The organism is Rhodoluna sp. KAS3 (assembly GCF_026000575.1).
In the GTDB taxonomy this organism is placed as follows: Bacteria; Actinomycetota; Actinomycetes; order Actinomycetales; family Microbacteriaceae; genus Rhodoluna.
The window spans coordinates 975738-1032330 of the sequence record NZ_AP026910.1; the positions used below are offsets into that span (position 1 = coordinate 975738).

57 protein-coding genes, 3 tRNA genes and 2 pseudogenes (2 of these 62 only partly in view) are annotated in these 56593 nt (G+C 53.3%); 22 read left to right on the forward strand and 40 right to left on the reverse strand.

All coding sequences use genetic code 11. The features are described from left to right. The 17 genes from hisS to rsmI form a co-directional block, all read right to left on the reverse strand. Window positions 1-513: the 5' end (the start) of a histidine--tRNA ligase gene (gene hisS, locus OO731_RS04890; RefSeq protein ID WP_264889859.1), read on the reverse strand. 723 nt of this gene lie to the left of the window's left edge; only the first 513 of its 1236 coding nucleotides appear in the window; its start codon is at window positions 511-513; the stop codon falls past the left edge of the window. A gap of 48 nt (window positions 514-561) precedes the next feature. Continuing rightward, window positions 562-1086, reverse strand: a complete 525-nt coding sequence (locus OO731_RS04895; RefSeq protein WP_264889860.1) for a hypothetical protein — start codon at window positions 1084-1086, stop codon at window positions 562-564. Window positions 1087-1172: 86 nt separating this feature from the next. Next, window positions 1173-1877, reverse strand: a complete 705-nt coding sequence (locus tag OO731_RS04900; protein WP_264889861.1) for a MazG family protein — start codon at window positions 1875-1877, stop codon at window positions 1173-1175. Further along, window positions 1874-5275, reverse strand: coding sequence for a transcription-repair coupling factor (gene mfd, locus OO731_RS04905; protein WP_264890673.1), 3402 nt, complete (start codon window positions 5273-5275; stop codon window positions 1874-1876). The genes OO731_RS04900 and mfd overlap by 4 nt, the downstream gene beginning before the upstream one ends. A 181-nt stretch (window positions 5276-5456) precedes the next feature. After that, a complete protein-coding gene (gene pth / locus OO731_RS04910; protein ID WP_264890674.1) occupies window positions 5457-6041 on the reverse strand; it encodes an aminoacyl-tRNA hydrolase in 585 nt (194 codons plus the stop codon). Window positions 6042-6045: 4 nt separating this feature from the next. Then, on the reverse strand, window positions 6046-6615 hold the full coding sequence (locus OO731_RS04915) for a 50S ribosomal protein L25/general stress protein Ctc (RefSeq protein ID WP_264889862.1): 570 nt from the start codon (window positions 6613-6615) through the stop codon (window positions 6046-6048). A gap of 140 nt (window positions 6616-6755) precedes the next feature. Continuing rightward, on the reverse strand, window positions 6756-7928 hold the full coding sequence (locus OO731_RS04920; RefSeq protein WP_264889863.1) for an APC family permease: 1173 nt from the start codon (window positions 7926-7928) through the stop codon (window positions 6756-6758). A 6-nt stretch (window positions 7929-7934) separates the two neighbouring features. Next, window positions 7935-8912 carry a ribose-phosphate diphosphokinase gene (locus tag OO731_RS04925; RefSeq protein WP_264890675.1) on the reverse strand — a complete coding sequence of 326 codons (978 nt, stop codon included), beginning with the start codon at window positions 8910-8912 and terminating at the stop codon, window positions 7935-7937. Between the two features lie 22 nt (window positions 8913-8934). Continuing rightward, window positions 8935-10359, reverse strand: a complete 1425-nt coding sequence (gene glmU, locus OO731_RS04930) for a bifunctional UDP-N-acetylglucosamine diphosphorylase/glucosamine-1-phosphate N-acetyltransferase GlmU (RefSeq protein ID WP_264889864.1) — start codon at window positions 10357-10359, stop codon at window positions 8935-8937. 26 nt (window positions 10360-10385) lie between these two features. After that, a tRNA-Gln gene (locus tag OO731_RS04935) sits at window positions 10386-10456 on the reverse strand. Window positions 10457-10516: 60 nt separating this feature from the next. After that, window positions 10517-12334 (reverse strand): ABC-F family ATP-binding cassette domain-containing protein, encoded by a 1818-nt coding sequence (locus tag OO731_RS04940; protein ID WP_264889865.1) that lies wholly within the window; start codon window positions 12332-12334, stop codon window positions 10517-10519. Continuing rightward, window positions 12334-13266 (reverse strand): 4-(cytidine 5'-diphospho)-2-C-methyl-D-erythritol kinase, encoded by a 933-nt coding sequence (locus OO731_RS04945; protein ID WP_264889866.1) that lies wholly within the window; start codon window positions 13264-13266, stop codon window positions 12334-12336. Before OO731_RS04945 ends, OO731_RS04940 begins: the two co-directional genes overlap by 1 nt. After that, window positions 13263-13541, reverse strand: coding sequence for a hypothetical protein (locus tag OO731_RS04950; protein WP_264889867.1), 279 nt, complete (start codon window positions 13539-13541; stop codon window positions 13263-13265). Before OO731_RS04950 ends, OO731_RS04945 begins: the two co-directional genes overlap by 4 nt. A gap of 26 nt (window positions 13542-13567) precedes the next feature. Continuing rightward, window positions 13568-14404, reverse strand: a complete 837-nt coding sequence (gene rsmA, locus OO731_RS04955) for a 16S rRNA (adenine(1518)-N(6)/adenine(1519)-N(6))-dimethyltransferase RsmA (protein ID WP_264889868.1) — start codon at window positions 14402-14404, stop codon at window positions 13568-13570. Continuing rightward, window positions 14404-15327: a TatD family hydrolase gene (locus OO731_RS04960; RefSeq protein ID WP_264889869.1), complete on the reverse strand. Its 924-nt coding sequence runs from the start codon at window positions 15325-15327 to the stop codon at window positions 14404-14406. Before OO731_RS04960 ends, rsmA begins: the two co-directional genes overlap by 1 nt. Window positions 15328-15329: 2 nt before the next feature. After that, a complete protein-coding gene (gene metG, locus OO731_RS04965) occupies window positions 15330-16943 on the reverse strand; it encodes a methionine--tRNA ligase (protein WP_264889870.1) in 1614 nt (537 codons plus the stop codon). A gap of 27 nt (window positions 16944-16970) precedes the next feature. Continuing rightward, window positions 16971-17801 carry a 16S rRNA (cytidine(1402)-2'-O)-methyltransferase gene (gene rsmI, locus OO731_RS04970; protein WP_264889871.1) on the reverse strand — a complete coding sequence of 277 codons (831 nt, stop codon included), beginning with the start codon at window positions 17799-17801 and terminating at the stop codon, window positions 16971-16973. A 24-nt stretch (window positions 17802-17825) separates the two neighbouring features. Between rsmI and OO731_RS04975 the strand changes: the two genes are divergently transcribed. From OO731_RS04975 to OO731_RS04985, 3 genes are read left to right on the forward strand one after another with little or no spacing between them, the layout of a single operon-like run. Next, complete coding sequence (locus OO731_RS04975; protein ID WP_264889872.1) at window positions 17826-19271, forward strand: phospholipid carrier-dependent glycosyltransferase; 1446 nt, start codon at window positions 17826-17828, stop codon at window positions 19269-19271. A 9-nt stretch (window positions 19272-19280) separates the two neighbouring features. Continuing rightward, window positions 19281-19562, forward strand: a complete 282-nt coding sequence (locus OO731_RS04980; RefSeq protein ID WP_264889873.1) for a YciI family protein — start codon at window positions 19281-19283, stop codon at window positions 19560-19562. Beyond that, entirely contained in the window at window positions 19562-20392 is an 831-nt protein-coding gene (locus OO731_RS04985; protein ID WP_264889874.1) for an aldo/keto reductase, read from the forward strand. The genes OO731_RS04980 and OO731_RS04985 overlap by 1 nt, the downstream gene beginning before the upstream one ends. Here the strand turns inward: OO731_RS04985 and OO731_RS04990 are convergent. Next, window positions 20389-21375 (reverse strand): TerC/Alx family metal homeostasis membrane protein, encoded by a 987-nt coding sequence (locus OO731_RS04990; RefSeq protein WP_264889875.1) that lies wholly within the window; start codon window positions 21373-21375, stop codon window positions 20389-20391. The genes OO731_RS04985 and OO731_RS04990 overlap by 4 nt on opposite strands. Window positions 21376-21469: 94 nt before the next feature. On the opposite strand from OO731_RS04990, the gene OO731_RS04995 reads away from it, so the two are divergent. After that, on the forward strand, window positions 21470-22366 hold the full coding sequence (locus OO731_RS04995; RefSeq protein WP_264889876.1) for a TIGR01777 family oxidoreductase: 897 nt from the start codon (window positions 21470-21472) through the stop codon (window positions 22364-22366). A 60-nt stretch (window positions 22367-22426) separates the two neighbouring features. Here OO731_RS04995 and OO731_RS05000 read toward each other — a convergent pair whose 3' ends face one another. From OO731_RS05000 to OO731_RS05010, 3 genes are all read right to left on the reverse strand, one after another. After that, window positions 22427-22969 carry a hypothetical protein gene (locus OO731_RS05000; protein ID WP_264889877.1) on the reverse strand — a complete coding sequence of 181 codons (543 nt, stop codon included), beginning with the start codon at window positions 22967-22969 and terminating at the stop codon, window positions 22427-22429. Window positions 22970-23060: 91 nt separating this feature from the next. Further along, complete coding sequence (locus tag OO731_RS05005; RefSeq protein WP_264889878.1) at window positions 23061-23678, reverse strand: hypothetical protein; 618 nt, start codon at window positions 23676-23678, stop codon at window positions 23061-23063. A 16-nt stretch (window positions 23679-23694) separates the two neighbouring features. Further along, entirely contained in the window at window positions 23695-24360 is a 666-nt protein-coding gene (locus OO731_RS05010) for a GNAT family protein (protein ID WP_264889879.1), read from the reverse strand. A gap of 18 nt (window positions 24361-24378) precedes the next feature. Between OO731_RS05010 and OO731_RS05015 the strand changes: the two genes are divergently transcribed. Together OO731_RS05015 and OO731_RS05020 are read left to right on the forward strand one after the other, a co-directional pair. After that, window positions 24379-24948, forward strand: coding sequence for a 5-formyltetrahydrofolate cyclo-ligase (locus OO731_RS05015; RefSeq protein WP_264889880.1), 570 nt, complete (start codon window positions 24379-24381; stop codon window positions 24946-24948). Window positions 24949-24952: 4 nt separating this feature from the next. Continuing rightward, a pseudogene (locus OO731_RS05020) lies at window positions 24953-25135 on the forward strand (FmdB family zinc ribbon protein); the annotation flags it as partial. Window positions 25136-25159: 24 nt separating this feature from the next. Here OO731_RS05020 and OO731_RS05025 read toward each other — a convergent pair. Beyond that, window positions 25160-28843, reverse strand: coding sequence for a DUF4011 domain-containing protein (locus tag OO731_RS05025; RefSeq protein ID WP_264889881.1), 3684 nt, complete (start codon window positions 28841-28843; stop codon window positions 25160-25162). 86 nt (window positions 28844-28929) lie between these two features. On the opposite strand from OO731_RS05025, the gene OO731_RS05030 reads away from it, so the two are divergent. Beyond that, window positions 28930-29002: transfer RNA gene (locus OO731_RS05030), tRNA-Arg, on the forward strand. Window positions 29003-29016: 14 nt separating this feature from the next. Here OO731_RS05030 and OO731_RS05035 read toward each other — a convergent pair. From OO731_RS05035 to OO731_RS05045, 3 genes are all read right to left on the reverse strand, one after another. Further along, entirely contained in the window at window positions 29017-29520 is a 504-nt protein-coding gene (locus OO731_RS05035) for an HNH endonuclease (protein ID WP_264889882.1), read from the reverse strand. A 282-nt stretch (window positions 29521-29802) separates the two neighbouring features. Further along, window positions 29803-30732, reverse strand: coding sequence for a C40 family peptidase (locus OO731_RS05040; protein ID WP_138275695.1), 930 nt, complete (start codon window positions 30730-30732; stop codon window positions 29803-29805). A gap of 203 nt (window positions 30733-30935) precedes the next feature. Continuing rightward, a complete protein-coding gene (locus OO731_RS05045; RefSeq protein WP_264889883.1) occupies window positions 30936-31637 on the reverse strand; it encodes a metal-dependent transcriptional regulator in 702 nt (233 codons plus the stop codon). Between the two features lie 82 nt (window positions 31638-31719). On the opposite strand from OO731_RS05045, the gene serC reads away from it, so the two are divergent. Together serC and OO731_RS05055 are read left to right on the forward strand one after the other, a co-directional pair. Next, the gene (gene serC / locus OO731_RS05050; protein ID WP_264889884.1) at window positions 31720-32838 is read left to right on the forward strand and encodes a phosphoserine transaminase; all 1119 of its coding nucleotides are present in this window, start codon (window positions 31720-31722) and stop codon (window positions 32836-32838) included. 9 nt (window positions 32839-32847) lie between these two features. Then, window positions 32848-32994 (forward strand): annotated as a pseudogene (locus OO731_RS05055) (DUF2530 domain-containing protein); the annotation flags it as partial. Here the strand turns inward: OO731_RS05055 and OO731_RS05060 are convergent. Beyond that, the gene (locus OO731_RS05060) at window positions 32953-33573 is read right to left on the reverse strand and encodes a DUF3027 domain-containing protein (protein ID WP_264889885.1); all 621 of its coding nucleotides are present in this window, start codon (window positions 33571-33573) and stop codon (window positions 32953-32955) included. The pseudogene OO731_RS05055 and the gene OO731_RS05060 sit on opposite strands and share 42 nt — an antisense overlap. After that, the gene (locus OO731_RS05065) at window positions 33566-33949 is read right to left on the reverse strand and encodes a cold shock domain-containing protein (protein WP_138275700.1); all 384 of its coding nucleotides are present in this window, start codon (window positions 33947-33949) and stop codon (window positions 33566-33568) included. Before OO731_RS05065 ends, OO731_RS05060 begins: the two co-directional genes overlap by 8 nt. Before the next feature lie 73 nt (window positions 33950-34022). On the opposite strand from OO731_RS05065, the gene OO731_RS05070 reads away from it, so the two are divergent. The 6 genes from OO731_RS05070 to OO731_RS05095 all read left to right on the forward strand — a co-directional run bounded on the left by OO731_RS05070 (window position 34023) and on the right by OO731_RS05095 (window position 40362). Beyond that, the gene (locus OO731_RS05070) at window positions 34023-34298 is read left to right on the forward strand and encodes a hypothetical protein (RefSeq protein WP_138275701.1); all 276 of its coding nucleotides are present in this window, start codon (window positions 34023-34025) and stop codon (window positions 34296-34298) included. A 24-nt stretch (window positions 34299-34322) separates the two neighbouring features. Beyond that, entirely contained in the window at window positions 34323-36074 is a 1752-nt protein-coding gene (locus tag OO731_RS05075; RefSeq protein ID WP_264889886.1) for a helicase-associated domain-containing protein, read from the forward strand. 38 nt (window positions 36075-36112) lie between these two features. After that, complete coding sequence (locus OO731_RS05080; protein ID WP_264889887.1) at window positions 36113-37747, forward strand: DNA repair helicase XPB; 1635 nt, start codon at window positions 36113-36115, stop codon at window positions 37745-37747. A 76-nt stretch (window positions 37748-37823) separates the two neighbouring features. Continuing rightward, the gene (locus OO731_RS05085; RefSeq protein ID WP_138275704.1) at window positions 37824-38522 is read left to right on the forward strand and encodes a response regulator transcription factor; all 699 of its coding nucleotides are present in this window, start codon (window positions 37824-37826) and stop codon (window positions 38520-38522) included. An 8-nt stretch (window positions 38523-38530) separates the two neighbouring features. Further along, the gene (locus OO731_RS05090) at window positions 38531-40015 is read left to right on the forward strand and encodes a HAMP domain-containing sensor histidine kinase (protein ID WP_264889888.1); all 1485 of its coding nucleotides are present in this window, start codon (window positions 38531-38533) and stop codon (window positions 40013-40015) included. 59 nt (window positions 40016-40074) lie between these two features. After that, the gene (locus tag OO731_RS05095) at window positions 40075-40362 is read left to right on the forward strand and encodes a WXG100 family type VII secretion target (RefSeq protein ID WP_264889889.1); all 288 of its coding nucleotides are present in this window, start codon (window positions 40075-40077) and stop codon (window positions 40360-40362) included. A gap of 69 nt (window positions 40363-40431) precedes the next feature. Here the strand turns inward: OO731_RS05095 and groL are convergent, their stop codons facing one another. From groL to OO731_RS05110, 3 genes are all read right to left on the reverse strand, one after another. Continuing rightward, window positions 40432-42048: a chaperonin GroEL gene (groL, locus tag OO731_RS05100; protein WP_138275707.1), complete on the reverse strand. Its 1617-nt coding sequence runs from the start codon at window positions 42046-42048 to the stop codon at window positions 40432-40434. Window positions 42049-42208: 160 nt separating this feature from the next. Further along, window positions 42209-42412, reverse strand: coding sequence for a cold-shock protein (locus tag OO731_RS05105; RefSeq protein WP_138275708.1), 204 nt, complete (start codon window positions 42410-42412; stop codon window positions 42209-42211). Window positions 42413-42585: 173 nt separating this feature from the next. Next, window positions 42586-43113 carry a LytR C-terminal domain-containing protein gene (locus OO731_RS05110; RefSeq protein ID WP_264889890.1) on the reverse strand — a complete coding sequence of 176 codons (528 nt, stop codon included), beginning with the start codon at window positions 43111-43113 and terminating at the stop codon, window positions 42586-42588. A 70-nt stretch (window positions 43114-43183) separates the two neighbouring features. On the opposite strand from OO731_RS05110, the gene msrB reads away from it, so the two are divergent. Then, window positions 43184-43597 (forward strand): peptide-methionine (R)-S-oxide reductase MsrB, encoded by a 414-nt coding sequence (gene msrB, locus OO731_RS05115; protein ID WP_264889891.1) that lies wholly within the window; start codon window positions 43184-43186, stop codon window positions 43595-43597. Beyond that, on the forward strand, window positions 43594-43794 hold the full coding sequence (locus OO731_RS05120; RefSeq protein WP_138316518.1) for a hypothetical protein: 201 nt from the start codon (window positions 43594-43596) through the stop codon (window positions 43792-43794). The genes msrB and OO731_RS05120 overlap by 4 nt, the downstream gene beginning before the upstream one ends. A gap of 37 nt (window positions 43795-43831) precedes the next feature. On the opposite strand, the gene OO731_RS05125 is transcribed toward OO731_RS05120, so the two are convergent. Continuing rightward, window positions 43832-43904, reverse strand: a tRNA-Thr gene (locus OO731_RS05125). Between the two features lie 59 nt (window positions 43905-43963). Continuing rightward, a complete protein-coding gene (locus OO731_RS05130) occupies window positions 43964-44815 on the reverse strand; it encodes a DsbA family protein (protein WP_264889892.1) in 852 nt (283 codons plus the stop codon). Between the two features lie 162 nt (window positions 44816-44977). Between OO731_RS05130 and ugpC the strand changes: the two genes are divergently transcribed. Together ugpC and OO731_RS05140 are read left to right on the forward strand one after the other, a co-directional pair. After that, window positions 44978-46054 (forward strand): sn-glycerol-3-phosphate ABC transporter ATP-binding protein UgpC, encoded by a 1077-nt coding sequence (ugpC, locus tag OO731_RS05135; protein WP_138275712.1) that lies wholly within the window; start codon window positions 44978-44980, stop codon window positions 46052-46054. Then, window positions 46054-47361 (forward strand): DUF4032 domain-containing protein, encoded by a 1308-nt coding sequence (locus tag OO731_RS05140; RefSeq protein ID WP_264889893.1) that lies wholly within the window; start codon window positions 46054-46056, stop codon window positions 47359-47361. The genes ugpC and OO731_RS05140 overlap by 1 nt, the downstream gene beginning before the upstream one ends. Window positions 47362-47432: 71 nt before the next feature. On the opposite strand, the gene rlmB is transcribed toward OO731_RS05140, so the two are convergent. The 4 genes from rlmB to OO731_RS05160 are packed head-to-tail and all read right to left on the reverse strand — an operon-like array spanning window position 47433 to window position 51544. Next, a complete protein-coding gene (gene rlmB / locus OO731_RS05145; RefSeq protein WP_138275714.1) occupies window positions 47433-48473 on the reverse strand; it encodes a 23S rRNA (guanosine(2251)-2'-O)-methyltransferase RlmB in 1041 nt (346 codons plus the stop codon). After that, a complete protein-coding gene (gene cysS, locus OO731_RS05150; RefSeq protein ID WP_264889894.1) occupies window positions 48474-49880 on the reverse strand; it encodes a cysteine--tRNA ligase in 1407 nt (468 codons plus the stop codon). After that, complete coding sequence (gene ispD, locus OO731_RS05155; protein ID WP_264889895.1) at window positions 49877-51052, reverse strand: 2-C-methyl-D-erythritol 4-phosphate cytidylyltransferase; 1176 nt, start codon at window positions 51050-51052, stop codon at window positions 49877-49879. Before ispD ends, cysS begins: the two co-directional genes overlap by 4 nt. Before the next feature lie 9 nt (window positions 51053-51061). Next, a complete protein-coding gene (locus OO731_RS05160) occupies window positions 51062-51544 on the reverse strand; it encodes a CarD family transcriptional regulator (RefSeq protein ID WP_138275717.1) in 483 nt (160 codons plus the stop codon). Between the two features lie 98 nt (window positions 51545-51642). On the opposite strand from OO731_RS05160, the gene OO731_RS05165 reads away from it, so the two are divergent. Then, the gene (locus tag OO731_RS05165; protein ID WP_138275718.1) at window positions 51643-52143 is read left to right on the forward strand and encodes a hypothetical protein; all 501 of its coding nucleotides are present in this window, start codon (window positions 51643-51645) and stop codon (window positions 52141-52143) included. A 62-nt stretch (window positions 52144-52205) separates the two neighbouring features. Here the strand turns inward: OO731_RS05165 and OO731_RS05170 are convergent, their stop codons facing one another. After that, window positions 52206-52892: a response regulator transcription factor gene (locus OO731_RS05170; protein ID WP_264889896.1), complete on the reverse strand. Its 687-nt coding sequence runs from the start codon at window positions 52890-52892 to the stop codon at window positions 52206-52208. A gap of 2 nt (window positions 52893-52894) precedes the next feature. Next, window positions 52895-54040, reverse strand: a complete 1146-nt coding sequence (locus OO731_RS05175; RefSeq protein ID WP_264889897.1) for an ATP-binding protein — start codon at window positions 54038-54040, stop codon at window positions 52895-52897. A 173-nt stretch (window positions 54041-54213) separates the two neighbouring features. Between OO731_RS05175 and phoU the strand changes: the two genes are divergently transcribed. Then, window positions 54214-54867, forward strand: coding sequence for a phosphate signaling complex protein PhoU (gene phoU / locus OO731_RS05180; RefSeq protein WP_138275721.1), 654 nt, complete (start codon window positions 54214-54216; stop codon window positions 54865-54867). Window positions 54868-54923: 56 nt separating this feature from the next. Here the strand turns inward: phoU and OO731_RS05185 are convergent, their stop codons facing one another. Continuing rightward, window positions 54924-55679: a phosphoglyceromutase gene (locus OO731_RS05185; RefSeq protein WP_138275722.1), complete on the reverse strand. Its 756-nt coding sequence runs from the start codon at window positions 55677-55679 to the stop codon at window positions 54924-54926. A gap of 45 nt (window positions 55680-55724) precedes the next feature. On the opposite strand from OO731_RS05185, the gene OO731_RS05190 reads away from it, so the two are divergent. Then, window positions 55725-56522, forward strand: coding sequence for a class I SAM-dependent methyltransferase (locus OO731_RS05190; RefSeq protein ID WP_264889898.1), 798 nt, complete (start codon window positions 55725-55727; stop codon window positions 56520-56522). Here the strand turns inward: OO731_RS05190 and OO731_RS05195 are convergent. Next, window positions 56519-56593, reverse strand: the 3' end of a protein-coding gene (locus OO731_RS05195; protein ID WP_264889899.1) for an FUSC family protein. 1008 nt of this gene lie beyond the right edge of the window; only the last 75 of its 1083 coding nucleotides appear in the window; its start codon lies beyond the right edge, outside the window; it ends in the stop codon at window positions 56519-56521. The genes OO731_RS05190 and OO731_RS05195 overlap by 4 nt on opposite strands.

Here is a 56593-nt window from a genome sequence, read left to right on the forward strand (position 1 = left end):
TGCCGACAGACCAATTCGCTCTAGCGCATCGAGTGACGAAACTAGAAGGTCAATTTCGGCCAGGATGCTGCTGTCACCGATGATGTCGATGTCACACTGCACAAACTGACGGTAACGGCCCTTCTGTGGGCGTTCCGCTCGCCAAACTGGCCCAGCTTGGATTGATTTGAAAACCTTAGGAAGTTTGGAACGATTGGTCGCGTAATAACGAGTCAAAGGAACTGTCAGGTCGTAGCGCAATCCCAAGTCAGCCAGATTGTCTTCACCTTCGCTGGCTGCCAGCGCTGCCTCGAGCTCGGCACCGCGCTTCATCACTCGGAACGCCAGCTTCTCGTTGTCGCCGCCTTGCCCAGAAGTGAGGCGAGCCAGATCTTCTAGTGCGGGGGTCTCGATTTCTTGAAACCCGTGAGCCATGTAGGTAGCGCGAATGCCATTCAAAACCTTAGTGCGCTTCAGGTGGTCTGCAGGTAGAAAATCGCGCATTCCGCGAGGTGGGTGCACGTCTTTAGCCATGTAGCAAGTTTGCCACAGGCTCAACGGCTATGCCTTCAACGACAAGTACTAGTCGTCATCCTCATCGTCATCCTCATCGTCATCCTCATCGTCATCATCGGCGTCGTCTTCGTCGTCGTCCGAATCTTCGGAATCGTCATCCTCATCATCATCTTCATCTTCACCGTAGGCTCCCGCCGAAGGCGTAGCGCTCGAGGTGTTTCCAAAGTCAACTGCAAGTGGATCAATTAGTTCAACCGCGCTCGAAACAGCGGCAGCCGTGGCCGTGGATGAAGCTTCGAAGGAATTTAGACCAATTTCAAGAGTCTGAGCCGCCGACCCGGTGGCCGCTACGTCTGCAACTGAACCTGAAGTATCAGTCGATGTCGCCGGCGAGCTTTGGTTTAGTGAATTTTGCTCGGTGATTGGAAGAACTCCGTCGCCAGCAAAGGCCGGAGCCATCATGAACAATGCGAACGCTGCACCTGCTGAAACGGCGGCACCCGACACAAATGACTTGCGCTTCTCGGTCGGTTCAACTTTTTCGTACTCGTATGGGGAATCTGAGTCTTGACGACCATCTTGATTTTGCATTTCTTCCTCCGTGAGTAGCTTGGAACTTCTACTTCGAGGAAACCACCCAAGGCTGAGCAAAACCTGTGAGCCGCCTTTGAAACCGCCTAGAGTTCGGCTGGCAAACCAATTACGCCGGCATCGTTGGCATCGGCTAGTTCAACCTCACGAATCTCAACTTGAAGTTCTCGCACCGCACCACGAAGCGCACGCTCAGAGTCAAACCCGGCGGACTTGCCAGACGAAACGATTGCCAACAGGATGGCGCCCAATTCAGCCTCGCTGGTAACTGAAAACGGTCCCGGCGCATCAGCATCAAGCAATCCAATTTTTTCGGCCTTGCCAATAACCTTGTCGGCCAAAGCCAGTGCTGGCAGGGCCTGAGGGATCCCGTCTAGAACCGATGAACGTTCTGGCTTCTCACGCTGCTTGTGGGCATCCCAGTTCAGCATCACGTCATCGCCAGTCTTCGCGGCGTACTTTTCAAGTTCTTCTTCTGAGCCAAATACGTGGGGGTGACGCCCAATCATTTTTTGCGCCGAAAGTTCGGCCACATCCTGGATGTCAAAAGGCTCGCCGAGGCTGCCGGATGCTGCGAGATCACTGTGGAAGACCACCTGGTACAGCACATCTCCAAGCTCCTCAAGGATGTCCTCGCGGTTTCCCGACTCGATGGCATCGATCAGTTCGTAAGCCTCTTCAAGCAAGTACTTGGTTAGCGAGTTGTGGTCCTGCTCGGCATCCCAAGGGCAACCACCCGGAGCACGCAGCTTATTAGCAACGGCAATCAAATCATCAAGTTTGGTCATCATTTGGCTTTCTGAGGATCAGATTCAGAATCTGGTTTTGGCGGAAACACTCTTGCCAAGAAAGCCCACACCCAGTCGATGATGGCTTGGTCTCGCAATGGTTCAAAGTTAGCGTCTCTTGGCGCCGGAACCATCAGGGTCTGGGCCGATTGGAGATATTTAATACCCGGGAACAAGTGAGTTAGGGCCACCTGCTGGGCTTCATCGATAACCACCGGTTGGAGTTTGACCTGAAGACCCAGAACATTTAGGTCCTTGAGTCCCAATCGGTTGGCCTGCTGGCGAAGTTCTGTAACTTCAATCAAGTTCTTAACTGAATCCGGCGCCTTGCCGTAGCGGTCCTCAAGTTCAGCCAGAATAGCGTCAAGTTGCTTACGAGAACCCTTCTCGCCGCTCGCAGCGGATAACTTGTGATAGGCCTCTAGGCGCAAGCGCTCGCTATCGACATAGGTGTTTGGAATATGAGCATCGACCGGCAGTTCGAGCTTAAGTTCGGCTGGAGATTCAGTCTTCTCACCCTTGAAATCGGCAACAGCTTCACCGATCATGCGCAGATAAAGGTCAAATCCCACACCTGCGATGTGGCCGGACTGCTCACCGCCCAGAAGGTTTCCCGCTCCTCGAATTTCAAGGTCCTTCATAGCAATCTGCATTCCGCCACCGAGTTCATTATTCAGTGCGATTGTTGCCAATCGGTCGTGCGCTGTTTCGCTAAGCGGCTTATCTGGCGAATAGAAGAAGTACGCATAGGCTCGCTCTCTGCTTCGACCAACTCGCCCTCGAATTTGGTGCAGCTGACTCAATCCAAAGTTCTCTGCTCGGTCAACGATCAGAGTGTTGGCATTCGGTATATCGATACCGGTTTCGATAATCGTGGTCGACACCAAAACGTCAAACTTGCGCTCCCAGAAATCAACCACCACCTGCTCAAGTGCGGTCTCTGTCATCTGGCCGTGAGCAACGGCAATTCTCGCCTCGGGCACCAACTCGGCGAGTTGGTTGGCAACCGCCTCAATAGTGCTGACCCGGTTGTGCACGAAGAACACCTGACCTTCACGGATCAGTTCGCGCCTAATCGCCGCTGCAACTTGCTTTTCAGAGTAACCACCGATGTAGGTCAAAATCGGGTGACGTTCTTCGGGTGGCGTCGCCAACGTTGACATTTCTCGAATACCGGTAATCGCCATTTCCAAGGTTCGCGGAATCGGGGTTGCCGACATCGAAAGGATGTCGACGTTAGTTTTCATCTCTTTCAGCTTTTCCTTGTGCTCAACACCAAAGCGCTGTTCCTCATCGATGATGATCAAACCAAGCTGGCGGAACTTGACGCTTTCGCTCAAGAGTCGATGGGTTCCAATCACCATGTCGACTGAACCGTCGGCCAAACCGGCGATTGTCTCTTTTACTTCTTTGGCTGTTTGGAACCGAGATAGCGAACGGACGTTAACAGGGAAACCTGCAAAGCGCGACTCAAATGTATCGGTGTGCTGACGGACCAACAGGGTGGTGGGGACCAACATGGCAACCTGCTTGCCATCCTGAATGGCCTTGAACGCTGCTCGAACCGCGACTTCAGTTTTGCCGTAGCCAACATCGCCGGCCAACAGGCGGTCCATCGGAACCTCGCGCTCCATGTCGCGCTTGACCTCATCGATGGTGGTCAATTGATCTGGAGTCTCAACGAAGGCAAACGCCTCTTCAAGTTCATGTTGCCAAGGGGTATCTGGGCCAAAAGCATGACCCTTTGACTTCATGCGTGCGGAATAGAGCTTGACCAGGTCAATCGCAATCTTGCGGATAGCCTTGCGGGCGTTGCCCTTGACTCGAGCCCAGTCGGTTCCACCCATTTTCGACAGAACCGGGGCTTCACCGCCGACATACCTGGTCAAAAGGTCCAATTGATCGGTCGGCACAAACAGAGTGTCACCCGGATACCCGCGCTTGGATGGCGCGTACTCGATTAGAAGATACTCGCGCTGGGATTGCATTTTTCCAACGCCACTGGCGCGCTGAACAAGTTCAACAAATCGGCCGATGCCGTGGGTCTCGTGAACGACGTAGTCCCCTGCTTTGAGCGTGAGTGGGTCGACCGCCTGGCCGCGCTTGGTCGCAAGCTTGCGAACAGTTGGGCTCACGTAAACCGAACTCTTGCCGTAGAACTCAGCTTCGGTAATCACAATCAAATTGGATTCAGGAGCGGTGAAGCCTTTGCGCAAACTGGCCTGCACCACATCCGCGGTAATTTTGGCAGCCACCATTTGCTCTTGCAGGCGCTCTACGGTTCCGTGCCCCTCAGCAACCAAGACCACGTGATTGCCGGCCTTGGCCTGGTCTTCCAACCATTCGATTGAGGTGGTTTCGAGCCCCTTGAAATTCGGTACTTCAAGCAGCCCCAAATTCACCAGAGTTTCGTCATCTGCGCCAAATTGAGACACTGTGAACATCGGGCGTCCATCCAATGCATCTTTGAACTGCGATAGTTCAACAAACCCACCAGCACTGAGATCGATTGGCGCGTTGGCGCCCTCGGTTGCAGCATCCCACGCGGCATGCAAAAACTCTTCGTTGGTCTCGACCAAACTTGCGGCACGCGCAGCCGACTTCTCGGGTGACAACAGGGTCACGAGGGTGTCACTCGGTAGGTAATCGCTAAGCGGAACCATACGATCGACTAGGACTGGCGCAAGCGATTCCATGCCGTCCACAGGAATGCCCTCGGAGAGCTTTGCCAGCATCGAAGAAATATTGGGAAACTCGTGAAGCATCTCGCGTGCGCGACTTGCCACATTCGGCGTGATGATAATTTCTCGCGCTGGGTAGACCTGAATGGACTCGACTTTGCCTTCAATTGAGAGCTGGTCAGCTACCGAGAACTGACGAATCTCCTCGATCTCATCGCCAAAAAATTCGAGACGCATCGCATGCTCAGCTGTGGTCGGAAAAATATCCAGAATTCCACCGCGAACCGCAAACTCACCGCGTCTGGTGACCATGTCGACTCGGTGGTACGCGATTTCGACTAGCTTGAGTGGCAATTCGAAGAGCGGGTACTCTTGGCCAATCTCAAGGGTTAGTGGCGGATGAGCCGCCAACCCAGCGACCACCGGCTGCAGAACCGCGCGGACCGATGCAATCACGTAAACCTCGTGATCTGGAGCTTCAGCCTTTAGCGCATTCAAACGGTGCAAAACCTGGAGTCTTCGGCCGACGGTTTCGGGACTCGGGCTTAGGCGCTCATGAGGCAGGGTCTCCCAAGAAGGAAACTCGAGAATCTCTGCGGTCGGATCAAGATCACGCAGAGCGGCTGCCACGTCTTCACCCTCGCGTCCAGTGGCAACCACAACAAGTTGGGTTCTCGACAGTTTGGCATCTGCCCTGAACTTTGAGATGACATCCAAAATAACCGGATGAGCGCCCTGCGGAGCGATCAGATCTACGCGTGAATTTTTGATTTTTGCCTGCAGTGAGGCGAAGGGGTATCCCTCTGAAACGAGTGCGCCAAGGCGCGAAAGGGCCTTGAGATTTTGCGTACTCACAAGGTAAGTCTAAGTTGACCGGACCGCGGAGTATTCCGAGGAATTGTTATTCCGGTGAATGAAATTTTTGCTGTGCCGTCGTGATTCCGTCACGAACGATTGCCTCAACAGCATCAGCAGCAATCTCGAGGGTGACCGGTAAGTTTTTACGCTCAGCCGAGCCAAAATCCTTGAGAACAAAATCGGCGGTATCCATGCGGCCCGGCGGTCTGCCTATACCAACTCTCACCCGGGCAAAATCATTAGAACCGCAAGCTGCGATGATATCGCGAAGCCCGTTGTGACCGCCATGGCCACCACCCTGCTTGAGGCGAATCGTCTCGGCCGGGATGTCCAACTCATCGTGCAAAACAATCAGGTTGGAAAGTGGAATGTCGTAAAACTTGAGCAGTGCAGAAACCGGCCCGCCACTGGTATTCATGTACGAACCAGGCTTGGCCAGAATTAATTTGGCCCCACCGGCCCCAAGCCTTGCCTCAGCAACGGCCGCGTGCGATTTGTGGCTCTTGAAGTTTGCCCCCAGCCGATCGGCTAAGACCGAGAGCACCATTTGACCAACATTGTGCCGGTTAGCAGAATAGTCGGGCCCGGGGTTACCGAGCCCGACTACTAAGTAAGCCGAATTATTCAGTTGATTACTCTGCTGCTAGTTCTGCTGCGTGACCTGCTGCGGTTGCTACAACTGAAGCAACTAGCTCGTCATCAGCAAGCTCAAGCTTTGCACCTGCAGGAAGCTTGACGTCCTTAGCTAGAACGTGGAAGCCTGCGCCCTCCTTGTTGAAGACAACCTCAACAAAGTCAGGGATGCTGGTTGCTGCAACTTCTAGCTTCACGGTCTTGTGCTCTAGGTCGATAACGGTACCTGAAAGTGACTCGCCAACGATGTGAACTGGAACCTCAACGTGAACGCGCTCACCCTTGACTAGGGTCACTAGGTCAATGTGCTCGATGATCTGAGTTACTGGGTCCTTTGAGGCGCTCTTTACAAGAACTGACTCTTCGACGCCGTTGATGGTTAGGTCGATAACTGCGTTCTTGTGACGCAGGATAAGTGCAACCTCGTGTGCAGGAACAACGATGTGGCGCGCTTCGGTGCCGTGACCGTAGATAACTGCTGGAGTCTTGCCTGCCGCACGGAACTTGCGTGCTGCACCCTTACCGAAAGATTCGCGGACTTCGCCGACTAGCTTTGCTGCTGTGTTCATAATGGTTTCCAATCTGGTTTGTAATTCATCAACTCAAGCGTGGAACGCGAGGATACCTGCCGTGGAAACCGGCTAAATGCCCCGTCGATAACGGCTCCGAATGGAGCCCTCGCCGTTGTCTCCTCAAAGTCTACTTTGTTTTAGAGCCCACCGGCAAACAGGACACCGGCAGCTGAAGCCACAATCAAGCACATCAGCAGACCGAGCCAAGAAACTACCCGCGGGAATATGCGCTCAGTTACTGGTTGTGCCAAAGCGCTAAGGTGACCGATCGCGTAGTAAAACAAAACTCCCAGCGATGACAGCGAGATAACCCAGCTAATCGGACCGGCTAGAACCAACAGAGCGGCGAGGCCGGCAACCGCAAGTTCGGCGACCCAAGGTGATCCGAATTTGTTCCGGTTTGCGAGCGATGCAGGCAACGCTTCATCTGCACCCATCTCGGCAGCGGTTCGAGAAACCCCTGCCAAGAGAGCCAGCATTGATCCGGCTGAGGCTATCGCAGCCACCGCGACAGTGACACCTTCGAATGGCAACCCAATCTCAGAGAAGAAACTTAGAAATGGCAATTGGTTCGAAGCTACTGATGAGGCAAGCACCGGGCTAAGCACGACGGCAAGGCCCCCGTAAAGCGCCAACACCAAAAGCAGGCTGATTGCGATGGCGAGAGGGATGTTTACGCGTGCGTTACGCACTTCGTTTCCCAACGTTGCCACTCGCGCATAACCGGCGAAGGCAAAAAAGAAGATTGCTGCGGCAGCAACAATTTGCGGTTCAAAATCTTTATCTGCAGAAACCGTCACCGGCGGCAATTCTTGACCGTGGATCAACCCGGCCCCAATAGTCAGCACTAGAAACAGAACGGTGATGCTGGCCAAAATCATCGCCACGGTGGCCGTGCGTTGAATTCCGAGAATGTTGATAAGTGCCAACACTGCAATCAGAGTGATGGCTACCGCCTGCTGGTGACCAGGCAGGACATACGCTCCAAAAACCAAACCGATGGCCGCAATCGATGCGATTTTTCCAATCACAAAGGCAAAACCTGCGGTTTTGGCAACCTTGTCGTTTAGATAAACGCCAGCATAGGCATAGACCCCGCCGGGCCTATCTACCTGTCGAGCAAGTTGAAGAATCGAAGCCGAATTCAGCGCTGCCACAAGGCTGGCCAGGAGCAATGACACCCAAAGCCATTCACCCGCAAGGGCAAATGCTTCGCGGAAGACTATGAAGACTCCCGCTCCAAGCATCGAAGCCAACCCGATTGCAACCGCGCCGATTAACGAGAGTTGCTGCCTAGGCAGATTCGACAATTGGGGTTACGCGTGCCCAGGGAATAGCTTGTTGACCGACTCATCGCCGAAGACTGCGCTGATTGCCGCAGCGATTAGCGGAGCAATCGAAAGCACAGTCAGGTTGTCAAACTGCTTCTCAGGAGTGATTGGCAAGGTGTTCGTGACAATTACCTCGTCGACCACACCGCTGGAAAGGCGCTCAACAGCTGGTTTTGAGAAGACAGCGTGGGTGGCAGCAACAATAACTCGGGCTGCGCCGTTGTCTTTCAAAGCCTTGGCGGCCGCAACAATTGTGCCCGCTGTGTCGATCATGTCGTCAACCAGCAAACAGGTACGGCCCTTTACGTCACCAACAAGCTCGTGGGCCTCTACCTGGTTTGGGCGGTCCGGGTCGCGACGCTTGTGGATGATAGCCAGCGGTGCACCAAGGCGCTCGGCCCAGATGTCCGCCACGCGCACGCGGCCTGAGTCCGGAGAAACCACGGTCAGGTTTTCGTTGCCGAAGCGCTCAGCAACGTGGTCTGCCAGCATTGGAAGCGCCCAAAGGTGATCAACCGGGCCGTCGAAGAAACCCTGGATCTGAGGCGTGTGAAGGTCAACCGACATAATTCGGTTGGCGCCAGCGGCCTTGAACAAATCAGTCATTAGACGGGCAGAGATTGGCTCGCGCCCCTTGTGCTTTTTGTCTTGGCGAGCGTAAGGAAAGAATGGGGCGACAACTGTGATTCGCTTTGCCGATGAACGCTTCATAGCGTCAACCATGAGCAACTGCTCCATGATCCAGTTGTTGATGCCGGATGAGTGTGACTGAATCACGAATGCGTCGACACCGCGAACAGATTCTTCGTAGCGAACGAAGGTTTCACCGTTAGCAAAGTCGTATGCCGTGGTCGGGACCAGTGAGGTGTTCAGCAGGGTGGCAACCTCTTCAGCAAGAGCTTGGTGTGCGCGCCCGCTAACGATGACTAGTCGTTTTGAATTGCTGGCTGTGATTTCCAAGATGGGCTCCCGCTTTCTGAGTAATTTAGTTTTTTGCCTTGTGGGCTGCTTCTGCTGCTTTAGTGCCAGGGCGCTTAGAGATTACCCAGTCGGCCAGGTTACGCTGCGGTGCAACGTTCATAGCCAAATCGCCAGCCTCTACATTGCGGCGAACTACTGTTCCTGCCGCGGTGTAAGCCCCATCACCAATGGTAATTGGTGCAACAAAAACATTGTGTGAGCCGGTTCGAACGTGCGAACCAACTGTGCTCGAGTGCTTGGCTACGCCATCGTAGTTGGCAAAAATTGTGCCGGCACCGATGTTTGATTGTTCACCGATGGTCGCGTCACCCACGTAGCTCAGGTGCGGAACCTTTGATCCGGCACCGATTTTGGCATTCTTGGTTTCGACAAAAGTACCGATTTTGCCGTCGGCACCGAGTTCGGTTCCGGCTCGCAAGAACGAGAACGGGCCAACTGATGCTCCGGCGCCGATGATCGAGCCGGTTACGTGCGACTTAACGACAGTTGCACCCTCAGCAACCTGGGTGTCAACCATGTACACCTCTGGCCCAACCGTGGCTCCGGCTGAAATATGGGTCAGCCCTTTGAGCTGGGTGCCGGCCAATAGGGTGACGTCCTCGCCGAGTTGCACGGTAACGTCAATCCAGGTCGAACCTGCGTCCTGAATGGTCACGCCGGCTCGTTGCCAGGCTTCGCAAATTCTGTAGTTCAATTCGGCCGCAACTTCGGCAAGCTGAACCCGATCGTTGATGCCGGCCACCAACCAGTTATCAGCAACAGCCAATGCCTGGACTCGTTTTCCTTGGTGCAATAACTCGGCAGCTGCATCGGTCAGGTACTTTTCTCCCTGAGCGTTGTGCGAGCCAACTTTTGCCAAAGCAGAGCGCAGGTTAGCCGCATCAAAGACGTAAACGCCCGCGTTGACTTCTGCAATCTCCAACTGGTCGGCATCAGCATCGCGGTGTTCAACAATTTGGATGAATTTGCCGTCATTGCTGCGGATAATTCGACCGTAGCCGGTTGGGTCCTCAACGACAGCCGTGAGAATGGAAGCTGCGTATCCACCTGCGAGGTGCTCGCCAAGAAGTGATTCAAGAGTCGGAACATCTAACAGCGGAACATCTCCGCTAGTGACGATTACCGCACCATCGAAATCGGCTGGCAGCGCCTCAAGGCCACATTCGACCGCGCGCCCAGTACCTGGCACATCATCTTGTTCGGCAATTACCGCAGTCGGAAAATAAGCGCTGATGTACTTAGAGATTAATTCTTTTTGGTGGCGAACAACGGGCACCACGTGCGCGGCACCGAGAGAGGTGGCAGTGGCCAAAACGTGGCCAAGGAGCGGGAGTCCGGCAAGTTCATGCATAACTTTCGGTTTTGCCGAACGCATACGAGTTCCAGAACCGGCAGCCAAAACGATGACTGCTAGGCGCTGTTCGCTCATTTTGCTCCTGTTCAAATGCTGATGCGCTCCCCCACCAGGACTCGAACCTAGAAAGCCGCCTCCAAAGGGCGGAGTGTTGCCATTACACCATGGGGGATCCGCAGTATTTCGACTGCCCCTTAAGTCTGCCAGATAAGCAGGCCCGCTGGTGCGATTTCTATTGAAGTAACTCCGAAGTTTCTAGCCATTCGAGTTCTAATTCTTCGCGCTTGGCATTTAATTCGGTTTGCTTGCTCACGAATTTAGCCAAACCGGCATAGTCGCTCTGATCATGCTGGGCCATCTCGCCGTGGAGCTTGGTCTCGTCACTAGCAATTTTCTCGAGAGCACGCTCAATGCGCGCCAGATTCTTCTCAGCCTCACGAACTTGAGCACCGGAAAGCACCGGAGCGGATTTTTCGTCGGCAACAGACCCAGATGTTGACTCTGCGCGTCCGTTCGAAGCTGATCCTCCGCGAGAGTTGCCGAGAGAGTGGCGGCGAAGTTCGAGGTATTGGTCGACTCCACCGGTTAGGTGTCGAAGGTTTCCGTCACCGAGCAAAGCATATTGATGGTCTGTTACTCGCTCGAGCAGGTATCGGTCGTGACTAACCACAATGAGAGTGCCCGGCCAACCGTCAAGCAGGTCTTCCATTGCAGCAAGGATGTCGGTGTCGAGGTCGTTAGTTGGTTCATCGAGAATCAGAACGTTAGGCTCACCAAAAAGCAATCTCAAGAATTGAAGCCGGCGTCGCTGCCCGCCAGACAAATCTTCAATCGGTGTCTGCAATTGCGCCTGCGTAAAGCCAAGTTGCTCGACCAGCTGGCCGATGCCAACCTCTTTTTTGTCGACCACGAAGAAAGATTTTTCTCTGGCGATGAGGCTAAAGATTCGCTCACCGTGAAATTCATCCAGCTCTTTTACATCTTGGCTAAGGGTCGCGATTTTTACAGTTTTACCGCGTTTGATGCGGCCAGATGTTGGCTCAAGCAAGCCCTGCACTAACTTCAACAAGGTTGTCTTGCCAGCGCCATTGACGCCCACAAGCCCAACTCGATCCCCCGGACCTAGCCTCCAGGTGACGTCATGTAGCAACTCGCGACCATCGATCTCGTACGTGAGGTTTTCTACGTCCAACACGTCTTTACCCAAACGAGCCGTGGCCAATTTAGAGAGGGCAACGCGGTCGCGCGGCTCTGGCTCATTGGCAATAAGTTCTGCCGCTGCATCCATGCGGAATTTTGGCTTGGATGTTCGAGCTGGCGCACCGCGGCGCAACCAGGCCAGCTCTTTACGCATCAGATTCTGACGGCGTGATTCAGAGGCTGCGGCACTTCTATCGCGTTCATTGCGCTGCAGGATGTACGCGGCATACCCACCCTCAAACGGCTCAATCACACCGTCGTGGACCTCCCAGGTTAGGTTGCACACCTCATCAAGGAACCATCGGTCATGAGTAACCACGAGAAGACCGCCACCGTTGTTTGCCCATCGTGTCTTTAGGTGACTGGCTAGCCAAGCAACACCCTCGATGTCCAGGTGGTTGGTTGGTTCGTCCAGCATCACAATGTCTAGGTCCTGAACCAGCAATTTCGCCAACGCCACTCGACGTCGTTGACCACCGGACAGTTCGCCGACCTGCTTTTCCCAATCCAAATCATTTAGAAGGCCCGAGATGACATCGCGGATTTTGGCATCGCCAGCCCATTCGTGTTCCGGCATGTCACCGACCACAGCCTGCCCGATGGTTTGCCCTGGGTCAATAACGTCAGCTTGATCCAAAAGCCCGTAGGTCATGCCATTTCTGTGGGTTACGCGCCCACCATCCGGCTGCATGCGCTTTGCCAACAGTTTTAGCAGCGTTGATTTTCCATCGCCGTTTCTACCGACAATTCCAATCCGGTCGCCTTCATTAACACCGATGGTGATCTCGTCGAAAACCTTCTTGGTGGGAAACTCCAATGACAACGCCTCTGCGCCGAGGAGGTGGGCCATTAGTTTTTCTCCAATTTCGCGCCTTCAGCTGGACCATAGGTCACTAGCGCTTCGTATCCAAGCACCGATAGGTTGTTGGCAATTACCTCAGCCATGTCTGCGCTTTCGGCCAAGAGCGCAACTGTCGGACCAGAGCCTGAAACCATTCCGGCCAATGCCCCCGCTGCCACGCCGTCGCTAATTGTTTTGGCAAGCTCGGGAATGGCCTGGATCGAACACTCTTCCAAATCGTTTCGGATGTGTTTGGCCAACTCATGGGCATCGCCGGACTGCAGAGCCTGGATTAGACCAGATGGAATGCTAGGCGCCGGCAGAGCGGCTGGGTCCAACCCGCGTGACCCTCTAAGTGCGTCGAGCTTTTGATAAACACTCGGAGTACTAAGCCCGCCGTCGTGAGGCACCAAAACCCAATGAGTAGTTTTGACCTGTTCAATTGCTTCGAGTGCATCGCCTCGACCGGTTCCGACAGCCACTCCACCCATCAGAGCAAAAGGCACATCGGCTCCAAGTTCACCAGCCTGTTTCATGAGCTCTGATGTCGTGATTCCCGAGCAGTAGAGGTCATTTGCGGCCAAAAGTGCAGCGGCCGCATCGGCAGAACCGCCACCCATGCCGCCAGCGACCGGCACCGATTTATCGATTTGAAAATGAACCGGATGTGCCGGCTGGGTTTCTGCTAGCGCAGAAACAAGTTTTGCTGCGCGGACCACCAAGTTGTCTTCTCCGGTCGGGACACCGACCAACTGGCTTGACGGAAGCGAACCTTCAACCGCAACTGACCAGGCATCGGCCGGGGTAAGGGTAACCCGCTCGCGAATCCCAAGCGCTAGGTAAACGCTGGCAACGTCGTGATAGCCATCGGGCTGAAGCGAACCGACTTCAAAGTAGAGATTTATTTTCCCCGGCGCATCGGCCGTCACGCTGTGATTCAAGCGATTTCCAGTCGACGGTGAACACCGGCAAAAACCTCACGCCAGTAAAGCTCGCGTGGTTTGATTCCATCCAGGTCGGGCACAAGCTCGTGAACGACGCGAACATTTACTGATCCGTCGACCAACTCAAAACTAATAATCGCCCTGGTTCGGTCATCGAAGGCCAGGGTAATTTGCCCATTTTTAGTACCCAGAACTCGTGGGCGATCAAAAACGACCCAAGAAGATACGTCATTCAAAACGGTGAACAGTCGCTGAAGTTCGACATTGAACATTTCTTCGACTTTGAAAGATAAAGCCATCACTGCCTCGCTTTCGCAATTGCCAAGAATTGGTGAACATCAAGTTCTTCACCTCGAGCCTGAGGGCTAACCCCAGCCTCAATCAAAATTCTCTCGGCCTCTGCCGCTGACCCAGCCCAAACGGACAGCGCCTGACGAAGGGTTTTGCGCCTCTGGCCAAAAGCTGCATCGGCAACCTCAAAGGTTGCCAGGCGCAGCTCTTCGGAACCTAGTGCAACCGCGCGTTTGGCAAAAAAGACGAGTGCCGAGTCAACATTCGGCACTGGCCAGAAGATGTTGCGGCCAACGTTCCCGGCCAGATACGAGTCTGCATACCAAGCCAATTTGACGCTTGGGACTCCGTAGATTTTTGATCCGGGCGTTGCTGCCAATCGATGCGCAACTTCAGCCTGGACCAAAACCAAACCCTTTTGGATGGTCGGAAATTGCTCTAAGAAGTGCAATAGAACCGGCACCGAGATGTTGTAGGGCAGGTTCGCCACCAATGCGTCCGGCGCGGCTGGTAGCTCGGCAACTTTTAGCGCATCGTTTCGAACCAGGGTGAAGTCAGTCCCCGGAGCTCGATTAGAAATCGTAGTCTCAAGTTCGGCAGCCATTTTTGGATCAATCTCAACGGCAATTACCTTCTGAGCAACCTCCAGAAGACCAAGAGTTAGCGAGCCAAGGCCCGGTCCAATTTCGACTACCACCTCTTGGCCGCTGAGCTTTGCTGCGGTCACAATTCGGCGAATGGTATTTGGGTCGGTCACGAAGTTTTGGCCCAATTTTTTAGTCGGTGTGACGTCAAGTTTGCTCGCTAGAGCACGGATGTCGACAGCACCCAAAAGATCAACCATTAGAAACCCTCCGACCAAGAACCGTAAACGGCTTCAGTGTTCAAGGCTAACTGAGCGCACAGCGCTTCTAGGTCTGCGCCTCGAACCTCGGCCATCTTTCGAACCGTGATTGGAACCAGATAAGGCGTGTTTGGACGGCCGCGATATGGCTCCGGCGCCAAGAAGGGAGCATCTGTTTCGACCAGGATTAGTTCGGCGGGTGCCATTGCGAGAGAATCACGCAGGTGCTGGTTGCGCTTGATCGTGATGTTGCCGGCAAACGACATGTACCAGCCGTTCTCAATACAAATTTCAGCCAAGTCGGTATCACCGGAATAGCAGTGGAAAACCACTTTGTCCGGAGCACCCACCCGCTTCAGTGTCTCGACGACATCTTCGTGCGCGTCACGGTCATGAATCATGAGAGCAAGATTGTTTTCTTTGGCAATCCGAATGTGCTCTTCAAAACTGTGACGCTGCAGGAGAATTTCCTCCTGGCCTTCAGTCCTAAAGAAATCCAATCCGGTCTCGCCAATGGCACGCACCCGCGGCTGGGTAGCCAGTGCCGCAATTTCGGCAATTGCCTGATCAAGTGCGGGCTTGGTTTTATAAAGCGGCGCCTCGTTTGGATGAAGGGCTACGGCAGCCAAAATTCTAGAGTCCTCTGTGGCAACCTGAGCACACCATTTTGAACTCTCTAGGGTGACACCAACTTGAACAATTCCGCGCACTCCAACCGAGTTAGCGCGGTCGAGATTTTCACGCCAGGGCATAACACCGAGGTCGTCATCAAATTCAAACTCAAGGTGGCAGTGATTGTCGTAAACCGGAAGCGGCAATCGCTCTGGGTTCGGAGGAAAGGCCTTGGCTTTAGCCTTGCTACTTGAACCGGCTGCTTCAGGTTTTCCAGCTTTAGAGCTCCGAACAAATTGCTCTTCGGCCACGGCTACTTCGATTCTGCGGTCTGGTCTGACTCAATGCGCGGGAATAGCGGCTCAAGCGCGGTCAGCGCAGTTCCGCTAGGCAACTGAGACCAAGTGGCCGCCTCAGTCAAGATTTGGCTGTCGAGGTCTCCCAAACCGGCGCCCAGAGCAGACCACAGCTTTGCGGTTGCCTTTGGTGTGATTGGGTTCAACAACACAGCAAGCACGCGAAGACCCTCAGCGGTGGTGTTCAGCACAGTACCCAAACGCTCGCGGTTGGCCTCATCTTTGGCCAAAACCCAAGGCTCTTGAACCGTGATGTAGTTGTTCAGCTCATCAACCAGCGTCCAAATTGCTGCAATTGCATCCTGGATAGCAACTTCGTCAATTGCCTTGTCAGCCGCAAGGACCGCATCGGCGGCCACTTTTTGAACTGCAAGGTCGGCATCAGAGAATGCACCAGCGGCTGGCAGGACACCATCAAAGTATTTGTGAATCATGGCGATTGCACGAGAGGCCAGGTTACCGAACCCATTAGCCAATTCGGCTTGGTAGCGGGCTGATAGGTCTTCCCAAGAGAAGGAGCCATCCTGACCAAAGGCGATTGCCTTCATGAAGTAGTAACGGAATGCGTCCGATCCGAAGGTCTCGGTAATCTGGCTCGGTGCAATTCCGGTGAGCTTAGATTTGGACATCTTCTCGCCACCAACAAGTAGCCATCCGTGACCAAAAATCTGCTGCGAAGGCTCTAGCCCTGCTGCCATGAGCATTGCCGGCCAAATCACAGCGTGGAATCGCAGAATGTCCTTACCAACGACCTGAACCGAGGCTGGCCAAAGTGATTCGAAGTTGACCTTGGCCTCTGCGGAGTCATCTCCATAACCGATAGCGGTGATGTAGTTGAGGAGCGCATCGAACCAGACATAGGTGATGTGGCTGTCGTCCCAAGGAATGTCAATTCCCCAGTCAAACTTTTCTTTTGAACGCGAGATTGACAGGTCTTCGAGTCCTCGGCGCACAAACGAGATAACTTCGTTTCGAGCTGAATCCGGCTGAATGAATTTCGGGTTGGCTTCGAAGTGAGCCAATAGGCGGTCTTCGAATTCGCTGAGCTTGAAGAAGTAGTTGGTTTCTTGAAGTTTTTCTACCGGCTTTGAGTGAATAGCGCAGACAGCTTGCCCAGCAAAAGCACCCTCGCCCTCAAGCAGGTCAGCTTCGGTTTTGTACTCTTCGCAGCCAACACAGTAGTTACCTTCGTACGAACCCCGATAAATGAAACCGGTGTCGTAAAGGTGCTGCAAGAACTTCTGGACAGCCTTTTCGTGACGCGGTTCAGTTGTGCGAATGAAATCCTGGTTGCGAATATCGATGGTTTCAAGCAACGGCAACCATGCCTCGGCGACCAGTTTGTCAGCCCAGTCCTGCGGAGTGGTCTTGTTAGCCGCAGCAGTGCGCAAAATCTTCTCGCCGTGCTCGTCAGTGCCGGTCAGCAAGAATGAATTCTCGCCGCGCTGACGGTGCCAGCGTGCCAAAACGTCCGATGCAACCTCGGTGTAGGCGTGACCGATGTGGGGAGCATCGTTGACATAGAAGATCGGAGTCGTGACGTAGAACGACTTTCCGTTGATATTTGGCATGGTTTCCATCTTAACCGAGGTGTGGCATCAGTTTTTCGATGCTTGACGCTGCTCAAGCACCAACTGGTAGAGCTCACTCTTGCTGGCGCCTGCAGCTGAAGCAATCTCAGCCACGGCCTCCTTGAGCCTCGCTCCGTCTTCGATTAGCGCCAGTACCTGCTGAATCAGGTCATCCGGCTTAGCTTCGATAACTTCTGCCCCGGCGATTACCAGAACCATTTCACCTCGAGGTTCGGTGTTCGCCCAAGTAGCTAGCTCGGCAAGTGTGCCTCGCTCGGTATGTTCGAACTTTTTTGTAAGTTCACGCGACACAGATGCTCTGCGATCAACTCCAAGCTCTGCGGCTGCATCCTGAAGCGATTCAAGGATGCGGTGAGGTGATTCAAAGAAAACCATGGTTCGGGATTCACGTGCCAGAGATGCAAAAGTCTTGCGACGGTCGCCGCTCTTTCTTGGCAAAAACCCTTCAAAACTGAATCGGTCCGTTGGCAACCCAGATACGGCGAGCGCACTCAGCACAGCTGAAGGTCCAGGGATGACCGTTACTTCGATTCCAGCGGCAACGGCTGCGCGTACCAGCAGGAATCCCGGATCACTGACCGTAGGCATTCCAGCATCACTAACCACCAAAACCGACTCTTCAGCGGCAATCTCAAGAATCGATTCAATCCGATCGCCTTCGTTGTGTTCGTGAAGGCTGAACAGTCTGGCGTTGAGTTTGATGCCCAACGAGTTTGCGAGCTTGAGTAGGCTGCGGGTGTCTTCAGCGGCGATAAAACGCGATTCGCGAAGGTGTTCCACCAGACGCGGAGAAGCATCGGACAGGTTACCAATGGGAGTCGCAGCAAGAATGAGCACGCTCTATTGTCTAGCATTGGGCAGGTGATTGCTTTACTAAACCGGATACGCCACAACACTCGGATTGTGTCCGCGTTCGAGCGCTGGGCGATGCTTGCCATCATGGGCCTAGCGGCGGTGCTCAGATTATGGAACCTGGGCTACCCAGCCAAACTTGTTTTCGACGAGACCTACTACGTCAAGGACGCTTGGTCACTCTGGAATACCGGTGCCGAGCGAAGCTGGCCGGAAAACGCCAATCCGGCTTTCGAAGCGGGGCAAGTCGACACCTATTTGACTGAGCCAAGTTTTGTCGTTCACCCGCCCCTCGGCAAGTGGATTATCGGATTTGGCATGTGGCTCTTCGGCCCAGAAAACCCTGCATCTTGGAGGGCATCGGTCGCAATCATCGGCATCGCGATGGTTTACCTGATCTACCTAGTTGCCCGCATCCTGTTCCGATCCAAGTTTTGGGCTATTGCCAGCGCCTTTTTACTTGCCATTGATGGCCACGCGATCGTGTTGTCGCGCACAGCCCTTCTCGACAACATCCTGGCATTTTTTGTACTTCTGGCTTTTTATGCCGTGCTTCGAGATCAACAGTCTCGGGCAACTAATTCAATCGGCTGGAGAAGACCGTGGTTAATCGGTGCAGGGCTGATTCTTGGCGCCGCCATGGCAGTCAAATGGTCTGGGCTCTATTTTGCAGTTGCCTTCGGCCTCTATCTGGTTGTCAGTGAGGCACTTGAGCGCAGAAAAAATCAACCCATCGGGTGGGGTTCGGCCAGCGCAAAGCAGGCGCTAAGAATCTTCACACTGATGGCCCCGGGGGCAGCACTGGTTTACCTCGTCAGTTGGACTGGCTGGATTTTGGGCACGGATGGCTACCAGCGCCAGTATGCACCAACCTGGTTTGAATCACTGATTGCCTACCATGAGAACTCCTATGGCTTCCATGTTGGTTTGGTAACACCTCACTCCTATGCCTCAAATCCACTCACCTGGCTTTTTGGTCTGAGGCCAACGAGCTTCTTTTACGAGGGAGTCAATAATGGCGTCGGCGGTTGCACCGCAGCTGAGAACTGCTCGTCTGCGATTACAGCCCTAGGCAATCCATTTATCTGGTGGCCAGCAGCACTGGCCTTGTTCTTTGTGTTGGTCTGGTTCATAAAAATGCGCGACCGGACAGCAGGGCTGATTCTGTTGGGCATTCTTGCCGGTTACGTACCGTGGCTATTTTTCATGCAGCGCACAACTTTTCAGTTTTACGCAATCGCATTCCTGCCGTGGATGATTTTGGCCCTGGTTTATGTCATTCAGATTTACCTCAAAGATGCCGGGCCTGTAGCTGGCTACAAGATCCGTTTTTGGGTGGTCACGTACCTGATCGTCGTTTTTGCAGCAACGATTTACTTCTTGCCGATTTGGAACGGAACACTGATTCCATACAATTTCTGGCGCGGTCACATGTGGCTGCCAAGCTGGATTTAGTGTTAAGCCATGTCTACATTTGCAGTCACCTACTTTTATTCAGCCGACCCTGCGCAACTAGCAGAGGTGCGCCCACTTCACCGGGAATGGCTGAGCGGTCATTTTTCAACCGGTTCGCTACTGGCTAGTGGGCCAAAGGTTGACACCCCGGGTGCCCTCCTTATCTGGTCAGCCAAATCTGTCGAAGAGCTTGCCATAGTTCTCGACAACGACCCGTTTGATATTGCCGGTTTCATTGGTGAGCGGGTTATCGAAGAGTGGAACCCTATCTTTGGACCTTGGAGCAGCTAATGACACCAAACGCAGTGCCCCAAATCACGCTCAATAATGGTCAGAGTATTCCTCAGCTAGGTCTTGGCGTTTACAAGGTCAGCCAGAATGCCGCCGTCGAATTGGTCCACGAGGCAATCAAAGTTGGCTACCGACGAATTGATACCGCCGCGCTTTACGGCAACGAGGCTGAAGTTGGCCAAGCAATTCGCAAAAGCGGTATTCCCCGCGACGAGATTTTTGTAACTACAAAAATTTGGAATGACCGTCAGGGCCGATCGCATGCGCCCGAGGCAATTGAAGAGAGCCTCAAGCGCCTTGACATCGGGCACATTGACATGCTGCTAATTCACTGGCCGTGCCCAACCCAAAATCTGTTTGTAGAAACCTGGAAGGTTTTTGAAGAAGCCCTTGGCACTGGCAAAATCCGTGGCATCGGCGTTTCGAACTTCGAGCCACATCACCTTGACGCTTTGCTGGAATCAGGGTCGACGGTTCCAGCGCTTAACCAGGTAGAACTGCACCCAGCTTTTCAGCAACCCGAGGTGCGCCACTACAACCGTGAGCACGGCATCGCGACTGAAGCTTGGTCTCCGCTTGGCCGCGGTCGCTACGAAGGTGACTCAGCACTTTCGGAAATTGCCACAACTCACGAACGCTCCGTAGCACAGGTGATTCTGCGCTGGCACATCCAAATCGGAAACCTGGTCATTCCTAAAACAGGCAATTACGATCGCCTGGTTGAGAACATCTCGGTTTTCGATTTTGAACTGTCCGAGCTTGAGATGCAGGCCATCGCGAGCCTCGACACTGGCGCGCGAACCGGACTGAATCCTAACGAATTTGGCTAGATAGAAGCTTTCTTCTTACGGGTAACGAAGAGGCTCAGCGCGGTAGTTACAACCAAGGTCACCAGAATTACGCTCAGTGAGAGCTCAGTGCTAATTTCTGGAGCCCACTTGATTGGCTCGCCACCATTAATGAACGCAAGTTCGTTCTCGTGCATAGCGTGCAGCACCAACTTGACACCAATCCAAGCAAGGATGATCGAGAGACCTAGACCTAGGTACTTTAGGCGCTCCATCAAGCCGCTCAACAAGAAGTAGAGCTGGCGAAGACCGAGCAGTGCAAAAGCGTTGGCAGTGAAAACGATGTAGGCCTCATCGGTTAGACCGTAGACCGCCGGAATTGAATCAAGAGCGAAAAGCACATCGGTGGTGCCGATGGTGATCATGACCAGAAGCAAAGGAGTCAGGAAGCGCTTGCCGTCCTGCTTGATAACCAGTTTCGAGCCGTGAAACTCATCGACGGTTGCAAAGTTCTTGCGAACCCATTTCATGACTAATCCGCCAGGGACCTTGTCTTCTTTGGCCTCGTGGAAGGTGTCCCAGACCAGCATGAACGCTGTGTAAACCAGGAAGAAACCGAATAGGTAGAAAACCCAGCTGAAGGCGTCGATAGCCGCGGCACCGAGGGCAATGAACAGGCCACGAAGCACAAGCGCAATCGCGATACCGGCAAGCAGAGCCTCACTCTGCAGGCGGCGCGGAACCTTGAACTGACTGAAAATGATCAAAAATACAAACAGGTTGTCGACCGACAGGCTCTTCTCGGTAATAAAACCGGCGATGAACTCGTTGCCGTACTGGCCTCCCCAAACCTGGGCCACAAACCAACCGAAGACTACCGCCAAACCGATAAACAGCATGCTCTGAAGAGCAGACTCTTTGAAGCTTGGCTCGTGTGGGTGGCGTGACTGGTAGATCAAGTCGAAAGCGATTAGACCAACCAAAGACAGAACGGTTACTACCCAGACCCAAGTTTCAATATGCATGCCTCTATTCTAAGAACCCCCAGACGGGCCCAGGTCCGGAATAAAAAGATGTGCAAAAGGTATGAGACTGTTAGAACAAGTCAAGGGAGATGCAGTGAAAGTCCTAATATCCGGTGCGTCAGGCCTAATTGGCACCGAACTGGTGCGCCAGCTAAAAGCCTCTGGCGACACTCCGCTTCGATTGGTTCGACGCAAGGCCAGAAATTCTGAAGAAATTGAATGGAATCCCAAAGCTGGTGTTCTGGACTCTGCTGCCCTTGAGGGTATCGATGCTGTTGTGAACCTAGCCGGAGCAACTACCGGTAAATTACCTTGGACTTCAAAATACAAGGAAGAGATTATCTCCAGTCGAATCGACTCGACCAGGACGCTGGTGAAGGCGATGGCTGAGTGCAAGAATCCACCACCAGTCTTTATCAGTGGTTCAGCATCTGGAATTTACGGGGATCGCAAAGATGAAGTCCTAACCGAGGATGCCGGTAAAGGTACAGGCTTCTTGAGCGACCTTGCATACGCTTGGGAGCAGGAAGCCCTAAAGGCCCCTTCAAACGTCCGAGTAGTTTTGGTCAGAACCACCATGGTTATGAGCAGGGCCCTCGGTGCACTTGGCCGACTACTTCCACTAATCAAACTTGGCGTGGGCGGACCGCTTGGCAACGGTCAGCAATGGTGGGCCTGGATTACGGTCCAAGATGAAGCCGCTGCCATACTTCACCTGATTCGGACCCCGACCGCAACTGGCGCTTACAATCTCACAGCGCCCGAGCCGGCAACCTGCAAGCAGATAATCGCCTCACTCGGCCGTCACCTCAAGCGCCCAACTCTGCTGCCGGTACCCGCATTTGCGCTTCGTCTGATCTTGGGTGAAGCAGCCGACGAGTTGCTGCTGTGCAGCCAAAACATGTCGGCCCAACGACTTTTGAGCACCGGCTTCAAGTTTGCCCACCCAGACCTAGAGTCAGCAACTGCCTGGGTTGTTTCAAAGGACTAACCAAACCGATAAGAAAAATGCCCGACCAAAACGGTCGGGCATTTTTGCTTGAGTCTAGATTTACTTCTTTGGTGCAGCCTTGGTTGCAGCTGGCTTTGCCGCGGTCTTAGCAGCTGGCTTTGCCGCGGTCTTAGCGGCAGGCTTCGCAGCAGGCTTAGCAGCTGGCTTCGCGGCTGGCTTTGCAGCAGGCTTCGCAGCAGGCTTTGCCGCGGTCTTAGCGGCTGGCTTCGCAGCAGGCTTTGCCGCGGTCTTAGCAGCTGGCTTCGCAGCTGGCTTGGTAGCTGGCTTTGCAGCAGCAGCCTTAGCGGTAGTTTTTGCCGCAGTTCCTGCAGCCTTCTTTACAGCGGTGCCTGCAGTCTTGGTGGCCTTGGTAGCAGCCTTACCAGCAGTGCGTACAGCGGCGGTGGTCTTCTTTTCAGCTACCTTTGCGGTTTCGGCAACCTTCTTCTCAACGGTCTTGACTGTTGAGTCAACCTTCTTCTCTACATCAGCTGCAACCTTGGCAGCCTCGTCGACAACCTCAGCGGCAAGCTTGCCTGCATCCTTTGCGATGTTCTTTGCGTTCTTGCTAAAAAGTCTTTTAGCGGTCTCAAAAATTCCCATGATAATCTCCTGAAATTAGAATTCGGATTCACTAAAACCTTACTTGACTAATGCTTTGTATGGCCAAGGCTCGAGTGAACTAGCTGGGTAATTATCCGTTTGCGCGTCGGCGTCGCAAAATTTCGTCAAGCTCCTGAGAGCTAAGAGTGCGAGTTGGTTCAATACTGATTACCTCGGCCAGCACCGGGGTCTCAAGTTCACCAATTCGCTGGCGCGGTGCCGGTAGTGGGTTTGGCTCCCAAGCACGATCCTCCGCAATACTTGCTGCTCCAACTCCGCTAGAGGCTTCTGTAAAGATTGCCGACCGTGTTCGGTGCGAGCGGGCAACCAATGCCCTGGCCTGCTTGGTCGCCTTGCGCAGCGTTGCAATTGAAAGTGCGGCTACAGCCAAACAACCCGCAACGGCAAACCACAGGTTCACATCGGTGATGGCCTGTACTGAAAGAAAGCCTGCGGCAACTATTGAGCTAAGCAGCAAGGTTCCAAAAATTCTTCGAGTGACCGACAGTCGGTAGTTGCGCTCTGCGAGGGCTGCCACTGTGCCGGTTACGTTGCGCTTTGCATCGCGAAGTTCTGATCGAATTTCACCGGCAAACTTGCGCTCATTTTGACGCTCTTCAGAGCGCTTGAACCATGACGGTACAAAAACCCAAATCCATAGGGCAGCGATAATCATCAGCATCAGCCCGCCGGATCCATTGAAGTTCATAGTTCAAAGATATGAGTCAGCTGCCAAGGTTGCCGTCATTTAATTCGGTGTGTTTAATACCCGAGTCATTTTCTCGTAGCCAGGGGTAGTCAACTGTAGGTGTTCTGCCGTTTATCCATCGATTCAACAAACCGCCGACGACTTCCTCGTGCGTAATGGCAAACGAATAGTGGTCGCGCCATGCACCATTGATGTGAATGTATCGCTCCTTGAGGCCCTCAAATCGCATACCCAACTTTTCAACCACCCGAAGCGAGGCAACATTTTCAGGTCGAATATCAATTTCACAGCGGTGCAAACCATGTTGACTGAATAGGTAATCAATCACCAGGGCAACAGCCGTTGGGGTCACTCCCCTACCTGCAACTTCTGGCACCACCCAATAGCCCAGCGTCGCAGAGCTCAGGGAGCCAAAAACCATATTCGAAACATTAAGTTGGCCAACAATGCGCCCATCGATTTCGATCACAAACGGCAATCCCTGGTTGGCGCTCATCTGCCTGCGAAGGGCCTTTATTTGGTGGCGCATTTCGAACGAGTTTGGCCCAAAGGGATTAGTCGCCTCCCATGGGCGAAGCCATTCACGATTGCCCAGAACTCGTTCTTCAAGCTCCTTGGCGTCGCGAACTCGAACAATTCGGACGAGCACGTCGCCGTGAGAGAAACCAAAAGATGTAGCCACGATGGCAAGATTAGTCCCATGGATGCACAAAACATAAAGCAAGCCTTGCGTGATGACCTCAAAATCCGCCGTGCTTCAGCGGTTTACGACCCAGAACACGCAGCTGCGCTAAACGTGCACCTAGCTGAGCTGTGCCTTTCAATCGGTGCTCAAAAAATTGCTTGCTATCTGCCGTATGGCACCGAACCAGATACAGAACTCTTCATTGATTGGGCTCTCGACAACGACATCGAAGTGGTCCTACCGGTAGCCCATGAATCCGGCGAACTGACCTGGGTAATTTTCGAAGGCGAATCAACCCCCGGAATTTTTGGTTTCGCTGAAGCGACAGGAAAACCTGGGACCATTGCCGGAATAGACCTGGCAATCATTCCTGCGCTGGCCGTTGACCAAAAGGGCATGCGTCTGGGTAAAGGCAAAGGCTATTACGACCGGGCCTTAGCCAAACTCGAAGCGGCACCGCCGCTTATCGCAGTGGTCTTTGACGACGAGCTTCTCGAGGAGATCCCGGCTGAGAGTCACGACCATCCGGTAGACGCCGCTGTTACGCCTTCACAGATTGTGCTTTTCACAGATCGGTTAAAATAGTCTCGTGCCTACTTACTCATACGCTTGCAAAAAATGCGAGCACACCTTTGACATCCAGCAAAGCTTTAGCGACGATGCCCTAACGGAGTGCCCTGTTTGCGGTGGCGAACTTCGTAAAGTATTTGGCCAAGTTGGCGTGACTTTCAAGGGCAGCGGTTTTTACCGCACCGATTCTGCCGGCTCTTCAAACAAGGGCAACTAGCCCAAATTGCTATCCCCAGTGCGGCGGTTTATCCTGCTGCAATCGCTGGTCGTTGGTCAAACCAGCACGATCACCCCAAGCTAAATCGGTGTCTTCGAACGCTTTATCTGCAGCGTCGAACAGCGGCTGAGGGCGGCGCGTGATTTGCAGTCCAAGTTCTTCGGCAATTCGATTGGCCAGTTTTTGAGGGTCAGAGAAAAGTTCAAAACTATAAACCCTGATGTATTTCCAGCCCATCGAGGTAAGCAAACCTGGTCGAATGTGAAACTTCTCAGTTCGCGTTGACCCAGGAATGGCCCAATCTGGATCGATTACCGCGGCGGTCTTTGCATAGGCCACAACCAGAGGCAGTTCTTTTGAAAAAGACTGGTCTACGCGGGCGCCGAGCTTCTTCAGCCGGAGGCTAAGGTCTTGGAGCATCGGATCAGTCGGCATATCAATTGGCGCACGTTCAGCGGTGGCTGCGGCAAATAGATCACCCAGCAGCACAGCACCATTACTCAGGCGGTCGGTTGGCAAGTCATCTGGGCCAAAGCAAGAAACAAGGGTGATTTGCTTGCGCGCACTGACCAGTAGGTTAGCCAAATAACGGCGTCCATCTGGTTCACTCAATTGCCCAAAATTTGACAAGACAGCCCCGTGCGAGGTTCTGCCGTAACCGAGCGAAAAGATAATTCGATCTGCAACCCTGTGGCTTAGCTCGGCAATCGATGTGACCTCAAATTTTTCACGGCCGTGAGAGTCAAAGTACTCCTCGAGCTGCGGTCGATTTTTGAGTCCAGCCTGCACTGCTGCTCTAATCCGCTCAGCGTGAACACTTGAAGCACTGGCTACCAGGAGAGACTGTTCTGGGTGCCAAGTAGCGTGATTGAACACCAATTCCACCGTGCGGTCTAGCTCTGCGTCCAAACTTTCCGTGGCGCCTTCAATGGTGGTTTTTGCACGGTTTCCATCACTGACCACGTCCAGAACAAAATTGTTCTCGCCAAAGTACTCAGCGGCGGTAGGCGTGTACAGAATTCGGTTTTGATAAAACTCACGGTTGATGAAATCGCCAAGTGTTTGGCTAGTGGTTCGGTAGCTGCGTCGAATAACTTCAGCGCCGAAAATGCGTCTCACTTCAGCAAACACCGATGGCACCGAGTATTCGCGACCAATTGGAAGCGCTCGGTTTTCGATCTCAAAACCACCGGGCGCCGCTACCGCGTCATCGCCAAAAGTAATGACCTGATCGGCCCGAGACAATGCACCAAGATTTTCAGCCACTGTGCTTCCGGCGGCATCTAGGACTATCAGCACGTCGTAGCGATCCGACTTCGAAACATGCTTCGGTAAATCAAATGGCGAAACCATCACAACGGGGGCAACAGCTGCCCAAATCTTTGGAGCAACCGTTGAGGCCTTCAACATGTCCGCTGAGCCAGTTTTCAAAAGCGCCTTTAGAGCTGCAGCCTCGGCAGAATCTGCTTTGAGCGCGCCATGCCACCAATCAGCCAATTTTGAAGCAACGGCAGCGGCGCCGTTGGCAATTTGATTGGTGTGGGCTCGTCTAAATGCAGCTTCGTTTTGAGCGATTTGTTCAGCACTAAAACTAAGGACCGAACCTCCCTTGGAAACCAACACTTCTAGTGCGGACTGCCACCAGGCCTGCTCTAACTCTTGGGCCAAGTGCTCTTTAGCCACGTGAAGTTTGGCTAGGTTTCGGGCCAATTGCCCCAATCCGGCTTCTCGCAAACGAGAACCAAGCAAGGCGCGTTCACCCAGATTTTCAAGTGCCTCGGAGTCTTCAGCCAATGACTCAAGCTTTCCCTGCAATTTCAACAGCGGAAGCTTGGCCAGCGGGGTCTCGTCAGACTCAGGATCCATGTGGCCCTGAAGGGTTTCAAGGTCGGCCATGAATGCCTGATAGGCCACCTGGGCTTCTTGAATTCCGATAGGAACCTGTGGCGCAGTTGGAATCAGGCAGTACTTTTGCCAGAGTTCTCGTTGCTCTTGAATCTGATTCAAAGAGGCGTGCATGTCTGCAACGTGCATGCCGGCGCGCAGGTATTCCCGAGCCAGTTTCTTCAAACGTCGGCGATTACCGCCAGACATATTTGATCGCTGCTCACGGTCGACTCCCTTTCGGGGAGCGGTGGCGGCAATCAATTCGGTAAGTGGTCGGTCAAAGACATCTGGAACAAATCGATCCAAAGTCTCGCGAATTCCGACAAATAGCCTGAGGTACAAACCCCAGTCCTCGACACTCACCGCAGGCTTGAAATTGACCTTGCTGGTAAAGGTTTCAAGTTGCTCCGCCAACTTTGGGTAGGCGTTGTCCCTAACGTTTTTGGCAAGCCTTAGGGTGTGCTCTACTTCGGCAGGCGATTCAAATCGGGCCTGGAACCAAGCGGTGTCCTGGGGGCCAAACCGGAACTCGCCCAGAGCATGGGCTTCATTCAAAAGCTGCAGAGCCTCCGAGCGATCTACGTGTCGCAGAAGGTGCTCTTTGGCAATGCGCGCATTCGTCAGCGGAGGATGAGACATGCCGCTGAGTGCAGATAGTTCGCGAAGTACTCGAGCAACCGATACTCCCAGACTCGGATCGGTTGAGTTCAATGCATCGAAGTAGGAATCTAGTTTTTGCTCCGCAGCAACCCGTGCAGCTGATTCATCCTTAGAGTCGGCACTTACAGCCTTCTCATTTCTGGAGATAGCCGAGATGAGGTCAACCCAGGTGGAATCCGAGCGGATTCCCAAACCTGGTAGCCCAATGGTTGCAAATCTCTCGGACAGCTCACCAAGAGTTTGGCGACGCGGAGCGACGACTAGAACCCGTTTTCCCTGATCAACCAAGCCGGCGACAACGTTGACCACCGTTTGGGTGTATCCGCATCCCGGTAGGGTCTCAACCGCAAAACTCTGCCCTGCCTGGGCCCTCGCGACGATTCGCATTTGAGTGGCATCGGCCTCAACCACGAGGTTCAGTTCAGGAACATCGATGTCTTCTAGGCCTTCTTTTGGCTCGCCTGCAAGTTCGGCAAGCAATGGTGTTTGATTGCGTGAGATGTCTGACAGCAGGTCAGTTGCGGCAGTAGTGAAGTTTGAAATAACCAAAATTCGGCGAAGATCGAGATTGCCCTTATCGGCGGTTAGGTTGGCCAAATAGTTGAGCACAGTGACGGGAACTAGATCTGAACTTTCGCGCTGGCGGGCTAAAAGTTCTTCTGCATTCAGCTTTATGCCGTAGGCGGTTTCTAAAGCTTCAGCCAGCACAGGGTTTACCGAAGCATCGCCAGTGAGCGAAACCTCATAGTCGTCACCCTTGCGAATCAGGCTTACCGGCCACATCAAAATCGGTGCGTTGATGTCAAAGCCATCGGCCTCAAAGTTTGCTAGTCCCCCGACCAAAAACAGGGTTTCGATACCGAAATTGTCACTAATTCGGTCAGATTTATTCTTGATTCTTCGGGCAGCAGACAGGGCCCTCGAAAACGCTAACGGGTCTCTGACCAAGTTCGAAAGCAGAGTCTGGCGCCCGGTGACAAATTGTGAAAAACCACCTGGGTGACTGCGCTCCAAATCAATTTGACCGAAGGCGTTGACCTCAAAATTCTGCAGCGGGTTAGTCACACCGATGGCCTTGAGCTCCTGCTCCCAACGCTCCCAGTCAGAGTGAGAAGGTACCTCGCTAGAACTAACAAATTCGACCATGTGAAGAGCCTAACTTTCACACCTGAGAACTGCGTTTAGGCACTCCACGACGATGAAAATCAGAGTCAGGTATATTGGGAAATTCTGGCTCCGTAGCTCAGTGGATAGAGCAGAGGTTTCCTAAACCTTGTGTCGGGTGTTCGATTCACCTCGGGGCCACTCAGTAGGCAATGCTAGGCAGCGTTTGCTAGTGCCAAGTAATTACTCCACTCGGGATCAACTTTTTCAGCACCCCGGACCACCCAACTCAGCCCGGTAGGCATCTTTGGGCTAAAGGACAAAGACCAGCCGATTTCAGCTAGCGTTTTGTCGCCCTTTTTGTTGTTGCACTTCAAGCAGGCGGCGACCAGATTTTCCCAACTGTCGCGACCACCTCTAGATTTTGGTTGCACATGATCAATCGTGTTGGCGTAACGGCCGCAGTAGGCGCAATTGTGACCGTCACGTCGAAGAACTCCGCGTCGCGAAACCGGAATAGCGCGGCTGTTTGAAACCCTCACGTATCGCGCAAGGAGAATAACTGTTGGCAGCTCAAACTCTCGATTGGCACTGTGAACGGTCAAATCCGCTGAGCCGGCCAGAATTGTCGCTTTATTGTTGAGCACCAACATAAGCGCGCGTTTAAATGACACCACTGCAAGTGGCTCGTAACCTGCGTTTAAAACCAAAGTATGCATGCTTCCCCTTCGAATTTACCCAGACGGCTTCCGGGTTTTCGTGTTGGGCAAAGGCACTTGAGAAACAAAAAAGCACCGTCAAAATGACGGTGCTTTAGAGAACAACAACCAGGCGTTGTTGGCCCAGACGACATAGTTGAACAACTTGCTTGGCTTGCAAACTTCTCAACATCATCAGAGCCCCTAATCTCTTGCGACTATTGCTTATCGCTAGATTACGCCCGAAAGTTCGAATTGGGCTAGAGCCGAAGGTGTGTTTTTAGTGAAGATTTGGTGACGTTTTTAGTTAGTCATCAAGCGAATGTAGTGAACCTGCGAGGTGTAAATCGGTGCCAATTTGACGCTGTCACCTGGTCGCGGTGCGTGATAGAAATTGCCATTGCCAGCATAAATTCCGTCGTGACTCATGTCGTTCATGATCACTAGGTCACCCGGCATGGCATCTTCGGCACGGATTGGAATACCAAGACGAGCCTGACCATGCACGCTGTGAGGCATCGCCACACCAAACTGAGCAAAAACAAACGCTACGTATCCCGAACAGTCAAACCCACGAGGCGTGTCGCCACCGAAAACGTAAGGGGTGCCAACGTAATTTGCTGCCACCTTGAGAATCGAGGTGCCATCCAGCTTGCTGTAAGGCGGATTAGCAAGGTAGTCGGCCGCGGTTGGACCGCTGTAGGTGCGGTAGCTGTTCAGGGTTTCCTGTCGAGCAATCTCATCAGCATCGGCTGACTTGTAGTTTCCGCGAGCAAACTTAACGGTGTTGACCGCAGCTACGGTGAGGTTTTGGGTGTCCTCTGAATTTGCCAAAGCCTCAGCGTCAGTAGTGGTGAATCGTGACATGGCTGCGATGTCTGGGTCGTAAGCGTAGGCCGGAAGAGCAAAGGTGGCAAACAGTCCCGAAGCAATCGACATCGTTACGGTGTTGCGGACTGCTCGGCGAGCATAAAACGGAGTGCGCTTTTGCGAAGGCACCAGGTAGGCAGCGGAACCCTGGTCGGCACCGGCTTGCTTGGCAGCAAAGTAAGCGCGATCCTGCTTTGCTAATTTCTTGGCTTGGCGGCGCGCGGCGCGAGATAGTCTCGCCTCTTCGGCTTCGCGAACTGAACGACGGCTACGCAGTTCAAACGACTCCAAGATGTTGATTTCAACATCAGCGCGGTGCTTGCCTGTGGCTTTTTTGGCCAAAACTAAACCTCCAAGTTTCATTCAACCTGTGAATCCTGCAGCGAAACTATGAGTTCTAAAGACTGGATTGCAGGCAATGGAAACCATCCGGGTCCGATTATTAACCAGGTTTATGGTCAACAACTTTTACAGTTTACCAATTATTTGCTGAGAAAAACCTTGGAGTTGTCCCCAGCGTCCCCCATAGAGGTTTTGGGGATACAAAAACGTCCAAAATGTTGTTGCTAAGCCTCAACAAAGAGGTGGCGGGCCAGGTCCTCAGAAATCTCAAGACCTTCATCGCTCTCGCTGTTTGAGATAAATAGGTTCATACCTCGGTACTCCACACCGAGACTGCTACCCGGAGTCAGGCCAAGGCTGTTCAGCTGGGAAAGCAGTTTGACATCAACCTGAAGCGGTTCTCCGATTCGACGAAGAACATAGGTGTTCTGTCCGGCAAAAGCCCTCGGCAGATCAACCACAGAAACCACGCCGTCGCCAAAGTTTGGGTTTGTTTCCATACCAAAATCGTCTAGACCGGGAATTGGATTACCGTAGGGCGAAAAATCTGGAGTTGAAATCAAGTTGAGAATCTTACGTTCGACCTGATCGCTAATTACGTGCTCCCAGCGGCATGCCTCTTCGTGCACAAACTCCCACTCGAGACCAATAACGTCGGCCAGCAATCGCTCCGCAAGTCGGTGTTTGCGCATTACTGAGACGGCATCTTTTCGACCCTGATTGGTCAATTCCAGGTGGCGGTCACCGCTAACAACCAGCAATCCATCGCGTTCCATACGAGCGACGGTCTGAGAAACGGTGGGGCCAGACTGATCAAGGCGTTCCGCGATGCGAGCTCGCATCGGAACCTGACCCTCTTCTTCGAGTTCCAAAATCGTTCGGAGGTACATCTCAGTCGTGTCGATTAGATCGTGTTCGTGATTCATGCCCCTCCTTAGCTAATACAAGATTAGCGGTCGGCAGCTCTGCCCTGCCCCTGGGCGGGCTTCTGCAAAGTAAACTTGAGCCATGACTGAAATCATCATCCCATCTGAGTTTCTTCCAGTAGACGGCCGCTTTGGCTGCGGTCCTTCAAAATTGCGTTCCGCGCAAATCGCCGCATTTGCCACTGAAGGCTCAAAACTCATGGGCACCTCACACCGCCAGGCTCCAGTGAAAAACCTGGTCAAGCGGGTTCAGGATGGTTTACTCGAACTCTTCCACAACCCTGAGGGTTATGAGATCGTGCTCGGAAACGGTGGATCGACTGCGTTTTGGGACGCTGCTGCTTTCTCAATGGTCGAGAACAAGGCTCAAAACCTAGTTCACGGCGAATTCGGCGCAAAGTTTGCTTCAGCACTCACCAACCCTTGGCTTGAAAAACCTACGGTGATCAATGGAACCCCGGGTTCTCGCCTTGGGCTTCAGGCTGAAGCAGGCGTTGACTCCTACGCATACGCTCAAAATGAAACATCCACTGGCGTCGTTACCCCGGTCAAGCGTGTTTCTGGTGCAGACCAGGGCGCTCTAATGTTCACCGATGCAACCTCGGCAGCCGGCGGCATCGACTTTGACGCCACTGAGACCGATGTCTACTACTTCGCACCCCAAAAGAACTTTGCATCTGACGGCGGCCTATGGTTTGCCCTGATGTCGCCTGCGGCAATCGAGCGAACCGAGAGAATCGCTGCGACCGACCGCTACATCCCTGAGTTTTTGAGCGTGAAGACCGCCATCGATAACTCACGCCTCAACCAAACGCTGAACACCCCTGCGATTGCAACATTGTTCTTGCTGGGTGAGCAGATCGATTGGATGAATGAGAATGGCGGCTTGGCTTGGGCAGATGCTCGTACCAAGGCAGCCTCTGACTTTTTGTACGAATGGGCTGACGCATCAGAGTTTGCTACCCCGTTTGTCAGCAACCCAGAGCACCGATCACAGGTTGTAGTCACAATCGACTTCAACGATGAGATTCAGGCGACTGACATTTCAAAGGTGCTTCGCGCCAACGGAATTGTAGATGTGGATTCTTACCGCAAGTTGGGCAGAAACCAGTTGCGTGTGGCCACATTCACCGCGACCGAGCTGGATGACATCAAGCAGCTGACTAAGGCGATTGACTACGTAGTTGGCCAGCTAGCCTAGGCTAAAGCCATGCGGTTTTACGTAAAAGATTCCGAGCGTAGGCCCGACCCAGCTCCGGTCAAGACAAATGCCCGTTTGGTTATTGCAGTGGGTGTCGTGCTTTGGGCCGTAGCTCTAGTCCTCGGACTTATTTTTAGCGCCACGCTTGCGTCTGCGCAAAAATCGTGGTGGCTTTCTACGTGCCTTTTCGGCATTGCCCTTGGCGTTTTCGCCTTCTTCAAGGTCCGCAACCGCTAACGAAGGCTCATCACCTGAATCGTTGGAAACAGATGCTTCCTCATCTTCGGCGCTAACCTCCGCGGCCTCGTCTTGCTCTTCGGCGAGCGCAAGTGCGTCAGCATCCTCAGCCTCGTCAACATCGTCGGCTTCATCGGAATCGTCTGACTCTTCAGCTTCTTCTGCGTCTAGGGCAGCCTGGGCTTCAAGTTCAGCTTGCAGAGCTTTGTAGTCCGCAAGTCGCTCTGACCATGGCACCCAATCTGGGGCAACTAGTGAGTCAACCCCAGGCATGAGCAATACTTCAGAGACGGTCGGCTCTTGCCCTTCAGGTGCATAAACAGTGACTGACCAACGCCAGCCAACGTAACCCTTGAGTTTGCTCTCGAAAAGGTATGACTCAGTTGAATCGCCCTCGTCGAGAACCTCAACTAGAAAACCAATGGTCTGCTTAGACGTGGTTCCGAGAAGCGCCTGATAGGCAAAACCTTGATTGTTACCAGCTGATGACTTAGGCATCCAGCTCGTCTGCCAACTTACGCAACAATGAGGCAATCTTCTTGCCATTGGCGCTCTCTGGGTACTTGCCGCGCTTCAAACCGCCACCGATGTTGTCGAGAAGACGGATTAGGTCCTCAACGATCACGGCCATTTCGTCGGCTGGCTTGCGGCTCATCTTGACCAAGCTTGGCGGCGCATCTAAAACGCGCACCGATAGAGCCTGGGCGCCGCGCTTGCCATCAGCAACGCTAAATTCAATGCGAGTGCCTGGCTTGATTGAAGTGGTTCCAGCCGGAAGGGCGCTGATGTGCAGGAATACCTCGCTACCCTCGTCGGATGCGATGAAACCAAATCCCTTGTCTTCGTCGAAGAACTTGACTTTACCGGTTGGCATGGATACCTCTTTCGTAAATCCAAACTCTCATTTTACAGGGAATGTGTCGGCTCGGCACGGGTATCCTAGAAGGATGGCTAAACAAACCGCAAACCCTCAAGACTCTTCGGCTTCACGCCTTGAAAAAATTCTGGCTTACATGTCAGCCGGCCTGATCGGAACTTCGGTTTTGGCCATGCTCGCAACCTTGATTATCGCGGCCACCGAATCGGCAAATCCAGAAGTTGGAAGCTCTGTTCTTCCGCCGTTCTTGGTGTTCTACCCACAGTTCGGCTTGGCGGCCGGTGCTCTTTGCATCGTCTCACTAGTCATCACTAGCGTTCGCCGCCGCTCGCGCGAGAATAAATAGCTCTTAAGCCCGGGGGAAGACTTTATGAGCGAGATTCTGAATGTTGCCGCAGCACTGCGGCATAAATCAGACGCTCAGCTTGAGCAACTAATTGCTCAACGCATGGTCAGTTCAACTGGCCTGCGTGATTTTTTTGATCTCGCAGAGGCAATCACAAAACCAGCATCGGTTTCTGCAGCGATTGCTGGACTACCCCGATCACAGGCCCAAGCCCTGACACAACTAGCCGATGGGCTACCGGCTGATGAGCAACAACTCGAGCACCTGGCTGCTCTCGCGTTAGTTGATGACCATGGAGCCCCCTTTGAATCAACGGTCGAATCGCTAAGTCAGTTCAGGCAGATCGCGCCTGTTTCGCCAGTTGCGCTTCCCAACGAGACAGAGCCACCGGCTCAGGAGCAGATCGACCGCGACGCAGGCATTGAAATTTTTGAAACCCTGCAGGCGATGACCGAATTGATTTTTGATTTGGAGCAGCGATTCGTCAAAGAAGTCGGTAAGAAAAATGTGGGACTACCCGACCTAAAGCGGTTGGCTAATCACCTGAACAAAACCACAGACTATGCCCGCGAAATTTACGAACTGGCCGGTTGGTCAAACCTAGTTTTCTTAGCCGATGGCCGCTGGCAACTAAGCGCTGAAGCTGATGCCTGGCTTGAATGGCAACCGTGGCAGAGGTTTCAACACCTGGCAAAAATTTGGCGCGGCATCCTCGGCGATGCGTCTGCACACGAGCTCGAAAATGCGCTTCAGGGCTCAAACGGACCGGTGTCGCTGAGCACTAAGTTGCAAGAAACCTACCCTTTTGCAGACGGGTCAGTCACTTCAAAGATCTCTAAGTTGGGCAACCTCGCCGAACTACTTGGCCTTTCGGCAAACGGATGGATGAGCAGCTGGACGGCATCGGTGTTGCAAGAGGATTTTGCCGAAGCTGCCAAAACAGCCAAGCAATTTTTGCCAGCGGAGCAAAGCCGGTTAATCTGCCAAGCAGACCTTTCGATCATTGCCCCCGGCCCGCTGCCTACCGAGCTTGAGATGCAATTGCGCAGGTTTGCCAACACCGAGCAAATCGGCATGGCATCAACTTATCGATTGAACAAACTCAGTATTTCTCATGGCCTTGAGACCGGCCTGAAGGCAGATGAAATCCGTAATCTTTTGCTCGAGCTGACCGGCAAAAACCTGCCTCAGCCGGTTGAGTATCTGATTGATGAAACTGAACAGCGATTCGGTCGGCTAACCATCTCTGAGGGTGGCGAGATTCAGCGTTCGATAATTCGAGCATCTGACCCAATTTTGCTGCAGGCGATTATCAATGAGGTCAAACTCAAACCGTTTGCCCTGCAGAGCACTACCGATGGAGCTTTGGTTAGCCGATTTGAACCAGAAGTGGTCTATTACGGACTGCGCGAGATTGGCCTTGCCGCCATACGCGTTGATGAAGCAGGCCGAGTAATTTCACCAACTGAAGTTCACCAAGCATCGGGAAGCACCGAAATTGAAACTTCAGCAAAGGCAGACATAAGCCGCCTTCGTGAGCAGGATGCGCGGGTGGGCGAGGCTCCCGACGGCGACGACTTGCATCGTCAGATTCAACTGGCAATCAAGAACAAAGCAAAAGCCTGGTTTACCGTCGTGACTGGTGACGGCTCGGAACTGCTATTTCTTCTCGAACCAATCGGCATTGCCAATGGGCGACTTCGAGCTAAGGACCGCAAAGCTGACATTGAGCGCACCATCCCAATAGCCAGCATCACCAAGGTGACATTTGAGTAGCACGGGTGGCACTCAGCCGAGCAAAGTAGGCTTGAAGGATGACTAGCGGACCACTAATTGTTCAGAGCGATAAGACAGCACTGCTAGAAGTTGATCATCCGCAAGCAGCAGATGCTCGTCATGACCTCGCGATTTTTGCAGAACTCGAGCGCGCACCGGAGCACATTCACACCTATCGAATCACTCGGCTGGGACTGTGGAATGCGCGAGCCGCAGGTCACGACTCAGATTTTGTTCTCGGGATTCTGGATAAGTACGCAAAGTTTGCAATTCCTGGATCAGTCCGCTCAGACATCACCGAGACGATGTCTCGATACGGGCGCCTGGTAATTCAGCGCAGCCCAGATGGCGAACTTGAGCTTTTCTCCAAAGATCGCGCGATTCTTCTCGAAGCAAGTCGCCACCGCAGGATTGTCGAATTACTTGATGGCCCAATCTCCAACGAAGCTTTTCGAATTCAGCCTTGGGCTCGTGGGCAGGTTAAGCAGGAGCTGTTAAAGCTAGGCTGGCCGGCCGAGGATTTTGCTGGCTACACCGAAGGAACCCCGCATGAAATTTCAATGCAGCAGGGAGACTGGAAAGTGCGCGACTACCAGAATCAGGCTGTCGAAAAGTTTTGGGCCGGGGGCTCTGGCGTTGTGGTGTTGCCTTGCGGTGCGGGTAAAACCATTGTTGGTGCAGCCGCTATGGCTGTGGCCAAGACCAACACCTTGATTCTGGTGACCAACACAGTCTCTGCACGCCAGTGGAAAACCGAACTGATGCGCCGGACCACCCTGACCGAAGACGAAATTGGCGAGTACTCAGGATCACTCAAAGAAATCAAGCCGGTAACAATCGCGACTTACCAAATTCTTACGACCAAGCGCAAGAGCGAGTACGCCCACCTTGCCCTACTGAATGCCAACGACTGGGGACTCATCGTTTACGACGAGGTTCACCTCTTGCCGGCACCGATTTTCAAGATGACGGCTGACCTTCAGGCTCGTCGCCGATTGGGACTTACCGCAACCTTGGTTCGCGAAGATGGCAAAGAGGGCGACGTCTTCTCACTAATTGGACCAAAGCGCTTCGATGCACCTTGGAAAGAAATTGAAGCCCAGGGATACATCGCGCCGGCCGCCTGTTTTGAGGTAAGAATCGACCTTCCCGAAGAGGAGCGCCTCAATTACGCGATTGCGAGCCAGGAGGACCGGTACCGAATTTCAGCCACCTCTGGTTCAAAGATTCCGGTAATCAAGGCTCTGCTAGCCAAACACCCAGGTGAGCCGACTCTGATTATTGGTCAGTACTTGGATCAAATCCATGCTGTTTCAGCGGCCTTGAAGGTATCAGAAATCACTGGTGAGACACCAATTGATGAACGTGAACGCCTCTTTGAAGCATTCAGAACCGGTGAAATCACCTGCCTAGTTGTTTCTAAGGTGGCAAACTTTTCTATTGATTTGCCGGAGGCATCAGTGGCAATCCAGATTTCTGGGTCATACGGTAGCCGCCAAGAAGAAGCCCAGCGTCTAGGGCGCTTGCTAAGACCAAAGGCAGATGGGCGTTCAGCAAACTTCTACACGTTGATTGCTCGCGACACCATTGACCAAGATTTTGCACAGAATCGCCAACGGTTCTTGGCCGAACAGGGCTACAGCTACGAGATTATCGACGCTGACGCACTCTAAGGCTGCGCAGAGACCTAGCAGAAACACCCCAGTTACCTTTCAGGCTACTCACAGCAATCTCTGAAAAAGTAGTGACATGGAAAACGTGAAGGTACTTATCGTCGATGACGAACCGAACATCCGCGACCTACTCTCAACCAGTTTGAGATTTGCCGGCTTCAGCGTGCACGCAGTGGCTAACGGCGCCGATGCCGTTACCGCCGCCGAAAAAGGCAACCCAGACATCATCTTGCTTGACGTAATGCTGCCGGACATGAACGGTTTTAGCGTTACCAAGAAGATTCGCTCAATGGGCATCAATGCCCCGGTGCTGTTCTTGACCGCTCGCGACGAAACCGAAGACAAAATTACTGGCCTAACCGTCGGTGGTGATGACTACATGACTAAGCCATTCAGCCTGGATGAAATCGTTGCCCGAATCAATGCCATTCTTCGACGCACCAAGGCCGCCGAGGTCGAGGAATCAGTCCTGGAAGTTGGCGAGATTCGCATCAACCAAGACGCACACGAGGTTTTTGTTAACAACGAAGTGGTTGACCTCAGCCCAACTGAGTACAAGCTACTGCGATTCTTGATGTCCAACCCAAACCGAGTGCTGACCAAGGCTCAAATTTTGGACCACGTCTGGGAGTATGACTTCAACGGAGAAATGGGAATTGTTGAGTCTTACGTTTCTTACCTGCGCAAGAAGCTTGACCCACTAACCAGTGAGCCGCTTATTCAAACCAAGCGCGGTGTTGGCTACATGTACAAGTCGACTAAGAACGGCAAGTAGAAACCTAATTGTCGTCAAAACTCGGAACCGCATGGGAGCAAATCTCCCTACGCACAAAGCTGACAGCGCTATCAGTAGCGTTGATTGGCATTTTGCTTGCGGTTTCTAGTTTTGGAACCATGGCACTGCTGCGCACCTACCTGGTCGCCAACGTCGACACCCTGCTGAGCTCAACCGCGGCAACCCTCAGCCACGAGGACCCAACTCAGCTTGAAGAAAGACTTGCTAGTCGCGAACTCAGGCTTCCTAGCCTGCCCAGCGATTTTTACATTGGATACGTCGACCAGTCTGGTGCGCTATTAGTTGGTCTGGTCTCTTCCGCGAGCGATCTTGATCGCGTTCCAAACCTTTCAAGCTTTAATGCGGTCAATGTTCTGGCGACTCGCGGTTTGCCATTTGAGGTAGATGCCCAAGGCAACGTCACAGATGATGCCGGCATCGATGGCTGGCGCATGGTCGCAGTACCGCTGACCACCATGCCTGGCTCTCTAGTTGTTGCACTGCCAACCAACGCCAACGGCGCGTTGCTTTCGCAATACGCATCCATCGGTGGCAGTTTTGGAATTTTGCTGCTGCTGCTCAGTGGACTAAGTATTTGGCTAACCATCACGTCCGCCCTGAAGCCTCTGCGCGAGGTCGAGCGAACCGCCACCTTGGTAGCCGAGGGTGACTTTTCGCAGCGACTTATCGAGAGACCAGGCGACACCGAAATTTCGAGGATCAACCGCTCACTAAACACAATGCTCGACGGGCTGGAAAACGCATTCCAAGACCGATCCCGCACCCTTGAACAGATGCGCCGCTTCGTTGCCGATGCCTCACACGAACTGCGGACTCCCCTAGTCTCGGTGCGCGGATACGCAGAGCTGTATCGAATGGGTGCGCTCAAGAAGCCTGAGCAGGTTGCCGAGGCTATGGGCCGCATCGAGTCCGAGGCGATTCGTATGACCGGACTCGTGGAAAGCCTGCTTACCTTGGCTCGCCTCGATGATGCCAAAGAGCCGCCAAAAACCACGACTAACCTCGTGACTCTGGCCATTGATGCTGCCAAAGATGTGCATGCCTCCTCGCCAAAGCAAAGCATCGCAGTTTCTAACACCGATGGCGTGCCGCTGACGGAAGCCGACGAAGTGCTTGCCAAAGTGGACGCCAACGCCATGCGTCAGGTGTTCACCAACCTTCTGGCCAACGCTTCGCGCTTTTCTGCCAAAGACGGTTCCATTGAGATTGTCCTTGACGGTACGGCCCGGGTCGACGGCTATCCTTGGGCCATCATCGAAGTTCGCGATCACGGCGAGGGTATCCCCGAGCAGCTTCGCGAAAAAGTTTTTGAGCGCTTCTATCGAGTTGATAATTCGAGAAACAGTGAAACTGGCGGTTCTGGCCTTGGACTCGCAATCGTTTCGAGCATCGTTAGATCTCACCAGGGCTCGATCGTAGCCCTCGAAACTGCTGGTGGCGGAGCCACTTTCCGAGTAGCCATCCCTGCTTAGTTATTCACATTTTTTGTAATTCATCCTGTTGCGGTGAGCACTCCGCAGATGATTCTGACATGACTCAATTCACCGTAGACAGCGATCAAGTAATGGCGGCAAACGCCAACATCCAAATCACAATCTCCAAACTCAGCAACGAGGTCCAACTGCTTCACGGGCAACTTCAAGGGTTGCAAGCTTCATGGACTGGTCTGGCTGCGACCAGCTTTCAGGAGCTAGCCAGCCGCTGGCGGGTTACGGCCGGGGCTGTCGAGGCTCAATTGGCTGAGCTAGGTAGCGCCCTTGGAATGGCAGCTCAGCAATACTCCGACATTGAACTTTCCAACCAACGATTGTTTCTGTAGGCCAAAGTAAACCGCAAATAAAAAACTGGGTGGCTCCCAAAGGAACCACCCAGTTTTTGTAATTCAGACTTAGAAGTCCATGCCACCCTGTGGTGCAGCAGCCGGAGCAGCTGGCTCTGGCTTCTCAGCAACAACAGCTTCGGTGGTCAAGAATAGACCTGCAATTGAGGCTGCGTTCTGAAGTGCAGAACGGGTTACCTTCACTGGGTCGTTAATTCCTGCCTGAAGCATGTCAACGTACTCGCCGGTAGCTGCGTTTAGGCCCTGGCCTGATGGCAAGCTAGCAACGCGCTCGGCAACTACGCCAGGCTCTAGACCTGCGTTGATTGCGATCTGCTTTAGTGGAGCTGAGATTGCAACGCGAACGATGTTTGCACCGGTCGCTTCGTCGCCAGTCAATGACAACTTCTCAAATGCAGTCTTGCCAGCCTGTAGCAATGCAACACCACCACCAGCAACGATGCCTTCTTCAACTGCAGCCTTGGCGTTACGAACAGCATCTTCGATGCGGTGCTTGCGCTCCTTTAGCTCTACCTCAGTGGCAGCACCAGCCTTGATAACTGCAACACCGCCGGCCAGCTTCGCTAGGCGCTCCTGGAGCTTCTCGCGGTCGTAGTCGCTGTCGGTGTTGTCAATCTCGCGGCGAATCTGCTCGACGCGGCCAGCAATCATGTCCTGGTCACCCGCACCCTCAACAATGGTGGTCTCGTCCTTGGTAATTACTACCTTGCGAGCGCGACCCAATAGGTCAAGAGTGGTTGCGTCTAGCTTTAGGCCAACCTCTTCAGAGATAACCTGTGCGCCGGTCAAGATTGCGATGTCCTGAAGCATAGCCTTGCGACGGTCACCAAAACCTGGTGCCTTCACAGCCACAGACTTGAAGATTCCGCGGATCTTGTTGACGATAAGGGTTGCAAGAGCCTCGCCCTCGATGTCCTCAGCAATGATCAACAGTGGCTTGTTGGCCTGGATAACCTTGTCAACGATTGGCAGCAGGTCCTTGATGTTTGAGATCTTTGAGTTTGCAATCAAAACGTATGCATCTTCAAGAACTGCTTCTTGGCGCTCTGGGTCGGTGACCATGTAAGCCGAGATGTAACCCTTGTCGAAGCGCATACCCTCGGTTAGTTCAAGCTCAATGCCGAAGGTGTTTGACTCTTCAACGGTTACAACGCCCTCGCGGCCAACCTTGTCGATTGCCTCTGCGATTAGTTCACCGATTTGTGAGTCACCAGCTGAGATAGATGCGGTTGCCGCAATCTGCTCTTTGGTCTCTACCGGCTTTGCGTTTGCGATTAGCTCTACGGTTACGGCAGCAACGGCCTTTTCGATGCCGCGCTTCAGGCTGATTGGGTCTGCACCAGCAGCCACGTTACGAAGGCCTTCGCGCACAAGAGCCTGAGCAAGAACGGTTGCGGTAGTGGTTCCGTCACCAGCAACGTCGTCAGTCTTCTTGGCAACTTCCTTAACCAGTTCTGCACCGATGCGCTCGAATGGGTCGTCCAGCTCGATCTCCTTGGCGATCGAAACACCATCGTTGGTGATGGTTGGGGCGCCCCACTTCTTTTCAAGAACAACGTTGCGGCCGCGTGGGCCAAGGGTTACCTTGACTGTGTCAGCAAGGATGTTCAGGCCGCGCTCCATACCGCGACGGGCCTCTTCATTGAAGTGAATGATTTTTGCCATGTTGGATTCAATCTCCTGTAAGTATTTAGCACTCGATGCGTTTGAGTGCTAACTCTATTTTGGCACTCTCCACCCGAGAGTGCAAACACATTTGATTGCGCTGTGGGCAAAAGAAAAACCCCTCCCGAAGGAGGGGTTTTTTGTAAAAGATCTAAGGGTCTTAGCCGATTACGTTTACAGCGTCAGCCTGTGGGCCTTTGTCGCCGTTCTTGACTTCGAACTCAACACGCTGGTTCTCTTTGAGTTCCTTGTAGCCATCTGACTGGATTGCTGAGAAGTGTACGAATACATCCGCTCCGCCATCCTGAGTGATGAAGCCGAAACCCTTTTCAGCGTTGAACCACTTTACGGTTCCTTGTGCCATTGCTTTACTCCTGTTACTAAACGACGTTCAGAGAAATCTTTCTTAGAACGAGTCGCATAGAAAAGAGCTGGTGCTACGGATACTGCTACGACCACTTCTAACAGTAGCCTCGTAGCCGGTAATCACCTAGGGAATTCAAGTAGAAAAGCAAATCCTTTATAAAACGGTTATAACTACTCCACAGCAGGAAGCTCGTAGTCCTCACCCAAAACTATGGTGATTGGCTCAGCAAATTGAGTTGAAACGGTAACCAGGGGTGATCCGACTAGCTTGGCAATCGCCTCAGCCTCGGCCCTAAATAGTTCATCGGTGATGGCGATGGTCGTGACCGCGATTGATGTCGGCAACCCCTCTGCATCAACCAAGTTTTCGGTGACCACAACGTTGTAACCGGCGTCAACCAACTGGCTCGAGAATGGCACACCAGCTACCTCGGTGCCGGTTCCATCAATGACTCCGACTTCAGGTCGGGTCTCAACCGATGCGGTTGGAGACGGCGAAGCATTTGAAATTACACCTTCAAAAATGGCTGCGTTATCAGCAAACTTGAGGCCTCCGTAGGCCAGCCCGCCTACAACAAGGGCGGCGGCAAAAATTCGCAACCACTCTAAGACTCGGTCTCTGGCTGTTCTGCGTGCGCGGTGTCGGCCGCCAACCTGGGTAGCGGCGTCAAACTCGTCTACCGGGAACTTTTTAGCCATGAATCCTGCTTATCGTAAAGGCACAACAAATCCTGTGCGCTTCAATATTAGGCCGACGAAAGGTATGACTGTGGACTATCCAGTTAAGAAAACCGACGAACAGTGGCGAGAAGAACTCACCGAATTTGAGTATCACGTGCTGCGCCAAGCCGGAACCGAGAGAGCCTACACAGGCGAACTTCTAGACGAGCACCGAGTTGGCACATTTTCTTGTCGCGGCTGTGGCGCCGAATTGTTCAAGAGCGAAGCGAAATTTGATTCTCACTGCGGTTGGCCAAGTTTTTATGAGCCAAAAGCCGGCGACGCCGTTGAGCTCCTAGAGGACCGAAGCCACGGCATGGTTCGAGTTGAAGTGCGCTGCGCCAACTGCGGCTCTCATCTGGGTCACGTTTTTGAGGATGCCCCGCAGACCCCAAGCGGAGACCGATTCTGCATCAATTCAGTCAGTATTACTTTTGATCAAGAGGCTAGGCTGAGGCCATGAGCGATTTCAAGAACCGTGGCAACCAGCACGTGACCAATGGTGGCGTTGGGGCGTTTATGTTTCTGGCCTTCATTGGGGCAGCCGTCTATTTCGTCGAGAAAGCCAACGGATTTTGGGAGTCCATCCTAGGAATCCTAAAAGCCCTCGTTTGGCCTGCATTTCTGGTCTACGAGGTCCTAAAAGACCTCCTTGGTTAGAAAAAATGGACCCCAATTAGGGGTCCATTTTTATTAGAGCCGACTAGGGGACTCGAACCCCTAACCACCTCATTACAAGTGAGGTGCGCTACCAATTGCGCCAAGTCGGCCAGTTGCTCGAAAGCAACTTGTCTAGACTACTGCGTCTAGAACTTTTTTGCAGGTATTTCTAGCCCTGCGTTGCAGCCTGCAAGAACTGTGCAAATCGAGCTGGGCTAACCAACTCTTCTCCGGTAGCCCAGGTGTATTGCTGACCATTCACAATGATGGTTGGTGTTCCTCCCATTGTTATGTCAGTGCCAGGCACTACCTCGTTCAAAATCCGAGTTGTCGAGGCAGTCAACCATGAGTCGTAACTCTTGTTGTTGATGCACTCTGCAATTACGTCATTATCCGCAGCACCGGCTTCAACTGCCCAGTCGATCAACTGAGCGTTATCCGGACCAGCGGTACCTTCGGCAGGCTGGTTTTCGAACAGAATCTGGTGGAACTTGAAGAATGAGTTTGGTGCTTCCTCAGCAACACAGATAGCTGCGTTGGCTGCACGGCTTGAATATGAGTTCAAAGACTGACCGTCAAGGAATGAAACCGGGTGGACTTCAAGGGTTGCTGCGCCAGATGAAACCCAGCTTTCAATCTGAGATGAATTTGGCACCTCAAACGCCTGGCAAATTGGGCACTGGTAATCGACATACATGATGATGTTTGGAACCTCAGCCGAGCCAGAACTTGGAGTCGCCGACGGTGTTGGAGTTGAGGTCTTGGTGTAGGCCTCTAGGTTGGCGCCGATCTTGACGCCGTCATTGAACGAGAAGTTTGCTGGAGTCAGCTCAACCTTGTTGGCGCCAGAGACAACCACTGAAGTGACGATTGCTACCGAGCCTAGAATCGCGGCAACGATGCCGAGACGCAAGAAGAGCTTCTTACGCTGCTCGCCCTTTTTGTGCTGTTCGCGCATTTCACGTGCTTTTGCTCGAGCTGCTTCACGCTGTTCGCTACGAGTTGGCTTGTTCGGAGTCATGAAAATCCTTTGCTGTTAAGTCACGATTTGGTGACAGTCAGGCTTTCTAGTCTAGATGAGCAGTGATGGCTGGAATAATAAAAGAGTTCAGCAGCGTCGCTGGTGAATTTCTTACACAACGGATCGTCCGGCACGTACCTGCCGGTGAAGGAAATAGAAAAAATGGCATCAGTAACATTCGACAGTGCAACCCGCATGTACCCAGGCGGTACCCGCGCAGCAGTTAACAAGCTAAACCTAGAAATCGCAGACGGCGAGTTCCTAGTTCTTGTTGGCCCATCAGGTTGCGGTAAGTCAACCTCTCTCCGCATGCTTGCGGGTCTTGAAGAAGTCAACGACGGCGCAATCCGCATCGGTGACCGCGATGTAACCCACACCCCACCAAAAGACCGCGACATTGCAATGGTTTTCCAGAACTACGCTTTGTACCCACACATGACCGTTGCTGAGAACATGGGCTTTGCCCTGAAGATCGCCGGCGTGAGCAAAGAAGAGCGCGCAGCTCGTGTTCTTGAAGCAGCGAAGCTTCTTGACCTAGAGCAGTACCTAGCCCGCAAGCCAAAGGCCCTTTCAGGTGGTCAGCGTCAGCGTGTTGCAATGGGTCGTGCCATTGTTCGAAAGCCACAGGTATTCCTTATGGATGAGCCGCTTTCAAACCTTGACGCCAAGCTTCGTGTTCAGACTCGTACTCAGATTGCGTCTCTGCAGCGCCGCCTTGGTGTAACCACCGTTTACGTAACCCACGACCAGGTTGAAGCAATGACCATGGGTGACCGCGTTGCTGTTATGAAGGACGGCCTTCTACAGCAGGTTGCTACCCCACAGGAGCTTTACGACCGCCCAGCAAACGTATTCGTTGCCGGATTCATTGGCTCACCTGCCATGAACCTAATCCAGCTTCCAATCGTTGACGGTGGAGTTCAGTTCGGTACTGCCGTTCTTCCGGTTGAGGCTTCAGTTCTAGCCAAGACCAGCGCAAAGAGCATCACCGTAGGTATCCGCCCAGAGAACATGTCTGTTTCAAAGGACAAGGGTGTTGCGGTTGAGGTTGACGTTGTTGAAGAGCTAGGTGCTGACGGCTACCTATACGGTCACACCACCATCGATGGCGCAAAGGCTGACGTTACCGCTCGTGTAGACGGTCGCGTTCACCCACACGCTGGCGACAACGTATTCCTAATCCCTGAGGGCGGAATCGTTCACTTGTTTGACGTTGAGTCAGGCGAGCGCCTCAACTAGTGACCTCACTAGACATTACGGCTGCCACGGTAGAACCAGCTCTGCTGGATCTACCGTGGCATTTGCCATTAGAGGACTGGCCGGCTGAAAACATCGCTGCCCTACCAAAGGGACTCAGCCGCCACACGGTTAGATTTGCTCATCTAAACGATCACGTAATCGCAATTAAAGAGACTCTGCCAGAGCTTGCCAAGCGTGAATACGACATGCTCAAACTGCTCATCAAACTTGATGTTCCTTGCGTTGAGCCTTTTGCAATCATCAACAATCGCACCACCGATGACGGCGAGGAGCTGCTATCGGTGTTGATCACTCGACACCTAAAGTTTTCGTTGCCGTATCGCGCGATGTGGTCACAGGGGCTTCGTCCTGAAACCGCCACCCGCCTGGTGGATGCACTGGCTCTCCTGCTGGTTCGCCTACATATTGCCGGATTCTTTTGGGGCGATGTTTCTCTATCGAACACCCTGTTCCGCCGAGACGCCGGAGCTTTTGCGGCCTATTTGGTCGATGCCGAAACCGGGCACCTCTACGATTCAGGACTGTCAAAGGGTCAGCGAGAGAACGACCTTGAGATTGCCCGCATTAACATTGCCGGTGAATTGATGGACCTCATCGCCAGCGGTAATGCTCAGCCTGGAGTAGATGCACTTGCTACCAGTGAACGAATTGTCGCAAAGTACCGCGAACTGTGGGACGCCCTGACCGGCGTTGAAACTTTCGAGGCAGCCGACCGCTGGAAGATCAACCGCAGAGTGGATCGCCTAAATGACCTCGGATTCGACATCGAAGAGCTGGCCATCAAAACTGATGCAACCGGCACTCAGGTGCGAATTCAGCCGAAGGTTGTTGATGCTGGTCACCACACCCGCAGATTGATTCGACTAACCGGCTTGGACGTTGAAGAGAATCAGGCTCGACGACTACTCAACGACCTGGACCAGTATCGAGTTGATCATCCACGTCCGGGTGCAGATGAAGAGGTTTTGGCCCACGAATGGCTAAGTCACGCATTTGAACCGGTCGTAACGGCGATTCCAAAGGACCTGTCAGGAAGGCTAGAGCCTGCAGAGGTTTATCACCAGGTTTTGGAACACCGCTGGTACATGTGCGAGAAAGCATCTCGGGATGTTTCATTGGAAGAGGCAACCAGCAGCTACATCGAGAATGTGCTGCGTAACCGCCGCGATGAAGAGGCCTACTTGGGTGCTCCGACCGGCGTGATTACCCTGCCAACCGCCATTCCATCGGGCACCATCGTTGTGGCTGAGGATGACGAAGAAGCCGACTGGCGCGACCTGGTTTAAAAACTTACCGACCAGCACTTAAATAGTTGATCCCCGACCATCGGTCGGGGATCAACTATTTAAGCCAATGCTTAGCGCTTGAGTGCAGCGCGGCGCTTCGAGACCTCGTACAAAGTAACGCTGGCAGCAATACCGGCGTTTAGCGACTCTGTGTCGCGTGCAATTGGAATCGACAGAACGGCATCGCAGTTTTCAGTGACCAAACGCGAAAGACCCTTGCCTTCAGAACCAACAACCAGAAGCAGCGGCTCAGTTGCCAACTCAAACTGAGGAAGACTCATGTCGCCGTCTCCGTCAAGGCCGACAACAAATACGCCACGCTTCTTGAACTCTTTTAGCGTGCTGTTTAGGTTTGCCGCCAAGGCAACCGGAACGCGAGCAGCGGCACCGGCCGAGGTCTTCCAAGCCGAAGCGGTAACACCGGTTGATCGACGCTGAGGCAAAATTACGCCCTGGCCGCCGAAAGCCGCCACAGAACGAATGATGGCACCTAGGTTTCTTGGGTCAGTGATGCCGTCAAGGGCAACAAAGAGCGGGCGCTGGCCACGAGCCAGAACCATGTCAAGCATTTCCATTGGGTGCTGGTACTTGTATGGCGGCACCGACAGAGCAATTCCCTGGTGCACTGAGTCAAAACCGGTCATGCGGTCCATCTCAGGGCGGGTTACTTCGTTCACCGCAATACCGCGTGAAGCTGCAATCTTGATTGCTTCTTTTACGCGGTCATCCATTTCAATGCGGGCTGCGATGAACAGTGCGGTGGCAGGAACCTTTGAACGCAAGGCCTCGACTACTGAGTTGCGGCCCGAAAGAACCTCAGATGCGTCGGCAGCCTTGGCTACGCGCTGACCCGAGCGAGCGGCTGCACCGCCTGAACCTGCGGTGCGGGCAGCAGGTGCCAGAAACTCTCCGCGGCGAGCAGGAACAGCACCGGTAGCAGCCTTGTGCTTTTCAGCAGCAGCCTTTGCCTTATATGCCTTGTGGTACGGGCGGTCTTCAGCCTTTGGAGTTGGTCCGCGACCCTCAAGAGCCTGCTTTCCGTGACCTCCGGTACCTACCTTTAATCCTTTTTTGCCCTTAGCTGCGCCTGGGCGACCTGGTTTTCCAGCCATTTAACTAACACTCCAATGGGTTCCGTCGGCAGCATCTTCAATTGAAATGCCTGCTGCCTTTAGTTGATCTCTAATCGCGTCTGATCGCGCGAAGTCTTTGGCTGCTCTAGCAGCGTTTCGTTCAGCAATAAGTTCATGAATCAATGACCCGAGAGCTTGGGTGTGGGCTGAACCAGCCGAGTTTTCAGAGTCGGACTCTAAACCCAGCACTTCGAGCATAGCCTGTAAGCCGATTACTGCCTTTCGGACTGCAGCAGCATCTCCGGCATCGAGGGCTGCATTTCCCTCACGAACTGTATCGTGCAGCACTCCAAGTGCAACCGGGATGGCTAGGTCGTCATCCATGGCAGCAATAAACGCGGCTGGCAGCGCCTCAAGGGTTGACCCATCAAAGGTTTCAGCAGTACCAGAACGGTTGGCTCGCGCCAAGAAGTTTTGGATGCGACCGAACGCAGTTGCCGCCTCGTCAAGTACGCCCTCGTGATAGTCGAGAACTGACCGGTAGTGCGCTGAGCCTAGGTAGTAGCGAACCACCGCTGGCTCGGCGGCCGCAAGAAGGTCTGCCGCAAAAATTGAGTTTCCGAGTGACTTGGACATTTTTTGGCCATTCACATTAACCAGCCCATTGTGCAGCCAGTAATTTGCAAACTTGTCACCCGCAGCTGAGCTCTGGGCCAACTCGTTCTCGTGGTGCGGGAACCGAAGGTCCAGTCCCCCACCGTGAATATCAAAGTTTGAACCCAGATACTTGGTAGCCATTGCTGAACATTCGATGTGCCAGCCTGGGCGACCCAAACCAAAGCGCGTCGGCCAAGCTGCCGACTCAGGTTCGTCTGATTTGCGCGCCTTCCAGAGGGCAAAGTCGTGTGGGCTTCGCTTTCCGCGAAGGTCAGCGTCTGCATCAGCATCCATGTCATCAACACGCTGGTTGGTAAGTGACCCGTATTCAGCCCATTTTGATGCGGCAAAGTAAACATTGGCCGAGGCATCATCTGCCTGATACGCGTATCCGTTTGCAATCAAACGTTCAATCAATTCGAGCATCTCAGGTACTGCGCCGGTAGCTCGTGGCTCATAGGTTGGCGGCTTGATACCCAATGCCGCATAGGCACGGTTGAAATCAATCTCGAACCGATAGGCCAAACCCCACCATGGCTCGCCGGTCACCTTGGCATTCTCGAGCACTTTGTCATCAATGTCGGTCACATTGCGAACCAGCGTGACCTGCATGCCCTTGACCTCAAGCCACCTGCGCAACTGGTCGTAAACCAATGCCGAACGTAGGTGACCCACGTGTGGCAACCCCTGAACGGTCGGGCCGCAGAGGTAAATACCAACCTGACCGGGCGTGATTGGCGCAAAGGCGCGAACAGACTGAGCTCGTGAATCAAATAGATTTAGGGTCACGATTTCAGCCTACCTTCGGCCCTAGAAATCAGCGCTGAGGCTACTGCTGCAACACCCTCGGAGTTGCCCAAGAAACCCAGCCCATCGGTTGTGGTCGCACCCAGAGTGACCGGAGCCCCGATCAATGCCGTTAGCACCGATTCGACGCGGTCCCGGTGAGGAGCCACCTTTGGACGGTTGCCAATAATTTGAACGGCCACGTTTTCTACTCGGTAACCGTTCTCAGCCAAGAGATTCAGGGCACCTTCGATAAACACGCGCCCGTTGGCACCGGCAAACTCAGGGCGATCGACACCAAAATTTGAACCGATGTCGCCCAGGCCAGCAGCCGAAAGCAGGGCGTCAACAATGGCGTGGCTTACTGCATCGCCGTCACTGTGACCATCTAGCCCTCGTTCGCCATCCCAGATGACAGTGCCTAGGTAAAGCGGCTTAGCCGCGTCATCGGTGAATCGGTGAACATCGGTTCCGATTCCGGTGCGCATGTTTCTGGCAAAACGAAGTTCGGCTGCGGCCAGGTCATCGGCCGTTGTGATTTTGAACGCGCGGGCATCTCCCTCGACGGCATTGATTTGAATGCCGTGAGCTTGAGCCAGCGCAGCGTCATCGGTGTATTCATGCTTTGCGTTCTCGTAGGCGTCTTTCAGCGCTGAAGCAACAAAACCCTGGGGCGTTTGGGCAGCTCTTAGGGTGTTGCGGTCGATGGTCTCGCGAACGATTTCATCGTCAACTCTTTTGATGGTGTCAACTACGTGCATAACCGGCAGGGCAGCCAGACCTGAACGCCTGACTTCGGCGGCTACCTTTTCAAACAGCAATGCTGGGGCGAGCGCTCGAGCAGCATCGTGAACCAGCACAACCTCGACATCGGGGTCGAGTGCGCCCAGTGCGATTTGAATGGACTGCTGCCGAGTTGTGCCACCAGGCACGACGTCAAACCGAACCGACTTACCCGCTAGAGCGGCGTCGGCAAGTTCTGCGGTTTGCTGCTCGTGACCGGCAGGAACAGCAATTATCACTTGCTCTAGGGCAGCGATGTCGGCAACATTTTCGAGAGTGTGCTGAAGCAGCGATTTCTCGGCAAGATTTACAAAGGCTTTAGGTTTGTCGGCACCCAGTCGTGTGCCCAGCCCCGCAGCAACAACGACCACCGCAAGATCGCGAACGGTCATGTTTAGAACCTAGGAGGCTAGAACTTCGTCGAGAGTGGCAGAAGCCTTTTCTTCGTCGACCTTGCGAGCAAGCGCCAACTCTGAAACCAAAATCTGACGAGCCTTAGCAAGCATGCGCTTTTCACCAGCTGATAGACCGCGATCCTGGTCGCGGCGCCAAAGGTCACGAACAACCTCAGAAACCTTAACTACGTCGCCAGAGGCAAGCTTCTCAAGGTTTGCCTTGTAGCGGCGTGACCAGTTGGTTGGCTCCTCGGTAAATTCGGCGCGCAAAACGCTGAAGACCTGCTCGACACCCTTTTTGTCAATGACGTCGCGAACACCGACCATCTCAACGTTCTCGGCTGGCACCCAAATGGTGAGGTCGCCCTGAGCAACCTTGAGCTGTAGGTAGAGTCTGGTCTCGCCGCGAATAGTGCGGTCAGCAACCTCGATGATTTGTGCAGCACCGTGGTGTGGGTATACGACGGTTTCGCCGACTTCAAACTTCATGTGGGTGATTCCCTTCAGAAACCACTATTTTACCACAGCACAGAGGCAATAGATAGGGATAAACTAGAGGGGCTATTGAGCGTTTCTCAGGAGGAATAATGGCAATCCGCAAACTTGCAGCAGTTTCAATCGCCGCGGCCGTAATGCTGGGCACAAGCGGCTGCAACTTTACAAGCCCTGTTGCATCAATGGAGCAGTATGCCCCAAGCGACGGCTCGCAGATTGACCTTGAGAATGTGAAGGCCCGCAACTTTATCTATGTTGCTGGCGAAGAATTTGGCGGCCTATTCGGCACCTTGGTCAACCCTTCTCTCGAGGCTCAGACCGTGCGCATTCAGTACACCGATGCCACCCTGGCTGAGAAGAAATCAATCAGCGTCAACCTTCTTCCAGGCGGAGTTCTGGACATCGGTTACAACGGAACTGCCCCACTATTGGTTGACCTCGGCTCAACCCCTGGCGCAATGGTCAGCATCTACCTAAACGAGGGAAGCAACAGCGGTCGCGAGTTGAACGTTCCGGTTCTTGACGCAACCCTTCCTGAGTACCAGCCGCTGGTTGACGCACTCAACTCAGCAGTCCCTGCCTCAGCAGAATAAGAACTTAGGCAAAAACACCTCCCAATCGGGAGGTGTTTTTCTTTATATGGCTTTGGACCGGCTTAGACTTCGAACTTATATCCAAGGCCTCTGACCGTCAGAATGTGAGCTGGTCGAGCCGGGTCGTCCTCAATTTTTGAGCGAAGACGCTTTACGTGAACATCCAGGGTCTTGGTGTCACCGAAGTAATTTGATCCCCAAACACGATCGATGATTTGGCCTCGAGTGAGCACTCGATTTACGTTCTCTAGCAGCAGTTCAAGCAGCTCAAATTCCTTGAGGGGCATCGCAATTTTTTCGCCGTTGACAAAAACCTGGTGACGGTCAACATCCATGCGAACCGGTCCGGCCTCGAGCAATCCGGCTGCCTTAACGACTTCACCGGCATCTGAATTACGGCGCAAAACCGCCTTCATACGAGCCAAAAGTTCACGAGTTGAATAAGGCTTGGTCACGTAGTCATCCGCGCCAATTTCAAGGCCAACCACCTTGTCAATTTCGGTGTCTTTTGCAGTCAACATGATGATCGGAACCTGCGAGCTCTGACGAATCACACGGCAGACTTCGTTTCCATTCACCCCCGGCAGCATTAGGTCGAGCAAAATCAGATCGATGTTGTTGCTGGCGAATTTTTCTAGTGCCTCGTTGCCATCAGCAGCCTCGACAATCTCAAAACCTTCTTTGGTGAGCAGGTAAACCAGAGGATCGCGAAGCGACTGCTCGTCTTCTACTACTAGTACGGTCGTCATACTTATTTACTCGTTTCGATAGATTTTGCTGCCAGAGGAAGGCGAATGGTGAATGTTGAACCTTGCCCCAGCCGAGACTTAATTTGAACCTCTCCCAGGTGCTTCTGGGCAATGTGCTTTACGATGCTTAGACCCAGACCGGTTCCACCGGTTAGGCGCGAACGGCTCGGATCCACCCGATAGAAACGTTCGAAGATTCTCTCCTGGTCCTCGGCTGAAATACCGGGACCTTTGTCTGCCACGGCAATTTCAGCAATACCCTTGCGCTTACGTACGGTGATGGAAACCGCCGTTTTTTCATCGCTGTAGATAACGGCATTTTCAATCAGATTTTTAACTGCCGCTTTCAGTAACTCATCGTCGCCAAAAACTTTTGCCCGATCGGCCAGGCGAACCTCGAACTCGATCGACTTGTTGCCGGCCAAGACTTGATTTCTATCCACAGCCTCTGCGACAACCTCGTTGAGGTCGACAATTTTGGTCAAACCTGCAACCTCTTTGGCCTGGACATGCGAGAGCTGAATGATGTCCTGCACTAGGTGCGCCAACCTCTGAGACTCGGTCTCTAGGTTCTTGGCAAATTTCTCGACCTGAGCCGGGTCATCAAGGGCCATTTGGATGGCCTCGGCGAGCAAGCTGATTGCGCCAATCGGAGTCTTTAGCTCGTGAGAAATATTGGCAACAAAGTCACGGCGAGTTTCTTCGAGGTTGTGGCTTTCGGTTCTGTCTTCGACCAAAAGCAAAACGTAGCCTTCTCCGAGGTGAATGGCCCGCGCATTAACAAAGAGCGTGGTTTTACCTAGTTCTGAAACCAGAGCCAAATCGCGACCACGGGCCTTGGTCGGCTTTTTGACCGATCTAGCCTTGGCAACCAAGGCCGTGAGCTTTGGGTGCGCCAACTCTTCATCGCGAACCAAACCCAATGCAAAAGCACTCTTGGTAGCCCTGACGATCTTGTCATCGATGTCTAAAACCAAACCCGCAGAAGCAAGGGCGTTTAGTGGACCGGTAATGCCATCAAGTACTACCTGTGACTTCTTTTGAACTTCTTTGGTTCGGATGGTCGTCCAGCCAACCATGGCAACAGAAGCGGCGCCCACCACGAACGCAGTGATAACTGCTCCCCAGAATTCCGCACCGTAGTTCATAAGGTTAACACTAGGTTATGGGGCATACTGAGTCTCAGCTTCAAACGGCTACAAGGCCTGCAATTCTTGGCATGTTTACGAACAATTTCACATTTGTTTACCTGCCCCTGCCAACCTCGAATCGCTGGCTTCAAATCCAAGAGGCCAACGATTGATTTTTAGGAGATAGTGCGATGCGCGAAGTATTCCAAATGGAACTTCAAGAAGTTCAAACCAGACTGGTTGACATTGCCGAAACGGTGACCAACGTCATTGAAGACGCCACCAAGGCCTTCAACGAGTCAGATGCTCGCCTGGCTGAGCGCGCGATTGCGTTAGCTGAGTCAAATGAAAATAAGGCACTTGACCTTGATGAGCTAGTTATCAAGATTCTGGCCCGTCAGTCACCGGTTGCCCGCGACCTTCGAATCTTGGTATCGGCGCTGAGAATCTCAGCCTCGCTCGAAAGAATGGGCGCGCTTGCCGGCCACATCGCCGCAATTGCCAAGTTCCGCTACCCGGGCTCAGCTGTTCCTGCTCCACTAAAAGGAACTTTTGCCGAGATGGGAAAGCTTGACGTCGAGCTGGCCCACAAGGTTACCGAATTGCTCCGCAACACCAACGTTGATCAGGCACGTGCCATTCAGGCTCAGGACCAGCGCGTTGACGAGTTGCACCGCCACGTTTTTGACGTTGTGCTGGCAGACGACTGGAAAGAAAACGCGATGTTCACCGTTGACGTGACGCTAGCTAGCCGTTACCACGAGCGCTTTGCAGACCACGTAGTAGATATTTCAAGCAAGGTCTCATACCTAACCACCGGCGAGTGGCACGAAGTCATTGACTAATTAGTCAAATAAAAAAGGCCTCCCAAGCGGGAGGCCTTTTTTATTTGAAACTTTGGTTACTTTTTGTTGCCCTGAGCAGCTACAGCTGCCGCACCTGCGGCCGCTGCTTCTGGGTCAAGGTACTCGCCACCCTTTACAAGTGGCTTGAAGTTCTCATCTAGCTGGTAAACCAATGGAATACCGGTTGGGATGTTTAGCTCCGCAATGTCCTCGTCTGAAACATCATCGAGGTGCTTAACCAACGCACGAAGCGAGTTGCCGTGAGCAGTTACAAGAACAGTCTTGCCCTCTTTTAGCGATGGCTGGATGTCTGACAACCAGAAAGGCAGCATGCGCTCAAGAACGTCTTTCAAGCACTCAGTCTTTGGAACGCGGTCGCCCAAGTCTGCATAGCGCTCGTCATGAGCCTGTGAGTACTGGTCGTTGTCATCGATCGGCGGTGGTGGAACATCAAAGCTGCGGCGCCAGGTTTGGAACATCTCTGGGCCATACTCGGCCAAGGTCTGCGCCTTGTCCTTACCCTGCAGAGCACCGTAGTGGCGCTCGTTCAAACGCCAGTCACGCTGCACGTCAATCCAGCTGCGGTCAGCGGCATTTAGCGCAATGTGAGCGGTGTTGATGGCACGCTTCAGACGTGAGGTGTAAAGCAAATCTGGCTTTAGGCCAGACTCGGCAAGTAGCTCACCGGCACGCTTAGCCTCCTCGCGACCCTGCTCGCTAAGGTCAACATCCACCCAACCGGTGAACAGGTTTTTCTGGTTCCAGTCACTGTTACCGTGACGAAGAAGAATCAATGTGTATTTGGCAGTCATGGGTCCAAGTTTAGTGTTTACCGAGCCTCGACTAAGTTTGAAACTGTGGCAACAAAGAAGCCGATAGGCACAATTACGCGGGGTACAACCAACCCAAATCGCCTGCGACGAATCGACCGATTCATCGCAGCCATGCCACTTCTTCGAAAAACCGCTGCCCCGATTGTCGTGGACTTGGGTTTTGGTGCCAGCCCGATCACTGCGATTGAGTTGCTTGCCCGGATAACCAAGATCAACTCAAATGCCCATGTTGTCGGTATTGAAATTGACCGAGAGCGCGTGGAACGCGGTTTGGCAATTGCCCACAGCCACCTGCACTTTACCCATGGCGGGTTCGAGACACCGCTGCCACCCGAACTCAACCAAAAGGCCGATGTAATTAGGGCTTTCAATGTTCTTAGGCAGTACGACGAGTCTGAGGTTCGGGCGGCTTGGCAGTTGATGACATCGCGGCTTAGCGCCACCGGCCGCCTGGTAGAAGGCACCTGCGATGAGATCGGCAGGCTGGCATCATGGGTGACCTTGGATTCCAACGGCCCGATGACTTTCACCATTTCTTTGCGCCTGCAAGGCCTTGAATTACCAAGCAAAGTTGCCGAACGCTTGCCTAAAGCTTTGATTCACCACAATCTTCCGGGTGAAAAAATTCACGACTTCTTGCAAGCGCTTGATCGTGCCTGGCTAATAAATGCAGGTCTTAGCGCGTTTAGCCCAGCGCAGCGCTGGCTGGCAACCTGCCAAACCCTTGAGACTCAAGGGTGGCAAATCCACACCGATAAAAAGCGTCGTCGCCTTGGTGAGTTGACCATCGATTGGTCTGCAGTAGCACCAGAGGGTTACTAAACCTCGGGCAGTTCTGCCCGAGCGGCATCCTCCGCCATTCCACTGGCACACAGCAGGTCAATCAGTAGAGG

What these genes read in the sequence shown, in the direction of transcription:
- OO731_RS04895 (WP_264889860.1), bottom strand. Translation starts at nt 1,086, where the DNA reads ATGCAAAATCAAGATGGTCGTCAAGACTCAGATTCCCCATACGAGTAC.
- OO731_RS04900 (WP_264889861.1), bottom strand. Translation starts at nt 1,877, where the DNA reads ATGATGACCAAACTTGATGATTTGATTGCCGTTGCTAATAAGCTGCGT.
- OO731_RS04915 (WP_264889862.1), bottom strand. Translation starts at nt 6,615, where the DNA reads ATGAACACAGCAGCAAAGCTAGTCGGCGAAGTCCGCGAATCTTTCGGT.
- glmU (WP_264889864.1), bottom strand. Translation starts at nt 10,359, where the DNA reads ATGAGCGAACAGCGCCTAGCAGTCATCGTTTTGGCTGCCGGTTCTGGA.
- OO731_RS04940 (WP_264889865.1), bottom strand. Translation starts at nt 12,334, where the DNA reads ATGGCCCACCTCCTCGGCGCAGAGGCGTTGTCATTGGAGTTTCCCACC.
- OO731_RS04950 (WP_264889867.1), bottom strand. Translation starts at nt 13,541, where the DNA reads ATGTTCAATGTCGAACTTCAGCGACTGTTCACCGTTTTGAATGACGTA.
- rsmA (WP_264889868.1), bottom strand. Translation starts at nt 14,404, where the DNA reads ATGGTTGATCTTTTGGGTGCTGTCGACATCCGTGCTCTAGCGAGCAAA.
- metG (WP_264889870.1), bottom strand. Translation starts at nt 16,943, where the DNA reads ATGCCAAATATCAACGGAAAGTCGTTCTACGTCACGACTCCGATCTTC.
- OO731_RS04980 (WP_264889873.1), top strand. Translation starts at nt 19,281, where the DNA reads ATGTCTACATTTGCAGTCACCTACTTTTATTCAGCCGACCCTGCGCAA.
- OO731_RS04985 (WP_264889874.1), top strand. Translation starts at nt 19,562, where the DNA reads ATGACACCAAACGCAGTGCCCCAAATCACGCTCAATAATGGTCAGAGT.
- OO731_RS04990 (WP_264889875.1), bottom strand. Translation starts at nt 21,375, where the DNA reads ATGCATATTGAAACTTGGGTCTGGGTAGTAACCGTTCTGTCTTTGGTT.
- OO731_RS05000 (WP_264889877.1), bottom strand. Translation starts at nt 22,969, where the DNA reads ATGGGAATTTTTGAGACCGCTAAAAGACTTTTTAGCAAGAACGCAAAG.
- OO731_RS05005 (WP_264889878.1), bottom strand. Translation starts at nt 23,678, where the DNA reads ATGAACTTCAATGGATCCGGCGGGCTGATGCTGATGATTATCGCTGCC.
- OO731_RS05015 (WP_264889880.1), top strand. Translation starts at nt 24,379, where the DNA reads ATGGATGCACAAAACATAAAGCAAGCCTTGCGTGATGACCTCAAAATC.
- OO731_RS05025 (WP_264889881.1), bottom strand. Translation starts at nt 28,843, where the DNA reads ATGGTCGAATTTGTTAGTTCTAGCGAGGTACCTTCTCACTCTGACTGG.
- OO731_RS05035 (WP_264889882.1), bottom strand. Translation starts at nt 29,520, where the DNA reads ATGCATACTTTGGTTTTAAACGCAGGTTACGAGCCACTTGCAGTGGTG.
- OO731_RS05040 (WP_138275695.1), bottom strand. Translation starts at nt 30,732, where the DNA reads ATGAAACTTGGAGGTTTAGTTTTGGCCAAAAAAGCCACAGGCAAGCAC.
- OO731_RS05045 (WP_264889883.1), bottom strand. Translation starts at nt 31,637, where the DNA reads ATGAATCACGAACACGATCTAATCGACACGACTGAGATGTACCTCCGA.
- serC (WP_264889884.1), top strand. Translation starts at nt 31,720, where the DNA reads ATGACTGAAATCATCATCCCATCTGAGTTTCTTCCAGTAGACGGCCGC.
- OO731_RS05060 (WP_264889885.1), bottom strand. Translation starts at nt 33,573, where the DNA reads ATGCCTAAGTCATCAGCTGGTAACAATCAAGGTTTTGCCTATCAGGCG.
- OO731_RS05065 (WP_138275700.1), bottom strand. Translation starts at nt 33,949, where the DNA reads ATGCCAACCGGTAAAGTCAAGTTCTTCGACGAAGACAAGGGATTTGGT.
- OO731_RS05070 (WP_138275701.1), top strand. Translation starts at nt 34,023, where the DNA reads ATGGCTAAACAAACCGCAAACCCTCAAGACTCTTCGGCTTCACGCCTT.
- OO731_RS05075 (WP_264889886.1), top strand. Translation starts at nt 34,323, where the DNA reads ATGAGCGAGATTCTGAATGTTGCCGCAGCACTGCGGCATAAATCAGAC.
- OO731_RS05080 (WP_264889887.1), top strand. Translation starts at nt 36,113, where the DNA reads ATGACTAGCGGACCACTAATTGTTCAGAGCGATAAGACAGCACTGCTA.
- OO731_RS05085 (WP_138275704.1), top strand. Translation starts at nt 37,824, where the DNA reads ATGGAAAACGTGAAGGTACTTATCGTCGATGACGAACCGAACATCCGC.
- OO731_RS05095 (WP_264889889.1), top strand. Translation starts at nt 40,075, where the DNA reads ATGACTCAATTCACCGTAGACAGCGATCAAGTAATGGCGGCAAACGCC.
- groL (WP_138275707.1), bottom strand. Translation starts at nt 42,048, where the DNA reads ATGGCAAAAATCATTCACTTCAATGAAGAGGCCCGTCGCGGTATGGAG.
- OO731_RS05105 (WP_138275708.1), bottom strand. Translation starts at nt 42,412, where the DNA reads ATGGCACAAGGAACCGTAAAGTGGTTCAACGCTGAAAAGGGTTTCGGC.
- OO731_RS05110 (WP_264889890.1), bottom strand. Translation starts at nt 43,113, where the DNA reads ATGGCTAAAAAGTTCCCGGTAGACGAGTTTGACGCCGCTACCCAGGTT.
- OO731_RS05120 (WP_138316518.1), top strand. Translation starts at nt 43,594, where the DNA reads ATGAGCGATTTCAAGAACCGTGGCAACCAGCACGTGACCAATGGTGGC.
- OO731_RS05130 (WP_264889892.1), bottom strand. Translation starts at nt 44,815, where the DNA reads ATGACTCCGAACAAGCCAACTCGTAGCGAACAGCGTGAAGCAGCTCGA.
- ugpC (WP_138275712.1), top strand. Translation starts at nt 44,978, where the DNA reads ATGGCATCAGTAACATTCGACAGTGCAACCCGCATGTACCCAGGCGGT.
- rlmB (WP_138275714.1), bottom strand. Translation starts at nt 48,473, where the DNA reads ATGGCTGGAAAACCAGGTCGCCCAGGCGCAGCTAAGGGCAAAAAAGGA.
- ispD (WP_264889895.1), bottom strand. Translation starts at nt 51,052, where the DNA reads ATGACCGTTCGCGATCTTGCGGTGGTCGTTGTTGCTGCGGGGCTGGGC.
- OO731_RS05160 (WP_138275717.1), bottom strand. Translation starts at nt 51,544, where the DNA reads ATGAAGTTTGAAGTCGGCGAAACCGTCGTATACCCACACCACGGTGCT.
- OO731_RS05165 (WP_138275718.1), top strand. Translation starts at nt 51,643, where the DNA reads ATGGCAATCCGCAAACTTGCAGCAGTTTCAATCGCCGCGGCCGTAATG.
- OO731_RS05170 (WP_264889896.1), bottom strand. Translation starts at nt 52,892, where the DNA reads ATGACGACCGTACTAGTAGTAGAAGACGAGCAGTCGCTTCGCGATCCT.
- OO731_RS05175 (WP_264889897.1), bottom strand. Translation starts at nt 54,040, where the DNA reads ATGAACTACGGTGCGGAATTCTGGGGAGCAGTTATCACTGCGTTCGTG.
- phoU (WP_138275721.1), top strand. Translation starts at nt 54,214, where the DNA reads ATGCGCGAAGTATTCCAAATGGAACTTCAAGAAGTTCAAACCAGACTG.
- OO731_RS05185 (WP_138275722.1), bottom strand. Translation starts at nt 55,679, where the DNA reads ATGACTGCCAAATACACATTGATTCTTCTTCGTCACGGTAACAGTGAC.